Raw genomic sequence first — 57450 nt, 5'->3', positions numbered from 1 at the left:
GCGGTCTGATTGATAAATTAGCTATGGATTTTGGCGCTAACGCCGAGGCGGACCGGGTCGCTTGTGAGAGAGCAGGAAAAGAACATCCGGCTACGCGGTAGTCATTCCGCGCCTCACTCTCCCAGGTGCTTCACCGTATATTTCCTTGAATTTTTTGCTGAAAGCCGCTTGGGATTGATACCCGACTTGGGCGGCAATGTCGCTCAGCCCCAAATGGGAATGGCTTAGCAGGTTGAACGCTAACTCCATGCGGACTTGGGTCAATAATACCCAAGGCGAAACTCCAGCCACCCGTACGAAGGCTCGCATAAACGTTGCGCGAGACATGCTGGCGGTTTCAGCGAGACCGTCAACGGTCCACTCGTGCGCAGGATCAGCCAGCATGGACTGCCAAGCGCGGCCCAGCCGTTTATCAGACAGCAATGCCAAGGTGCCGGTGTGCTGACCGTGGCTCGCAATGTGTGCACGCAGGATCAATGTGAACAGCGCTTGGGACAAAGCATCGAGCAAGTAATGTGCGCCCACCTGATCGCTATCTGCTTCACCTCGCAACATTTCGACAAGCGCCGGCAGGGGGGCACTTTTAGGGAGGGCAGCACTTGGAATCACAAGGTGTTCGGGGAGCGCCGCGAATAACATCGACGTTCGATTGTAGTGAAAGCCTCCGCAAAGCATGTCTAGATCAGCACTAACATCTCCAATCCGATAGAGCGGCAGGGGCGCATTGGAAATCAGCCTTGGTGTGCTGGACTCAGCCGTTTTTCCAATGCTACGCATGACGTGCGGTGCACCACGAGGCAGAAGCAAAATATCCCCTGCTCGCATGGGCAGGCGTTGCCCGTCCGGAAACTCAACCCGACACTCTCCCTCCAACACAATGTGATAGGGCGCTTTGCCTAATATTTCTTGCTCGTGATCCCGTGCCCAATCGCCCTGAAACTGACACCGCAAATCCAGGCTGCCTCGGACGTTAGCCAGGCTGATGAGCTTATCGATAGAATTCATTTGAGAGCTTCGCATAAAAAATTGAGCGGATCGGACAAACTGACATCTCTCAGGGAGGGAAAACTAAGCCTGTCGAAACACTACACCAACTTCCTCAGGAGTCATGCGATGTTCAACAACTGGTCCGAAATGCTACCTACCATCCAGAAGGCCTTCGGCGGGCTTGGAAAGAGCAACCCTAAAATGGTGAAGGCTTACCTCGCTCTTGGAGAGGCCTGCGCGGAGAACGATGTGCTGGATGCCAAAACCCGGGAGTTGATTTCGATCGCGGTAGCTGTCACCACCCGCTGTGATGGTTGCATCGCTGCCCACGCGGACGCGGCGATCAAAGCAGGAGCAAGTCGTGAAGAAGTGGCGGCGGCATTAGCGACCGCAATCTCGCTCAACGCCGGCGCTGCTTACATCTATTCGTTGCGGACGTTGGAGGCGTATGACTCGCTGAAGAAATAGATCATTCGTACGCACGCGTGTGGCCTCGGTACTGCAAGGTATCGAGGCTTTTTTACACCTGCAAGATCCTCATCAGCATCTTGAGACGATCAATCAATAATTTGAGCAAGGCGCACAAAATCGGCGTTCGGATTCACCTCAGACTATCTCCACATTCAAACATTTGGAGAAGTCTCATGCTCACATCTTTTACTGCCTGGCTCCGATTTATCAGCAAAGTCGACACCTTCGCAACGTCTCTCATGCGATTGGCTATCGCCATCGTTTTTCTATGGATCGGAGCGCTGAAATTCGTTCCATATGAAGCCGACAGCATCACACCTTTTGTTGCCAATAGCCCTGTCATGTCTTTCTTCTATGAACACCCCGAAGGATACAAAGCGCACCTCACTCACGAAGGTGAGTTGAACGCGGACAAGCGCGCCTGGCAAACCGAAAACAACACCTACGGTTTTTCGACCGGACTCGGGATCGTCGAAATCCTGATTGGCCTGCTCGTGCTGTCAAATTCAGTCTCGAGACGTACCGGCCTGTTGGGCGGGGCCCTGGCCTTCGGTACACCGCTGGTGACGCTTAGCTTTTTGATTACCACACCCGAAGCCTGGGTGGGTGCTCTCGGTGATGCGCAACACGGCTTCCCTTATCTGTCGGGCGCCGGGCGCCTGGTGCTTAAAGATTTACTGATGCTAGCCGGCTCCCTACCCGTGATGGCTGAATCCGCACGTCAATTGCTCCGCGAACGCTGCGCGTTATCACTTCAACCGACACTTGGAAAACCGTGATGAGAATCCTGATTGCTTTACTCCTGACTGTCGTTGCCGGCTCCGCGTTCGCTACCGAGGGCGCCGAGACTGCACGTACAGGCGTTCCACTGGACGTTGCTAGAACTCTCAGCATCACTCACACCTCCTTCGCTTGCGGTAAGTGAGCATCCGTTACACGACCGGATGCTCGTTCAACGATGAAGCGGCTTATCATAAAGCCGCGACTTGTTGTCATTTGGCGTTGGCTGCTTTTTCAATCAGGTTGGCAACGACTTTCGGGTTGGACACCATCACAACGTGCGACGCGCCTTTGACCGCGACGGTCTGTTTGGAGTGTGCCCGCTCAGCCATAAAGGCCTGTGCTTGTGCCGGGATGTTCTTATCAGCGTCGCCGTAGACAAACCAGGAAGGAATGGTTTTCCAGGCCGGTTCGGTCGATGCTTCATTCAGCGCCGCCACTGTTACGGGACGTTGAGTCGCAGCCATCAATTTGGCGTCCGCATTGGAAACGTCAGCAGCGAACTGGTGGTGGAATTTGTCTTGCTGGATATACAGATCCTTGCCGCCGTCAGCCAAGGCTACTGGAGGAGCGAGAGTAGGGCCCAGCGTGCCACCCGGGAAACGTCCGGATAACTCTGCGGTGGATTCACCCGCTTCAGGTGCAATGGCTGCAACGAACACCAGCGCTTTGACATTGGTGTTGCCGTAAGCGGCTTCGGAGATGACCGGACCACCATACGAATGACCTACCAGCACAATGGGCGTTTTGACGCTAGCGAGCACGTCGGCCACTGCTTGGGCGTCTCCTTTGAGGGAGCGCAGCGGGTTCGAGGCTGCGATCACTGGATAGCCATCTTTTTCCAGAATTTTGACGACGCCATTCCAACTGCTGGAATCAGCGAAAGCCCCGTGAACCAACACGACAGTCGGTTTGACCGGCGCAGCCATTGCTGCGGTGGCTGTCATCATCGCAGCTGCGAGGGCCAGACCTGAGAATAACTTGTTCATCTAGTGTTCCTGTGTGTGAAGAAGGTTGACGCAGTTCCACCAATTTGTGCCGGGTACAGAACTAGCCCTCCCTCTTGGGTGAGCACGTAGTCAGTCTGTGCAACGATTCAGAATCTTCTTTGCATCATGAAGACAAATAATCGTCATCAGGTTGATGCCTCTGTGGCCGGTTGCAAATCAATGCACTGCGTGGCCCATGGTCTGCCCTGAACAACACCGGGAGAACGACCAAAAAAGACAATCTTCTGTTCCGTTTTCTGAAATGGCCGCGACCGTACCCACGTCGACACTCATGCGTAAGCGATCTCATGCTGCGTATCGCCCTGGGTCTTTTGGGCGGAAAGGTTGGATGCGTGTTCACAAGGCTCTATCAACATTGTTTCATCCTGCACAATTAAGCCATGACATCTCTGCCCATTCTCTAAGGCGCCTTTGTTGGAGAAACTGATCCCATAAGCGATCAACCGCTGGAGTTGTCGCAGCGTTCTCCATAACTGGGAGATTCCAATGTTTGGCACTACTCAATCCTGCCCTGGTGGCTCCTGTCCGGATACTTCAATCGTGCTTCATCGTGAGCACGAAGCGGGCTTTTTGCTTCCCCAGTTCATGGGAGCCTTGGCAAGTGAGACCAGCGGATTAGGCATGGCTGATATGTGCCAATCGCAATCAGGCCAAGGTTTGTTTCCGAGGCTTTGCGCCTCACTGATGCATTCGCTCCGGTCCTTATTCCTCAAATGAAACTGGACAGCCAGGTGCTGTGCATTCCCTACAGAGAACTGAAATGAGCTACGACTTCGATCTATTTGTCATTGGTGCCGGCTCGGGTGGAGTGCGTGCTGCACGGTTTGCAGCAGGATTTGGTGCAAAAGTAGCGGTTGCCGAAAGTCGATACTTAGGCGGCACGTGTGTGAATGTCGGCTGCGTTCCAAAAAAGTTGTTGGTTTACGGTGCCCATTTTGCTGATGACTTCGAACAGGCCGAAAGCTTCGGCTGGACAGCGGGCAAGGCGAATTTCGACTGGCCATTGCTTATTGCGAACAAGAACCGTGAGATCGATCGTCTCAATGGCATCTACCGTGAGCTTTTGATTAACAGCGGCGTCACGTTGCTCGAAGGCCACGCGCGATTAGCCGATGCGAACCACGTCGATATAAACGGCCAGCGTTTCAGCGCTGAGCGGATTTTGATTGCGACTGGCGGGTGGCCGCAGATTCCGGAGATTCCGGGACATGAATATGCGATCACTTCGAATGAAGCGTTCTTCCTGAAAGAGCTGCCCAAGCGAATCCTGGTGGTCGGAGGAGGTTACATTGCCGTGGAATTCGCTGGCATTTTCAACGGGCTGGGAGCCGATACCCGGCTGCTATATCGAGGCGATCTGTTTTTGCGAGGATTCGATCAATCAGTGCGTATTCATTTGGCAGAGGAACTGACCAAGCGCGGTCTGCGGTTAGATTTCAACACTGACATTATCCAAATTGATAAGCAGGCCAATGGAAGCTTGCTCGCGACGCTAAAGGATGGTACGCAACTGGAAACTGACAGCATCTTCTACGCCACTGGTCGCAGGCCAATGCTCGATAACCTGGGGCTGGAAAATACCCGCGTGGAATTTAACGAGGCTGGCTACATTGACGTGAATGAGCACTTCGAAACTCGCGAGCCGTCCATTTTGGCTCTGGGTGACGTTATTGGCGGTGTCCAATTGACACCCGTTGCGACAGCAGAGGGCATGGCGGTTGCCCGTCGATTGTTCAAACCTGAGCAGTATCGCCCGGTCGACTATCGCCATATTCCAACTGCGGTGTTCAGCCAGCCAAATATTGGTACGGTAGGCCTCACCGAGGAGCAAGCGATTGAGCAAGGCCACAAAGTGGTGGTGTTCGAGAGCCGGTTCCGACCCATGAAATTGACGCTCACCGAGTCGCCAGAACAGACGCTGATGAAGCTGGTAGTGGACGCAGAATCTGATCGAGTATTGGGATGCCACATGGTCGGTCCGGACGCGGGGGATATCATTCAAGGCTTGGCGATTGCTCTTAAGGCGGGTGCCACCAAACGACTTTTTGATGACACGATTGGCGTTCATCCAACCTCCGCAGAAGAGTTCGTTACCCTCCGTACGGCGGTGAGTAGCAGGTGACGGGGGATGGCGATTCCCTTTTTGCCCTTAGCGCCATCCTCTCAGGAGATGGCGTATTTGCCGTCTGCCGTCGTATGACACTGATCGATTTAAAGGTTAAGCGATAGGAGTGAGCAGGAACATAAAGCGCGCCCTGATCTGATCAGGATGCGCCTATTTCATTTTTGCTTGATCAGGAATTTTCGAGTGAGATTCGCGACATCTTCCAGCCGGGTGTCCATAACAAAATGTCCGCCGTCGAGGATCGCAATCTCAGCATTGGGCAAATCCCGGTGAAAAGCTTCAGCTCCTGCAACGGTAAAGGCCAAATCATGCTTGCCCCAGACAACCAATGTGGGCAGCTGATGTTCACGCAGCCATTTCTGCCACGCCGGGTATGCATCCAGGTTAGTGCGATAGTCGTAAATCAGCTCCATTTGAATCGCACCTTCACCGGGGCGGTTGAGGAATGCCACTTCGTCTTGCCATAAATCGGGGTTGTACGCTGTGACGTCTGGATCGCTGCCGACATGCCGCTGTCGTGTTACGTCCAGGGATAAATGAGCAGCCTGAAACTTGGCCTCATAGGCATTGCGATCAGCCCAGTAGGCTTTGCGGCTGTCCCACATCTTGCCCAAACCTTCTGCATAGACATTGCCATTTTGGAACACCATCGAGGTTATGGCTTCCGGTCTCGCCATCGCTAATCGCATACCGACGGGAGCGCCGTAGTCTTGCATAAACAGGCTGTATCGTTTGAGCCCGACTGCATCTGTAAAGTGCTCCATCACCTTCGCGAGGTGATCAAATGTGTAGACGAACTTGTCTGGTGGGGGCGCATCGCTGTTACCGAAGCCTGGGTAGTCCGGAGCAATGAGGTGGAAACGGTTGCCCAATTGCTTCATGAGGTCGTCGTACATACGAGACGAGCTGGGCACTCCATGAAGGAGTAACACGGAGGGGGCGCTGGGGTCGCCAATTTCTCGATAGGCAATATTTACGCCATCGACTGTCACTTGGCGATACTGCATTTTTGGCGTTTCCCCTTGGGCGTGTCCGAAGCCCAAAAGCAAAGTCAGAACTGGAAAGCAGAGGTATTTAAGTAAGGGCATCACCGGTACTCCAGTGGGTGCAGCGCTAATCTGCGGAGAAATCTGGTCAGCGCGCTGATGTTGTTTTGCGCTGTATCCAATACTCGATAAACCGCTGAGTCTGAGGAATGACTAAACGAGACAATGCGGTATTTCACCTGATGAAAGAATCATGAGGGCGGATGTTGCCGACACAGGGCTGGCCATCTTCGCGGTAGCGGTGATCACGAAAGTCCCATTGCATTTTGGGAGGCTCGGTTGAGAATAATAGGCTGATACCTGCTCGGCCAATTGCTGCCCAACGGTCAGATATACACTGCCTTACGAACCCAATCTTTCGGTGATCCAATGCTTCTAAGACATTTGCGGTATCTGTTGGCAGTAGCTGACCACGGTGGCTTTACCCGGGCCGCAGAAGTCCTTCATGTGTCTCAGCCGACATTGTCGCAGCAGATCCGGCAGCTGGAAGAAACGCTTGGCGTCAGCCTTTTTGACCGAACGTCCCGGACTGTCAAACCCACAGATGCTGGACTAGCCTACATCGAATGCGCCCGGCGCGTACTGGTGGAGCTGGCGGCGGGTAAACGGGCGTTGCACGATGTGAAAGACCTGTCCCGTGGCACGTTAAGGCTCGCCATGGCCCCAACGTTCATGGCGTACGTTTTGGGTCCTTTAGTGCGTGATTACATCTCCCAATTCCCGAACATTCGCTTAGAGATCTTCGAGCTGTCGATGGGCGATATCGAAACGAGGTTGGTCGATGATTCGCTGGATATAGCTGTGGCATTTGACCAAGTGAGAAACGCCGATATCGAATCAATCCCGGCCTTTGTCGAGACACTTGGTCTGATGGTTGGGCGCGCTCACCCACTCTATGACTGCCAGGATGCACTCACGACGGACCAGTTAGCTCAACTGGATTTTGCTTTGCTGACCCCTGACTTCGCTACGCGCATTTGTATCGATGAGTACTTCGCCAAGACGAAAATCACGCCCAAGGTGACGATTCAGGTCAACTCCGTGAACACGTTGCTTGAAGTCATCCGAAACACCGCGGTCGCCACCATTCTTCCTGAACCCATTGCCACGCAGGATCGTGCTTTGCACAAGCTGGCCTTGCTGGACAAGGCGCCTCAACGTGGCGTTTCGGTTCTGAGGCGAAAAAATAACTACCACAGTGCAGCATCGGTCGCGTTCATGAATTTGATGCTTGGATCCGCGGCAGTGGACCGAGAATAGAGTGCTGACCATTACGCCCAGTGAAATGCTGGATTGTAAATAATGGTAATTCCTCTGTTTGGTAGCGAAGAGCAAGATGACTCCATCGACACGATCACCGGGTCGAACCCAAAAACAACCGGAGTACGTCATGTCCCAACAACCCATCAAACTTTATCGTCACCCACTGTCTGGTCACGCGCATCGTGTCGAATTGATGCTCTCACTGCTCGGCCAGCCAACAGAGTTGATATTTGTGGATCTGATGAAGGGCGCGCACAAACTGCCGGAATTCCTGGCGCTCAACAGCTTCGGCCAAGTACCGGTGATCGATGATAACGGCACCGTTTTAGCTGACTCGAACGCCATTCTGGTCTATCTCGCAACTAAATACGGCAACGGTGAGTGGCTGCCGAGTGATCCCGTAGCGCAAGCAAAAGTACAACGCTGGTTGTCAGTTGCCGCCGGGCAGATCAACTCAGGCCCCGCTACCGCCCGACTGATCACTGTGTTCGGTGCCGGCTACAATGCGCAGGATGCGATCAGCAAGTCTCACACCCTGCTGACGGTGATGGAGCAAGAGCTGGGTAAAAGTAAATTCCTGGCTGGCGACAAACCGACCGTTGCAGATGTAGCAGCCTACACCTACGTCTCCCACGCCCCAGAAGGTAATGTTGCACTGACTGACTATCCTAACGTTCGTGCTTGGTTGAGCAGTATTGAGGCATTGCCAAATTTCGTAGGTATGCAGCGTACTGCCAAGGGCTTGCAGCAAGCTTGATACTACTGTCGGAGCTACCCGGGGAAAAATTCCGGGTAGGCTTCGCTAACTCAACTACGATCTCTTCGAATTTTTGCCTGTTGCACCATTCATCTGGATAGGGTTTGCACCAGTCGCTCCAGGCGACACTTTTTTGCATCTATGTCTGCTCGCTCTCGCGATCAGATCTTGCTGTCCCTACATCACGGCAGAGTCGCCTATGGATCGCTTTCAGGAAATGCAGATATTCATGACGGTGGCCGAAGCAGAAGGTTTTGCGGCCGCCGCCCGTCGTTTGAATATTTCCCCTCCCAGCGTTACCCGTGCCATTGCCGCTATGGAGGAACGCATCGGCACTCAGTTGCTCTCACGCACAACTCGAAGCTTGCACTTGACTGAGGCAGGGCAACGGTACCTGGATGATTGCCGGCGAATACTCGGTGAGGTCAATGAAGCCGAGGAAGCTGCTGCTGGCAGCTACTCGATTCCATGTGGGCACCTGACGGTGACAGCTCCCGTGCTTTTCGGAGAGTTGTACATTGCGCCTTTGCTGGCTGAGTACCTGGATCAATTTCCTTCTGTACATCTACACGCGTTACTGGTCGACCGCGTGACAAGCATGGTCGATGAAGGTATCGATGTGGCGATCCGTATTGGCCATTTGCACGAGAATAATCAGCACGCTATCAAAGTTGGCGAGGTGCGCCAGGTAATTTGTGGCGCCCCCAAGTATTTCGAGGAATTCGGCAGGCCCCGCCATCCTGGAGAATTAGGTTCCGCCAAAATCGTTATGTCTTCCGCGAGCCATTTGTTGAGCGATTGGCAATTTGAGAATGAAGGAAATGCACTGAGCTTTCGTTTCGATCCGCAGCTAGTCGTTACCGCAAATCAAGCTGCCATCAATATTGCTTGTCTGGGCTGGGGTGTGACACGCGTGTTGTCCTACCAGGTGGCTAGTCAGGTAGCCGCCGGTGAACTGGAAGTGGTACTCCAGGATTTTGAACCGCCCGCTTTGCCCATCCAGGTCGTTTACCTCAAGAGTAACCGCGTACCAGCGAAGATACGTACGTTCGTGGATTTCCTCACGGAACGCCTGGGATGTGATGCGGCGCTTCGACCTCCCAGGAAAAGTACGCTCTGATGGACCGTTTTCATGAAATGCTCATGTTTGAAGCGCTCTCAGAGCGGCCAAGCCTGGCGGCAGCTGCGCGCCGTCTGAACGTTTCTGGCCCGACAGTCGTTCGCGCGATTGCTCGGTTGGAGACGCGTCTCGGGGTGCCGTTATTGCAACGCAGCACTCGTGGAGTGTCGTTGACTGAGTCGGGTGTTGTATTTATGGCTGACTGCTCCCGCATCCTCAAAGAAATCGAAGACGCAGAAGCATCAGCTAAAGGCCTTCATGTTCAGGCTCAGGGTAATCTGACTGTATTGCTTCCACTCCTTTTCAGCCGCTATGTAATGACGCCTTTGCTTGCGAATTACATGGGGTTTTATCCCGAAGTCACAATATTCGCCCATTATCATGATCGTTTTCCGAACATGAACGAGGAGGGGCTTGACGTTGCGGTGCTGGTCGGAAATTTGCCCAGTTCCTCGTTGATAGCAAGGCCGGTTGGCTACGTTCGTACGATCGTATGCGCCAGCCCCACCTATCTCGAAGCCCATGGTGTGCCCGCCGAGCCGGAGGATCTCAAAAGTCACCGGCTGATTGGCATTCAAGCTTATCGGGAGAAGATCAACTGGGATTTTTCCAGACATGGTGTTCCATCCACCATCAAGGCCCGATCACGCGTCAGCTGCACCACCGTTCAAGCTGCCATCGATGCAGCGGCTTATGGCGCGGGGCTTACGCGCTGCCTCAGTTATCCTGCCTACGATTATTTAAATGGCGGTCGGCTACGCAGGGTGTTGCAACCTTTCGAACTGCCAGCGCTTCCAGTTCATGTCGTTTACCGGGAAGGGCGTAGAGCTTCAATGAGAGTGCGCAGTTTTGTCGACCACATTGTCGAAGGCCTGCGCGAACATCCGGCAATGTTGCCCGACGCTCATTGAGCGTTCGGCGATCCCGGACTGACGTCGCTGACTAGTTTCATTTGGCGTTCGCTGCCTTTTCGATCAGGCTGGGCCGCTAAGGCCAGACCTGCAAATATCTTTTTCATCTGTGTTCCTGTGCATGACGGGAGATGGATTGTGGAGCGACAGGAATAGTTAAACCGCTAGCTGTATCCCCTATGTGTCCCCGTATCCAGTGCTACGCATGGAAATGTATCTAGCGCCGCCTTTGCTACAAACCGACACAAAGCTCCCCCAGCATTTCAGCAGGCGAAACATTGGATTGTGTTTTGTGTTTGTTCTCACCAAAGCGATTAAGGCGGACCATGCGTTCAGGCACTTTATAAAACACCTGACTGCGGAGACACCTATGAAACGAGTACTCATGCTGTTAGCCAATGGTGTCGAACCCATGGAAATGGCGGCTTTCACCGACGTGCTCGGCTGGGCCGATTTGCTCGGTGATTGTCCTATTGAGTTAGTCAATGCAGGCCTTCGCAGAAAAATCATCACCACATTTAGTCTCACGCTTAATCCAGGTTTTCTGCTTCGTGATTTGGACGTGAGTAGCTTTGATGCGCTGGCTTTACCGGGTGGTTTCGAACCGGCAGGATTCTATGAAGAAGCTCTGAGTGAGCCTTTTCTTGAAACCATTCGCCACTTTGTTGATGCCGGCAAACCCGTCGCCAGCGTTTGTGTGTCGTCGGTGTGCTTGGGTGTTGCGGGCGTGTTGCGTGGCAAGAACGCGACGACCTATCACCAGGAAGGCGGAAAGCGCAAAAACCAGTTAGTGGAAACCGGTGCTTTATTCGTAGACCGACCAGTCGTTGTCCACGACAACATTATCACTTCCAGCGGTCCAGGCACGGCCACAGAAGTCGCCTTTTTGCTGTTGGAAAAACTGACCAGTTCTGAAAACGCGACTTACATCCGCCAAAAAATGCGCTTCGCTACACCTGATCGTGACTGGTATGACACGCCGCAAGTGGCCTAGCTCCCGCTCAATACTCTATATCAACTTCTCAAGGTATTTGTATGACTGATACGGCTCTCATCGTCGTTGATATTCAGAACGACTATTTCCGGGAAAAAGCTCTACAAGTTGTCGTAAGGACCGTCGTTGGCACTGAAGTAAATGACGTAAGGGCGTGCGGTACGCCGTTGTGCCTCGCAGATACGTGTAGCGCTCCGGCCTGCAAGGTGTTGAATTGATGATATCGGTGGGTGCAGGTGAACACCTCGCCGGTGAAGCCATCGATAGACGCCGGGGAAGTGAGTGAATTGCACCTGTTTACGAATACGTAGAGGTGATCATGAATAATACTGATGAGCAAGGGGCTTCACCCTGGCATGCTGGTGAGCGGCGGTTGCAAGAAAGTGTCGGCGTGGCGCAGCAGATGGAGCACTTTGGGCGAAAGGTTGTTCGCGACTACATGCCGGATCAGCATCGCTCGTTTTACAGCCAGCTACCTTATCTAGTGGTAGGTGCGGTCGATGAACAAGGCATCCCTTGGGCGACGTTGATAGAAGGCCCTCCAGGGTTTGTTCACTCACCCGACCCACGCAGCTTGCAGCTCGACCGCCTCCCCGCAGACGGCGACCCAGTCAAACCTGCCTTGGGAATGGGCGCCGCAGTCGGGCTACTGGGCATCGATCTGAAGACCCGAAGGCGCAATCGTATGAACGGCAATATCAACACCGTCTCCTCTGACGGTGTTGCCGTTTCTGTCGTGCACGCTTTTGGCAACTGTCCTCAATACATCCAATTGCGAAGTGTCGAGCCGGTCAGCGTTGGGCGTTCCTCATCCAATGTTTTAGCGCAACGTCTACACGAACTGGACGAGGCGGCCAGAGAGATTATTCGCAAGGCAGACACGTTCTTCCTCGCCAGCTACGTCGACCTCGAAGGAGACTCATCCAGACGCTCGGTTGACGTTTCGCACCGCGGAGGTAATCCAGGTTTTGTCAGGGTCGAAGGCAACGTGCTGACGATTCCCGATTTCGCCGGCAATCTGCATTTCAATACATTGGGCAACCTGTTGCTCAACCCTAAAGCCGGTTTGGTTTTTGTCGACTTCTCGTCAGGTGATGTGCTCCAAGTGGCCGGGCGCACGGAGCTTATTCTTGAGGGGCCGCAGATCGCTGCATTCCAAGGGGCAGAAAGACTCTGGACCTTGACGGTGGAGCATGTCGTCCTAAGGCGCGCCGGGTTGGCGCTGCGCTGGGTATTCGAGAGTTTTTCGCCGAACAGTATGATGACCGGCAGCTGGGAAAAAGCTGAAGGTCGTTTACAGGCCGATGCCCTGCGCGACCAATGGCGGCATCTGCGCGTCACCCGAATCGTTGAAGAGAGCAGCACCATCAGCTCTTTTTATCTGGAACCCAACGATGGCGCGGGATTGCCGCGATTCGAGGCGGGCCAGCATTTACCGGTACGGTTTAGCCTGGTTGATGGGCAGCCGCCGGTTGTCAGGACTTACAGTGTGTCGAGTGCACCGTCTGACAACTTCTTCCGGATCAGCGTCAAGCGTGACGGGTTGATTTCGTCGCATTTGCACGACCAGATTCGGGCGGGGGATCTGATCGAAGCCCGTGCCCCTCAGGGACGATTTACAGTGAAGGCGGATGAGCATCGGCCATTGGTTCTATTGGCCGCCGGGGTCGGGGTCACGCCGCTGCTGTCGATGCTGCGCGAAGTGATCTACGAAGGAGAGCGAATTCGTCGCACTCGGCCGACCTGGTTTATTCAGAGTGCCCGCAGTCTGGCGGAGCTGGCATTTCGGGATGAGCTGTTTGAACTAGCAACCCGTGCGAAGGATAAAATTCGTGCATTGCGACTTCTGAGTCAGCCTGAGCAGCACGCTCGCGAGGGCGAGGACTTCGAATTGGCTGGACGTGTGGACGTCGCTCTACTCAAGGCGCTTTTACCCCTGGATGATTACGACTTTTACTTGTGCGGCCCAGGCGCGTTTACCCAGGCGTTATACGATGGGCTACGTGAACTCCGCATTGGCGATGATCGCATTCACGCTGAAACTTTCGGGCCTTCGACCTTGGTTCGGCTACGCGATCAGTTGACCCCGGCGGTCGAACAAGTTCCGGCAGCCAGTACCCCGGTAAAAGTACTGTTCGCGACTTCTGCTAAAGAGGCGCGTTGGGAGCCAGGCAACGGCAGCTTGCTGGAGTTGGCTGAAAGTCGTGGTCTGAATCCGGACTTCAGTTGCCGCGGCGGGTCGTGTGGGACTTGTCGTACAAAGCTGATCAGTGGGGAGGTGCACTATTTGAACTTGCCCGCTGAAATGCCGGCTCAGGGAGAGGTCTTGATTTGCTGCGCAGTGCCAGCGCAAAGCAAGGAGGGCGACGCCCCCCTGGTTTTGGATCTGTAGCATGAATGCCTTCTCTATCGCTCATCCCGCGAGACGCGGGTTGAGCGCTTGAGCCAAACCGCCTTCACGGTCGAGTTGAGCGAGGTCATCAAATCCACCTACATGCCAGTCGCCGATGAAAATTTGCGGAACCGTGCGACGGCCGCTGCGATTTATCATTTCCACCTTTTGGTCAACTGACTGCACGTCGATTTCGGTATAAGAAACACCTTTAGAGTTGAGCAGCTGCTTGGCAGCACGGCAGTAAGGGCAGGTGCTGGTTGTGTACATAATGACTTCAGGCATGAAAAGTGCTCCTCGTTTAGACAACTTTAGGCTGCGGCTTTTTCTACCCGAGCGTGTACAGCGCAGGTATCCGGGTGCTGTGCCAACGATTTGAAGTTGCGATTATCAGAATCAAGAGCGTCAACCGATCCGGTTTCGATGTCGTAGACCCATCCATGCAAATTCAACAAGCCTTTTTCCTGAGCGATGCGCACGCTTGGGTGAGTCTGGATGTTCGCCAATTGAGCGATTACATTTTCCCGAACCATTGAGCTTACTTTTGCTGCGTCGTTGACGTGAGAGCGAGACTCGTTGATGACTTTCGCGGACTCTGCATGCTGCAGCCAACCGGCGACGGCAGGAAGGTGATCCATGCATTTGCATTTGGCGACAGCCGTCATTGCACCGCAATCCGAATGACCGCAAATGACGATATCGGTCACCCCGAGCACCGCCACGGCGTATTCGACCGTTGCCGACACACCGCCCGGGTGGGGGCTATACGACGGCACGATATTCCCCGCGTTTCGGATCACGAACAGTTCGCCAGGTTCTTGTTGCGTCAACAGTTCTGGTACTACGCGGCTATCGGAACACGTGATGAACAACGTGCCTGGATGCTGCGTGGTGGCCAGGTGTTTGAACAGGTCCGTCCGTTGCGGAAATGCTTCTTTCTGAAACTTTAAAAAACCTTCAATGAGCGCTTTCATGGGATTAGCCTTTTGCAAGTAGTTAAGTTGGGTAACATTCAATTAGTGCAGCCGCGACCTATCACGCTGTATTCAAGGACACGAGTGTCACCGTGCGAATCCTTGTAAGTCATTTGCACTGGCACTGGACCGCAGACGTCTGCTGCTTCAGTGATGTTGATGACCTTGGCAATATCCAAGTGCACGCCATAGACATACGGAGTGGCTTCTGGCGCAGCCGAAGCTTCCTGTGCATAGGCCGACAACGAAGCTGTCAGGGACAGGGCGAGAAACAGAATTTTTTTCATGACGCATCCTCCATTTAGATTTGGTGAGTCGGTGAAGTGGGTTAATGTGTTAAAGCAGGCCCGCTACGAGTGCGGGCCGAATTACATTTCCAGTCGCCTTCTTAGAAAGGACGCAGTGGCAGGAACTTCCCGTCGAGGGTGATCACTGCGCGGTGGCCGCCTTCAGGATCTTCAACTTTTTTCATATCGAGCTTGAAGTTAATCGCGCTGATGATGCCGTCGCCGAACTGTTCGTGGACCAAGGCCTTCAAAGTCGTGCCGTAGATTTGGATCATCTCGTAGAACCGGTAGATGGTAGGGTCCGTAGGGACGCCCGAAAGGCTGCCACGCAGTGGGATGATTTGCAGGCGCGCTACCGAGTCGGCGTCCAGGTCCAGCTTTTTACCGATCACTTTCGCGGCAGTTTCTGGAAGAGGGTGCTGGCCGAGAAGGGCTGCGGTCACGTAGGCCAGACCGAGGCCGGTGCCTTCTGCCATGTCTTCGAACGACAGGTTTTTGCGGGCTTTGGCGTCTAGAATTTTAGCGGTCAGTTCAAGACTGGTGTCGTTGTAAGCGTGGGACTGTTGCATGGTGTTGCTCCTATCGGATGCTTGGGTAAGAGTTGCTGGATGAGTGTTGCTTGGTGTGAAGCCATGCTCTGCCGTTTGCTCGATAGCGTCCAAGACCGATAAACAATGCGTCGCATAAGCCCTGCCTATAGGTTTAAAACGGAGTGCTCATGAACGTTGGGAACTCGGAAGCAATACTGCTGATTCCGGGTATTCACATTGGTCGAAAAAAAATAATCGCATTGCTGCACGAGCGGGATGGCGAGACAAAAGAGCCCGCGTAAGGCGGGCTCAGCGGGCATCTGCATTTATTGGGGAGAGGCAGCTGGTCGTATAGCGCTGCTTTTCTATGCGTGTTCGTCAGTTAGCGCGAGTATTCCGCCCTCCTCAAAGACCCAGGTCGGAAAGGCTTGGATAATCGTCCGGACGACGGCCTAGCGGCCACCGAAACTTTCGTTCTGACTCTTTGATAGGCATGTCGTTGATGCAGGCAAAACGGTTTGCCATTAAACCGTTCTCTGCGAATTCCCAGTTTTCGTTCCCGTACGAGCGGTACCAATTCCCGGAATCATCGCGCCACTCATAGGCATACCGGACAGCAATACGATTGTCGGTAAACGCCCATAACTCCTTGATAAGTCGATACTCCAACTCCTTATTCCATTTTCGCGTAAGGAACGCCTGAGCCTCAGCCCGGTTGACTGCAAAATCGACGCGATTGCGCCACTGGGTATCGGTGGTATAGGCCAATGCGACTTTTTCAGCATCTCGGCTGTTCCATCCATCTTCAGCCAGGCGAACTTTGAGTGTTGCAGACTCGCGGTCAAACGGTGGTAGCGGGGGACGGGTCTCAGATTCAGCCATGATGACTACTCCACATTGAGGTACCTCGGGATAAAATCCGTGGTTAGCTAAAAGCTTAGTTAAGTCAGGAACCATCAGGGCGCCTACCGAGCATTTCTAGATCAAATACATCAGCAGGTATGAGAGGTGACCTTCGGGAATTGATCAACCTTCAGTTGTTGCTTCATTCGCTAGCGCCCTGTGTAAAAGCGGGTTGGCGGCGATGTGAGAGTAGCGGTTGAGCAGTCCAGGAATCGAACGAACTAATGCACCGCCCAAACGACTTGGCGTCAGGACGTCAGGCTTGCTGTACGAACGCCAGCCGCACTGCAAATCCAATCAGGAGGGTACCGAAAAGCCATTGCTGAACTCGTTGCGCGGTCACGCTACGCTCTAACCAACGCCCTACCCAAGCGCTGGCGGTGGCATAAATGCTGTCGAAAATCAGACCGGTGATTACGAGTACTGCACCCAGTATTGCAAATTGCTCCGATACCGACGATCGATTCGGATCGATGAATTGCGGCAGTAGCACTGAGCAAAAAAGTAGTGCTTTCGGATTGAGTAAATTGGTGAAAAGCCCCCGCCGGATAGCCGCGCTCAAGCTCGGTGTTACATTTCCAGTCTCTGTAGTGGCAGGTGCACTCTTGCCACTGGTTTTGAACATCTGAATCCCTATCCAAAGTAGATAGGCTGCTCCTGCATATTTGACGATATCAAAAGTCCAAGGTAGCACCTTAAACATTGTTGCCAATCCCATAGCGGTCAGAGCCACATGGCAGGCACGCGCCAACGCGAGCCCGACCGCAGTCGCCAGCGCTGCGGTTCTACCTTGTTTCGCACCCGTTTGAAGTAGCAGGATCATGTCCGGACCGGGCATTAGAAAAATCATCGCGAGCGCGAGGAGGTACAGCGCTTTGTCTTCCATATTCGTGTGGCTCGGTAGGAGATGAGGGAGACAATTTTAGAGGGAAGGGGTAGGGCAGGTGGTTGCGTATTGAACTCCCAAATCTACGTTTTTTGGCAGAATCTGCGCTTTGATAATTAGAACAGGTGCCTGTATGCCAACTGATCGTTTTCCGCAAATCAGGCTTGGGCGGCTGGGCTCTTGCCTGGCTAATGCCAGGAAGGGACCGCCAGGGCGTGCCGCTACTTCCCTTTATCAGTTTCTATGGCGCTGAAGTGATCACTCAGCGTGCCTTGGAAATGTTCAATCAGGAAGTTTACGAAGACGCGTGTTTTAGCTGGCAGTTCTTTCCTGGCCGAGTAGTAAACGGAGATTGAGCCCAGATCGACATACCATTGCGGTAATAGCCGAATCAGCTCACCCCGCTGCAACCAGGGCCATGCTCGCTCCAGTGGTACCAATGCCACGCCCAGCCCCATCAGGGCGCACATGCACAAGGCTTGCGGATCATTCATGATGGCTGTTGGTTTCAGGCTCAGATCAAAGGTTTCGCCAGCCGAACTGCGCAACGTCCAGGTGCGTAATCGGTTGGTGTCGGTCGATCGCACGACAATGCCATCCTGGCCCTGCAAGTCCGCCGGCACAATGGGCAATGGCTTGCCTTGGAGCCACTCCGGAGCCGCTACAGCAACGAGGTGTAGCTTGGCCAGTTCACGCGCCACCACGCCCGGGCTTAATTCCAGGCCGCCGCCAATCGCAACGTCAAAACCTTCACCTATCAAATCAACGCGTCGGATTTCGAGGTGCCAATCGGGCACGACGGAAGGATACCGTTGCTTGAACGTTTTCAGCAGAGGCAGCACGTAGTCATAGGCAAAGGACGGAGACATGTTGACCCGCAGCCGACCGGCGGGCACATCGCGTGAGTCGCCGAGTTGAGCCATTGCGCCTTGAATCGTTTCGACACTACCCGCCACCTGTGCATATAGCGCCTCACCGGCTTCGGTAAGGGACAGACTTCGCGTACTGCGTTGAAACAGTCGGGTGCCTAAGTTTGTTTCGAGGCGGGCAATGTTTTTGCTCACTGCCGCGGCGGAAATGCCCATCCGCCGAGCCGCTTCAGAAAAACTGCGAGCTTCGGCGGCTCTTACAAATGATTCCAGATTGCCCAAACTGTCCACGCTCATCTCCAACTTTTGGTTGAAGCTGATTCTACTGATTGATGACTAATTGGGTGGTGAATTTGAGCCCATAGTGGTGGCCGACTGAATTTCACACTCAAAACAGGTGGAGCGTAATGGGGAAAATATTAATCACCGGCGCGACCGGTAAACTGGGTAGCGCAGTAGTGCGCTCACTGGTCCGGAAGGTGCCTGCGACAGATGTCGTCGCCTTGGTTCGAGAGGGGAGCAAAACGCAGTGGTTGTCGGACCTGGGCGTCGAAATGCGGCTGGGCGATTACACTGATGTCGAATCCCTGGTCAATGCCTTCGCCGGGGTGGAAAAAATCTACCTGGTTTCAGCCGTTGCTTTCAGCGATCGGGTGGGGCAACACAGGAACGTTATTCATGCGGCACGTATGGCGGGTGTTCGACATGTGTTTTACACCAGCATTCAGCGCGTTAGCGATGACTATTGTCCTATTGAGGGTGTCACTGCCAGCGACCTCGAAACAGAGGCGATGCTTAAATCATCCGGGCTGGATTACACCATCGTCCGGCATCCGCTGTATGCCGACGTGCTTGCGATGTACATCGCCAAAGATGCTCCGCAGAAGGGCTTCAGCGCACCCGCCGGTCAGGGGCGGGTGGCCCTGACGAACATTGATGAGCTAGCTGAAGGCGGGGCAACCCTGCTCAGTCAGCCGGGTCACGAGCATCGAGCTTATCTGCTCAATAGCGGACAAACCTGGTCGTTCGCAGACATCGCCGCCGCGCTTTCGCGCATAACCGGTAAAGCCGTTCATTATCAGCCGATCGCGACCGCAACCTTCATCGCCGCCCGCGAAGCCGAAGGTTGGCCACCTCATGTCGCGACCTTCATTGGCGATTGGTATCGCGCTATCGAGAAAGGCGCATTTGATCAAACCAGTCGTACCCTTGAAGAACTGCTAGGTCGAAAGCCCAAAGATCTTGAGGACATCGTTAGAGATGCCTTCAAGCTCTGACGGTTCAGTGGGCTGCCCTACATCCCCATTAAGTCGAGCGCTGCGCTTATCGGCGACCGTAGCGTCTTGGCTGAGCCAATGAGTGAGCATCGAAGAGAAGGGCCTTGCGGGGCCTTTTTTGACGGTGAACCGGGTTTTGCTGGATAAAAAGCATAGGCCCAATGACCTTCGCTAAAAAACTCCTGGCACTGTCATGCGAAGACAGGCAGATGCCGAAGCTCTCCCGGCCTGAGCATATAAGCTCAGACTTTCTTTTTAGTGATCGAATTCTCCGACACAATCTCACGTACGACGTTGACGAAAGCCCGAAGTCCCGCTGGCATATGGCGATTCGCAGGATAGTAAAGGCGCAGCCCCGGGTACGAAGGTGTCCAGTCCTCCAGCACTCGCATGAGCTTTCCGGACGAAATATGAGCAGAAGCAGCGAAATCATTAGTCCAGGCTATGCCGGCGCCTTGCAAAGCAGCCTCTAACATCAAGTGGTGGCTGTCGAGCGTCAACGACCCGCTGACATCTATTGATTGCTCTTCACCGCGCTTCTCGAATTCCCATTTGTAGATCGAACCACTGGGGAAGCGCACGCGTATGCAGTTGTGTGCGAGCAGGTCTATCGGAACCTTTGGTTTTTTGCATTTCGCGAAATACTGGGGGGAAGCGACCACCGCAAAACGGAGCGGGGGAGTGATCGCAATGGCGATCATGTCCTGCGGAACGCTTTCCGCCAACCGTATGCCGGCGTCGAATCCACCAGCAACGATGTCAACCAGACTTCTATCGGTAACGATGTCTACCCGCATGTCGGGATAACGCCTTAGGTACTCCAGTACCACTGGCGTCAGCACCATTTGCGCAGCACCTTCGGAGGTGTTCAGGCGTAGGGTTCCCGCCGGCGTATCGCGGAATTCGCTTACCGCCTCCATGGCCGCGGATATATCACGCAGAGCGGGCTGCACACGAACCAGAAATTGCTCCCCGGCTTCAGACAGAGAAACGCTTCGCGTGGTTCTGTGGAACAACCTCACGCCAAGGCGTTTCTCCAGTGCAGCGATCGCATGACTGAGTGCTGATGGCGACATTCCCAATTCCACGGCCGCACGACGAAAACTGCGATGAGTAGAAACGGCGACTACGGCGTTCAGCTCGAGTAGCCCGGATTTCTGCATTGTGCTAATTCCTGCATCAGTTCATCCGATATTAGCCTGATTGTTTGCGACAGTGCTGAGGCTTATCTTGGTCCACAGCAACTTTACGCGGGTCGGGCTTCATAGCGTGGCCTGTGGCATCCCGGTCATCCGGTGATCCCGCAAGTCAGTTCGACTCAGCGGTTATTAAACATGCGAGGAATAATTCATGACGCGTATCACTACACCTTTCGGGTTTCATTCAACCGCACAAGAGGTCATTGAAGGGGTCGACCTCACTGGTAAACGTGCAATCGTAACGGGCGGGGCCTCCGGTATCGGTATTGAGACAGCGCGCGCATTGGTCAATGCCGGCGCAAACGTGACGCTTGCAGTACGGCGTCCGGAGGCGGCGGAATCGATAGCCGCCGAACTGCGCTCTGGGGGCAGGGGTACCGTTGATATCCGCTCAATCAATCTGGCGGATCTGTCCTCTGTGAAATCGTTTGCTGAGTCGTGGTCAGGGCCACTTGATATCCTGGTCAATAACGCAGGGATCATGGCCGTTCCTCAGCGGGAGCTGACATCGCAGGGTTGGGAGATGCAGTTTGCAACCAACTTTCTCGGCCATTTTGCGCTCGTGCTTGGGTTGCAAAACGCCCTGATCAAAGCCGAAGGCGCCCGAATTGTTTCGTTGAGCTCAAACGCTAATCTTCTAGGGCCAGTAGTTTTCGACGACATCAATTTTGACTTCCGCACATACGATGCGTTCGCATCATATGCCCAGGCAAAGTCAGCATGCGCGCTCATCGCCGTAGAGATCACCCGTCGCTGGGCGAAGCTAGGCATTTTCGCTAACGCTTTGAACCCTGGGGCAATCGCGACCAACCTTCAGAAACATACCGGTGGGCTTAAGACCCCAATTGAACGTCAGAAGAACGTGCAACAAGGTGCTGCGACATCGGTACTGCTTGCGGCGTCTCCGTTGTTGGAAGGCATTGGTGGTCGTTATTTCGAGGACTGTAATGAGGCGCTGGTAGTCACCAAACGGCCTGCCGATTACAGGGGCGTTGCAGCTTATGCCGTTGACCCTGATAACGCGCAGCGGTTGTGGGAAGTTGCCACGCGGATCACCGTCGGATTGTTCTATAGGTGAGACGATCAATCGCATTGTTGCTGACTAATCGGCTATTGGTTTCACCTGTAGGATTTACTCCATCAGATCGCCGGCTGGCGATCCTCACCTTGGAGATCCCTTATGAAACTGTTGCATATCGATTCGAGCATTCTGGGTGACAACTCGGCCTCCCGTCAGCTGAGCAGCGAAGTGGTCAAGGCCTGGCAGGGCGCTGAAGCAGGCACGGTGGTGACCTACCGTGACCTGGCCGCCGATGCCATCAGCCATTTTTCCGCCACCACCCTCGTTGCGGCCGGCACCACCGCCGAGTTGCGCAATGCCGCGCAACAACACGAGGCCGACCTGAGCGCCACTGCCCTGGCTGAATTCCTCGCGGCCGATGCCGTGGTGATTGCCGCGCCGATGTACAACTTCACGATTCCAACCCAGCTCAAGGCCTGGATCGACCGCATCGCGGTAGCTGGCCAGACCTTCCGCTATACCGAAGCCGGCCCTGAAGGCCTGTGCGGGGGCAAGAAAGTGGTGATCGTGTCGACCTCCGGCGGCCTGCATGCCGGCCAGGCCAGCGGCGTAGCCCATGAAGAGTACTTGAAGCTGCTGCTGGGTTTCCTCGGTATCACCGACATTGAGTTCGTGCGTGCCGAAGGCCTGGCCTACGGTGACGAAGTGCGTACCAAAGCCATGAATGACGCGCACGTGCGCATCAGTGAGCAGTTGTTCGCCGCTGCGTAAGGCTTGCGTAAAGAGCTCAAACAGCTCAGGCAATCGTTAAAAAACTCTGTATTCTGGAAGCGCAAGCGCCAGGTACGGAGTTTTCTGTTTCTGGCTGTGTCACAAGTTGGCCCAAGTTGTGCAGTCAAGGGGCATCGTCACCGCAAGTAAACAGGTAGGGCGTTCCATGGTACGTCTTTGTGCAGCATTACTGCTGGGCCTGCTCGGCAGCCTTAATTGGGTGCAGGCAGCACCTGCGATGCATCCGCGCTGGAGCGTCGGCTACCACGAGATGAGTTTTCTCGACCCTCTGGACTTGCAGCCGATGCGTGCCATCGCGTTCTACCCCTCAAGCGACAAGGAGCATTCCAGCCGGCTGGAGGGTTATACGGTCGAAGCGGGTGAGGATACCCGGGTGGCCATCGGGCGTTACCCGATGCTGATGCTGTCCCATGGCAACACTGGCACGCCGATGGCCTTGCACGACCTGATGACTTCGCTGGCGCGCAAGGGCTTTGTGGTGGTGGCGGTTATCCATCCGGGTGACAACTCAACCGACCACAGTCGCCTGGGTACCCTGAGCAACCTGTACGGCCGGCCGCTGCAGATTTCCGAAGCCATTACCGCAACCTTGGGCGATCCGATGCTGGCGCCTTTCGTGAATGCCGGGCAGGTCGGGGTGATTGGCTATTCGGCGGGCGGTGAAACGGCCTTGATACTCTCCGGTGCAACCCCTGATCTGGATCGCCTGCGCCGTTATTGCCAGGAGCGCCCGGATGATCGTGACGCCTGCAATACCCAGGGCGAGCTGGTCGTCGATCGCGATGACTTGCAACCGGTGGCCGACCCAAGAGTACATGCCTTGCTCCTGATGGCGCCGTTGAGCCTCAAGTTCGGCCGGCACACCCTGGCTGACGTGCATGTGCCAGTGCTGCTCTACAGCGGTGACGGAGACAAGCTGGTGGCCTTTGACAAAAATGCCGCCGCCCTGGCACGCAAACTGCCAATCGCACCGGATTTCAAGTTGCTGGCTGGCGCCGGGCATTTCGTGTTCATGGCCCCGTGCACCGAGGAGCAGATTGCCGCCATGCCAGCACTGTGCACTGATGCCGATGGCGTTAACCGCGAGGACATTCATCGCAACCTGATTGGCGAGGCTGGTCGGTTCTTTTCTCGCACGTTGTCCAAGCCCAATCGGGCGGGTATGCAAACCGCTGATCAATGATACCTGCGCGATATAGGGCTTAAGCCATTGCCCGACGTTTGAGCAGCAGGGTGAGTCCCAGTCCTGTCGCTGACAGCAGGGCTGCGCAGAAGAAGATCCACGAATACCCCAGGTTCAATGCAATGGCACCCATCAATGGCCCGGCTATCGCCAGAGCGAGGTCGAAGAACACCGCGTAGGCACTCAAGCCCGCGCCGCGACTGGAGTTTGGTACCTGCTTGATCGCCTCCACCCCCAGCGCCGGGTACACCAGGGACAGGCCGAACCCCGTCAGACCTGCGCCGAGCAAGGCATAGCCAGTGGAGGGCGCGAGCCATAGCAATACCAGCCCCACAACTTCAATGCACATGCAGGCGATAGCTGAATTGAAGCCGCCAAAACGGCTGATGCTGGAAATGAACAGCACCCGGGCCAGGATGAAGCACACGCCGAACACCGTCAGGCAATACGCCGCACCTGTCCAGCCACGGTTCACGTAGTACAGGGTGATGAAGGTGGTCAGAGTGCCATAGCCGATCGACGCCAGGCTCAGGCTGGCCCCGAACGGTGCGATCCGCCCGAACACCGCCCAGAATGGCAGGCGCTCGCCCCGGATCACTGGTACTGAAGGTTTGTTGCGAATCAGCAACAGCGCGCCCCCCGCCAGCAATGACAGGGCGATTCCCAGGCTGGCGAAACCCAGCTGGCCGACCATCACCACGCCCAGGGGCGCACCGATGGCGATTGCGCCATAGGAAGCGATGCCGTTCCAGGAAATGGAGCGCGCAGTGTGTTCAGCGCCCACCTGGCCCATGCACCAGCTGATGGTGCCGACGCCGATCAGACCCTGGGCGATCCCCAGCAACAAACGCCCGGCAATCAGAATCAACAGGCTCAGCAGCGGCGTGCTTTGCAGGAGTGTCGACAGCCAGGTCAGCAGGCCACTCAGGACAATGCCCGACAACCCGTAGACGATCGCCCGTTTGGTGCCGACAGTGTCCGACATGCGTCCGGCCATCGGCCGGCTGAGCAGGGTAGCCAGGTACTGGCAGCCAATGGTCAGGCCAGCGACTATGGCGCTGAACCCCAGCTGGTCATGGACGTAGCCCGGCAGCACGGCGATCGGCAGGCCGATGCACAGGAAAGCGACGAAGGTGTAGAAGACGATGGAGACGATCTGCAGGGTGATCGCCATGGAGCTTTGCGGTGGCAGTTGCTGCGCAGACATGAGGGCTCGTTCGCGGGCGGCGGAGGGAGAGCTGCATCATGGCGCGGGCGAGAAACAAAAGGAAGCAGGCTAACGATCAAGATCAAAGGATCGCAGCCTTCGGCAGCTCCTACAGAGGGCGCATTCCAAGGTAGGAGCTGCCGAAGGCTGCGATCTGTTGATCTCCAAACAATAAAAAGCCCCGTCACCAGGACAGGGCTTTTACTTGCAGCTTGAAACTAATAGTTGCTCTTAAAACACCACGCCCTGACTGCGCAGGTAATCGTCATAGGTGCCGCTAAAGTCGATCACGCCGCTAGGGCTCAGCTCGATGATGCGGGTTGCCAGGGACGATACGAACTCGCGGTCGTGGCTGACAAAAATCAGCGTGCCCGGGTAGTTCTCCAGCGCCAGGTTCAGCGCCTCGATGGATTCCATGTCCAAGTGGTTGGTGGGTTCGTCCATGATCAGCACGTTCGGCTTTTGCAGGATCAGCTTGCCGAACAGCATGCGACCTTGCTCACCACCTGAGATGACCTTGACCGACTTGAGGATCTCGTCGTTGGAGAACAGCATCCGGCCGAGGGTGCCGCGAACGATTTGTTCGCCGCCCTGGGTCCACTGGCCCATCCAGTCGAACAGGTTGCAGTCGTCCTCGAAGTCGTGCGCGTGGTCCTGGGCGTAGTAGCCCAGTTCCGCGGCGTCGGTCCACTTCACGGTACCGGCGTCCGGGGTCAGCTCGTTGACCAGGGTGCGCAGCAGGGTGGTTTTGCCGATGCCGTTCGGGCCGATAATCGCTACGCGCTCGCCGGCTTCAACCTGGAAGCTGAACTCCTTGAACAGCGGCTTGCCGTCGAAGCCTTTGGCCATGCGCTCGACAATCACTGCCTGACGGTGCAGCTTCTTGGTTTGCTCGAAACGGATGAACGGGCTCACGCGGCTCGATGGCTTGACCTCGGCCAGCTGGATCTTGTCGATCGCCTTGGCGCGGGAAGTGGCCTGCTTGGCTTTCGAGGCGTTGGCCGAGAAGCGGCTGACGAACGACTGCAGTTCCGAAATTTGCGCTTTCTTCTTGGCGTTGTCAGACAGCAGCTGCTCGCGGGACTGGGTCGCCACGGTCATGTACTCGTCGTAGTTGCCCGGGAACAGGCGCAGCTCGCCGTAATCCAGGTCAGCCATGTGAGTACATACGCTGTTCAGGAAGTGACGGTCGTGAGAGATGATGATCATCAGGCTGGAGCGCTGGGTCAGTATGTTTTCCAGCCAGCGGATGGTGTTGATATCCAGGTGGTTGGTCGGTTCGTCGAGCAGCAGCACTTCAGGATCGGAGAACAGCGCCTGGGCGAGCAACACCCGCAGTTTCCAGCCCGGGGACACTTCACTCATCGGGCCGAAGTGCTGCTCGATGCCGATACCCAGGCCCAGCAGCAGTTCACCGGCACGGGATTCGGCGGTGTAGCCGTCCATTTCCGCGAATTCGGTTTCCAGCTCGGCCACGGCCATGCCGTCTTCTTCGGTCATTTCCGGCAGCGAGTAGATGCGGTCGCGCTCGGCCTTGACCTTCCACAGCTCTTCGTGACCCATGATCACGGTGTCGATCACGGTGAATTCTTCGTAGGCGAACTGGTCCTGGCGCAATTTACCCAGGCGCACGTTCGGTTCGAGCATGACCTGGCCGCCGGACGGTTCGAGGTCGCCGCCGAGGATTTTCATGAACGTCGACTTGCCGCAGCCGTTGGCGCCGATCAGGCCGTAGCGGTTGCCCGCGCCGAATTTGACCGAAACGTTTTCGAATAGCGGCTTGGCGCCGAACTGCATCGTGATGTTAGCTGTAGAGATCAAAGGTTTTTCCTGCGAAGCATTCAGAGTAGCTAGGGTTGCGGCAGTACCGATTCAGTACCCGTTTCCGGTATTCAAACCACGGGAAATGCATCCCGGTCAGAAGCGGAAGGTCCATCTGGCAATAAGTGGACAGCAGCATATGGAGCGCTTGGCCCGAGTCGAAGTGCGCTGAAACGGGGGTCATTCCCGTCATCAACCAAGGGGGGCGCGTAATGTTTGGCGGCGATTGTACTGGTCTGGCACCTGAAACGATAGGGCATTGAGGCTACACGGCTGCTTTGGCGGCGTCAGCGGACAGTTTTTCACATTTGCGGGTTAACCAGGGTCAGCAACTGTGGCTAAAATGCCACCTACTTGATGCCGACAGGCATGGATGCAGTTTGTTCACTCCTGACTTGTGACGATTTCCGTGAAGCTCATCATTGCCGCCATTTATATAGTCACGATCACTTACGTCCATCTGCGCGGTCGCGTGCGCCACAAGCCAGGCCGGCAACTGAGCGACCACTCGACGTTCCTCGCGCCGCTCAACTGTGTGCTGTACCTGTTCTCGAAACTGCCCAACAAACCTTACCTCGATCCGGCAGACTTTCCGGACCTGCGGCCGCTGCAGGAGCACTGGCAGGAGATTCGCGCGGAAGCACAGAACCTGATTCACGCCGGTGAAATCAAGCGTTCCAGCCACTATGACGATGTCGGCTTCAACTCCTTCTTCAAGACTGGCTGGAAACGTTTCTACCTCAAGTGGTACGGCGACAGCCATCCTTCGGCAAAGAAGTTGTGCCCGCGCACCACCGAACTGGTGCAGGGCATTGGCTCGATCAAAGCCGCGATGTTCGCCGAGCTGCCGCCCGGGTCCAGACTGGTGCGCCATCGTGATCCCTATGCCGGGTCCTACCGTTACCACCTGGGCCTGGAAACGCCGAATGATGCGGGCTGCTATATCAATGTCGACGGCGAGAATTACCACTGGCGCGACGGTGAAGCCGTAATGTTCGATGAGACCTTCATCCATTACGCGGAAAACACCACGAGTCACAATCGCATCATTCTGTTTTGCGATATCGAGCGGCCCATGAAGTATCGCTGGGCGGCAGCATTCAACGGCTGGTTCAGCCGCCATGTGATGTCCGCTGCCGGCGCACCGAACGATGCGGGCGACAAGACGGGCGGGATCAACCGGCTGTTTGGCAAGATCTACAAGATCCGCTTGCGCGGCAAGGCGCTAAAGAAGCGCAATCGCAAGCTCTATTATCTGGAAAAGTGGGCAATATTTGGCAGTTTGATCGCGGTTTTCGTGCTGATCTGATCAATGCCATCGCGAGCAGGACTGCACCTTCACAATCAATCATCCAGCCGATCGCTTGGTCGCCTTTTTCGCCGGTGCCGTCTTCGCCGTCGACTTGGTTTTCGCCGCCGGCCTGGCAGCAGCTTTCCCTCCCAGGCTGCGCTTGAGCAACTCGGTCAAGTCGATGACATCCGCCGTCTTGCGTTCTTCCTCGCCGGTCGCCGTTTCCACATCTTCGATCTTGCCTTCATGGGCTTTCTTCTCGACCAGCGCCATGATCTTGTCCTCGAAACTGTCGCGATAGTCCTCGGGCGACCAGTCACCGCTCATGTCCTGCACCAGGCGCTTGGCCATGTCGAGCTCGCCCTTGGCCAGTTTGGGCTCGGTCACTTCGCTGCCCAGTTCCAGGGTATCGAGACTGCGAACCTCTTCCGGCCAGCGCAGCATCACCAGGACCATCGCCGACTCCAACGGCATCAGCGCTGCCAGGTGCTGGCGGGTATGCAGCACCACGTGGCACAGGGCGACTTTGTTGGTTTTGCTCAGGGTTTCACGCAGCAGCGCATAGACCTTGCCGCCGCGTTTGTCCGGGGCCAGGTAGTACGGCCTATCGATGTTCTGCAGCGGGATCTGCTCGCTGTCGACAAAGGAAAAGATGTCGATTGTCTGGGTGGAGAGCGGGTGGGCTGATTTGATTTCCTCTTCACTGAGCACCACGTAGCGACCCTTTTCGTACTGCACACCCTTGACGATGTGTTCCTTGGTCACCTCCTTGCCGGTTACCTTGTTCACCCGTTTATACCCGACCGGATCCATACTGCGACTGTCCAGCCAGTCAAAGTCCACGCCTTGGGAAGACGTCGCCGAAACCAGCGCTACAGGGATATGCACCAGCCCGAAACTGATTGCGCCTTTCCAGATTGCCCGTGCCATGGTCGTCTACTCGCGAGTGATGATCAGGTGACCCGCATCCCTCGGCAAAAGTTTCAGCCGATGATGCCCCGGCCCGCCGGGGTGCGGGGCATCCCTGGTCAACTGGTGTTACATCTTCGACGCGAGGTTTTGATTAACAAAACAGAACCCCCGGCGTAGCGTGGTATCGAAGACCCTATCCACGCCCACGTCGAGAGGTTCACCGATGAACAGGTTCGTGCTGGTCTGCACCGCACTGGCATGGAGTGCCGTACTGAGCCATCAGGCCCACGCGGCAGCGGTCCCTGAGTCGATGCTGTTGGCGCAAAGCCCTACGGGTAGTACCAGCAATCCCTACAACAGCCCCATCCGTCGGGCCAACCCCAATAGCATGCAAGGCACACAACCCAGTGCGCCGGCCATACGCGGGCCCAATACCGTACCAGTGCCCCGGCCACCCACCCTGGACAACGGCGGCATTGGCAATCGTGCACCGCAGACTCGCCCTGTGCCCGACAGCCCACCCAGGTTCATCCCCAACCCACCCCCTAGAGACGGCGATAGCAACAATCTCTGAGCCTGGCTGACTATTTTGACGACATAAGGAACTGTGCATGTTGAGAAAATCCCTCCTGGCCACCTTCTGCGCCAGCGTCATGTTCACCACTGCACCCGCCGCCATTGCGGCATCAGTCCAGGAATTGAAGAGCGAGCTGGGCACGCTTGAAGTCACCACCCTCACTCAAGGTCTGGAGCATCCCTGGGCCCTGGCATTTCTGCCCGACCGCCAGGGCATGCTGGTAACCGAGCGCCCGGGCAACCTGCGGCTGGTCACCCTCAATGGCAAGCTGTCGGACCCTATCAGCGGCGTGCCAGACGTGTGGGCCAAAGGCCAGGGTGGTTTGCTGGATGTTGTGCTGTCCCCGGACTTCAAGCAGGACCGCACGGTGTACCTGTCGTACGCCGAGGGTGGCGGCAAGGGGGACAAGGCCGGAACCGCAGTAGGTCGCGGGCAACTGTCGGCAGATTTGAAGACTCTGGAGAACTTCAAGGTGATCTTCCGGCAGGAGCCCAAGCTCTCGGTCAGCAATCACTTCGGCTCGCGGCTGGTATTCGACCGCGACGGCTATCTGTTCATCACCCTGGGTGAAAACAACGACCGGCCAACGGCCCAGGACCTCGACAAGTTGCAGGGCAAGGTGGTCAGGATCTATCCCGATGGCCGGGTACCGGATGACAACCCCTTTGTCGGGCAGAACGGTGTGCGCCCGGAAATCTGGTCTTACGGTCAGCGTAACCCCCAAGGCGCGGCGCTCAACCCATGGACGGGCGTCCTCTGGGAAACCGAGCATGGCCCCCGCGGTGGCGATGAACTGAATGTGATCGAGCGCGGCAACAACTACGGTTGGCCGCTGGCTACCCATGGCATCAATTATTCAGGCCAGCCCATTCCCGAAGCCACCGGCAAGACCGCCGAGGGCACGGTAGGGCCGCACCATGTCTGGGAGAAATCCCCGGGGCTGAGCGGCATGGCGTTCTACGATGCCGACCGGTTCAAGGTGTGGCAGCACAACGTGTTCATGGGGGCACTGGTCAGCCAGGAATTGATCCGCCTGCAGTTCAACGGGGACAAAGTGGTCCACGAGGAGCGCTTGATGGGCGAGCTCAACAAGCGCATTCGCGATGTGCGGCAGGGGCCCGACGGTTATTTGTACGTGCTGACGGATGAGAGCGATGGGGTGTTGTACAAGGTTGGGTTGAAGTAAATGCACCCACCTTCCCTGGGTTGAGCGGCGAGTCTGCAGGGGTCGATTGTAATTGGCCATTGACTTGCCATCAGCCGCCGGCTAATTTCGACCCATGACTTTCACCGTATCGCGCTGCCAGCCAAGCATTATTACCGCCATTCCTTATTTGGCGGGTTAGCTCACGACTGCAGCACCCAACCCGCCCTCGAGGCGGGTTTTTACTTTCTGTCTCCTGGGTTAAAGCCGCTACCGGCGTGGAAGCTGTTTGAAGGTCGCGATCTTTTCGTTTTTGAAGAGCAAAAGATCGCAGCCTTCGGCAGCTCCTACGTGGGTAATAAAGGAGACCGAGATGACCTACACCGCCAACCAGCAAGCCCTGCTTGCCCATTACGTCAAGAAGATCCTCGCGGCGCCGGTTTACGAACTGGCCGTACGTACGCCATTGCAACCCGCACCCGCGTTGTCGGAAGCCCTGGGTAACCAGATCCTGCTGAAACGCGAGGACCTGCAGCCGACGTTCTCCTTCAAGATCCGCGGTGCCTATAACAAGCTGGTGCAACTGAGCGATGAGCAAAAAGCACGCGGTGTGATCACCGCGTCGGCCGGCAACCACGCACAAGGTGTTGCATTGGCAGCGCGAGAACTGGGAATCGCTGCGACCATCGTCATGCCCGCCACGACGCCGGAACTGAAGGTGCTGGGGGTGCGTAGCCGCGGCGCCGAGGCCGTGCTTCACGGAGAAAGCTTTCCGTTTGCCCTGGCATACGCCCTGGACCTGGCCGCGCGCACAGGCCGTACCTTTGTTTCGCCATTCGACGACCCGGAGGTGATCGCAGGGCAGGGCACTGTCGCCATGGAGATCCTGCGTCAGCACCCCGCAGACCTCGACGCGATCTTTGTGCCGGTGGGGGGTGGTGGACTGATCGCAGGCATCGCCGCATACGTCAAATACCTGCGTCCGCAAGTGCGCATCATCGGTGTGGAGTCCGAACACTCCGCTTGCCTGGGCGCAGCGCTGCAAGCCGATGAGCGCGTGGTGCTGCCGAACGTCGGCACCTTTGCCGACGGCGTTGCCGTGGCGCAAATAGGCGTCTATGGGTTTGAGGTATGTCGATTTTGCGTAGACGAAATGCTGACCGTGACCAATGACGAGTTGTGCGCTGCGATCAAGAATATCTACGACGATACCCGGTCGATCACCGAACCTTCCGGTGCACTGGCCGTGGCCGGTATCAAAAAGTATGTCGCCCGCACCCGAGCCCGTGGCCAGACCCTGGTGGCCATCGACTCGGGCGCCAACATCAACTTCGACAGCCTGCGCCACGTGGCTGAACGTGCCGCTTCATGCGGCGCGCCGGCCTGAGACTGGACACATTGCCGCATTCTTGCCGCCGTGTCCGGTTCGTGCAACCGGCCGGGGCAGGATTGCATTTTGCAGTGGCCCAGACGCTGCTTCTTGCAGTTTGCATGATCGCTTGCGCGCTCAACTTCCCTAACCCTTTGATTTGCCGATGAGCTGCACGGCGAAATCAGAGGCATGAATTATGCTGTAGATGTCCTTAAGCTGACCGCGCCTTTCATTGAGTCAGCGCCTGTTTATCGCTGGCAATCTGACAATAAGGAGAGGGTCGCCATGTTTCTTTCTGCCTTGGAACTTCGCAACATCATTGAAAGCAGTTTCCTGCCTAAACGCTGTTTATGTACGTTATCGCCTGACCTTTCCATGACCATCAAAGTGTTTTCCGACGGCGTGACGGATCAGGTCGACCTGGTTAAATCCGGTATAGACGCCAGCCATCTTAACGGCAGGCGAGAGATCAACGAGCTGATTGCGGGGCTGCGCTCCGATATCGATCTCCATGCACACAAGCAAACGCTGCACCCGGACCGCAAGGCGCTTTAATCTCTGACGATCATCGCCGGCGATCTGACTATTACTAAAGGGTCTGGCCTGACAACAGGCCAGACTCTTTGTCGTCAGTTCTGCAAGCTGCAAGCATCCGACAATTTGCGATAGCTGATTTGCGCAGGTTGCCCGGCGTTGTCGATGTATTTCATTTCAGCCGTCACCACTTTGCAGTCCAGGGTCGAAGGTTCGGTCAGGGCGATCACCTTGGCGACGTGCAGGGGCATCCCGTAATGGTAGGGCACCGCTTGGCTGGTACCTGCGTCATTGGCATGGGCGATGCCGGCCCAGGAAATGCTGGCAAGGGTAGTGGCGAGCAATATCGTTTGAATTCTCATGAGCATACTCCAGCGCAGACAAAGGTCAGCTCGACCATCAGGATCGAGCGGTCCGCACTGGGCTGTCAGGCAAGCTGCAGGCGTGCGGTCCAGTCAATTATTGGACCGCACAGTTAAGCGATGGTTAACCTCGCCGTATGCCACCTGTCGGCTGGAGGCTGCTATTTCAGGTTTATTGCAGCTGATGCCGATACGGCAAGTCCGGCCCGGTCCTGGTGCACGTCAGCGCCGCTGCGCGCACCGCAAACCTGAGCATTGCATCAGTCTGCTCGCGTCCTAATTGTTGCAATCCCTGCACCGAATCCAGTTGCTGCTCCGTCAGCCAGGCGATCAACGCCGCCTGGAAGGTATCGCCGGCACCGACGGTGTCGGCAATCTCCACGGCGCAGGCCGGTACCGACCAGGCGCCGTGTCGACGACTGAACACCGTCGCACCTTCGCCCCCGCGAGTCAGGAACACCAGCTGACAGCGATGCTCCAGCCACCCCTGGATCACCCGCTGCGGGTCCTGTTCGGGATATAACAGGCTCAGGTCCTCGTCGCTGACCTTGATCAGGTCGGCATGTTCGACCAGCATCGCCACTCGCGAGCGCCACAGTTCGATGTTTGGCTCTGGATTGAGCCGCACATTCGGATCGAGGCTGATCAAGCGCTTACCGCTTTCCCTGCGCACCAATGCCAGCAGGGTATCGGCAACCGGCTGTACCACCAGCGAGTAGGAGCCAACATGCAGGCCGCGTATGTAGGCCGGCAGCAGCGGAAGATGGTCGAGGCGCAGCTGCCGGTCAGCACAACCTTCGCCCCGGAAGCTGTAATGCGGCGAGCCATTGGCGCCCACGGCGACCATCGCCAGGGTTGTGGGCGCCGCGAATTCCACCACGAAGTCCGTAGCCACACCCTCGTCCTGCAACACCTGCTGCAAACGCTTGCCCAGGTAATCGCTCGACAGCCCGGCAAACAGCGCGGCCTCTACGCCCAGCCGGCGCAAACCCACGGCCACATTGAACGGCGAACCACCGGCAATGGCCTTGAAATTCACTTTGGACGCCAGGCCACTGACGTCTTCTTCACTGAAAAAATCGAACAGCGCTTCGCCACACACCAGATACATGATTATTCACTCTTCAAAGGGTTGCGACATGCTGTCGGTAACGTTTGTACGTCGTGCCCTCGACCACCCGAAGTCTCACTCGGGTTACTGAGGCTGACGGTTTTTCGCTTCGATCCACTGCGACATGTACTGAGTGCTCTTGTGCTGGTGATGGCGCAGCATGCTGCCGGTAAAGTTGTCGCGCCGGATTGAACCCAGGTTTCGACGGCATTCTTCAATTCGGGTGATCAGTGCGGGGCCATGTTGCGCCTGGCGATAGCGCTGCCCGAGCAGGTGAAGGCCTTTGGCCTGTGCGGCCAGCCAGCAGGTGCGGTCGTTGTGCAGTTGTACCGCGCTGTCGGCAAACGCCTGGGCCGTGCGGGTAATTGCACCTGGCCAGGGTTCCAGGCCGTGCATGCCTTCTGCCCCCACTGGTGTTGTGACATTCGGCGTGCCGCACAGCATCGCATCCACCAGCTTGCCCTTGATACCCGCGCCAAAGCGCAAGGGAGCCAGGCACACCCTGGCCGCAGACATGACTTGCAAGGCATCCTCGGCCCAGTTCATGACATGAAAACCCTGGGCGGCGTTGTGCAGTGCGGTTGCCTTGGGCGGTGTGTAAGCCCCATAGATGTGCAGCTGGGCAGCGGGCAATTGCTGGCGAATCAACGGCCAGATCGTAGTCTTGAGCCACAGCACTGCATCCCAGTTCGGCGCATGCCGGAAGTTGCCGATGCTGAGAAAATGCGCGCGGTCTTCGAAGCGAGTCGATGGCCGGGTGGGCACATCGATCATCAGCGGACACCAGTGCAACAATTCACGGGGCACCATGAACTGCTGCACCAGTAACTCGATCTCCACCTCGGAGATCATCAGCGTCAGGTCGCAACGATAAATGGCAGCAAGCTCACGCTTGGCCAGGTCGGCATCGGCCATGAGTTCGAATTCCTGCCGTAACGCGGGGGCAAACAATTCGTTGAAGTCTTGGAGGTCAGCGTTGGCCTTCAAGCGCTCCTTGAGGCGTTGGTGCCTGGCGTGACGCAGGCTCTGCAGGTCTGAAGTTTCCAGCACTCGCAGTGCATTGGGGCAGTGCTTTTCTACCCGCCAGCCGAATTGTTCTTCCATCATGAACTGGTCGAACAGCACGACATCCGGGGCCAGCTCACTGACAAACGCGTCGAAACTGCTGTTGTTGAGTTCGATCGGCACCTGGCGAATGCCCAGGGCGGTGAGGTCAGCCGGGTGCTCGCCAGCACCTGCCGGGCTGCTGAACGTAATGTCCCAGCCCTGTTGCAGGAAGGTTTCGAGGATTTGCATCACATGGCCGCTGGCCGCCGAGGAGCGGGGCTCGGGCCAAACGTAACCAATCACCAGGACTTTGGCTGCGCGGGGCTGACTCATTGAGGGTGGTTCCTTGAAGCGGGCAGGGGGGCATGCGGAAAAAGCGCGCAATTAAAGCACAGTCCGCAGCGATCCTGGCGCTATGAGGGTTTAGCTGGCGGCCTGCAGGATGCCCTTGACCTTGTCCCGCAGCGCATCGATCGAGAACGGCTTGCCAATCAGGTGCATGCCCTCAGGCACATCAATGTTTTCGGCGTAACCGCTGGCAAACAGGATCGGCAAGCGGGCACGCAGCTGACGCGCCTTGTCGGCCAGCTCACGCCCGTCCATGCCCGGCAGGCCAACATCAGTCATCATCAGATCGATGGTTTGCCCGGCGTTGGCCAGGAACGCCAGCGCCTGTTCGCCGCCATCAGCCTCCAGCACCTCGAATTCCAGTTCCTCCAGTACATCGACGATCAACATGCGCACGATGTCGTCGTCTTCGACTACCAGGATGATGGACGCGGCGGAAGACATAATAGGGTTCCCAAAGATTGAAATGGCGTTGGCCGGTCGATCAGATTCGCCGGAGTCTTGCTTGAGTAAACGGCGGGACCCGACAAGTTCCCTTCGTGCTGAAAAAAGAATAGCTGCTCAAGCGCGGGAAGGATAACCGCTCCTTGGTTCTGGAACAGCTGAATGTAGGATATTGCTGAAATACCCGTCAGAAAATTGGATCAATATGCCCGTTATGGGGCAAACTCCCTGTTTTTTAACAGTTCGACAAGGCTCCCACATGACCTCTGCGTCTTCGGTAGATGAGCAACGATTCCGTAAACTCCTGAGTCGCAACGTCAGCCTGCCATTGGGTGTGGGCGTTCTCAGTGCGGTGTTCTTCGTGTCCCTGATCCTCTATCTGTTGTCAACCATCCAGTGGGTGGAACATACCGATCGGGTGATCAATAACGCCAATGAAGCGGTGAAGCTGACCGTCGATCTGGAAACCGGGATGCGCGGCTATCTGCTCAGCGGTGACGAGAAGTTTCTCGAACCCTATGAAACCGCACGCCCGCGAATCAAGGTGGCTCTCGACACCTTGCTGGAACTGACCAGTGACAACCCGGTACAAACCGATCGCCTGCGTCGCCTCGAGGCGCTGCAGGCTGAATGGGCCGGCTACGCGCAATCGATGATCGATTTGCAACGTTCCAGTGGTGACTACCGTGCTGCGGTCAAGGCCGGGCGCGGCAAACGCCTGACCGATGAAATACGCAAGCAGTTCGAAGACGTGATCGAGATGGAACAGCAGTTGCGCGCCTCGCGCAATGAAGAGGTGCGTCGCACCACCATCTGGAGCATTGCCCTGTACTTGCTGTTCGTCGCCGGGATCAGTGCGCTGCTGGCCTATATAGGCCGCCGCGATCTGCTCAACCTGTCGCAAAACTACGCCGCCAACCTGGCCGCGCAGCAGTCCAGCGCCAATCGTCTGGAGCAGCAGGCCTGGCTGCGCAATGGCCAGACTGAACTCGCCGAACAGGTACTGGGGCAGCTGTCGCTAAACGTGCTGGGGCGCAATATCCTGCAGTTCTGCGCGCAGTACCTCGGTTCGGCGGTGGCGGCTATCTATGTACGCGAAGAGCACGGTGGCCTCAAGCGTATTGCGTCCTACGGGTTTTCCCGGGAACAGGAAGAGCGTGAGCACTACATTTATAGCGATGAAGGGATTGTCGGGCAGGTGGCGCAACGGGCCGAGGTGATTCGCCTGGACCAGGTGCCCGGTGACTACTTCAAGGTCAGCTCCGCCCTGGGCGAAGGGCTGCCGCACAGTGTGTTGGTGGTGCCTACCAGCGACGATGAGCGGGTCAATGGCGTGATCGAGCTGGGCTTTCTGCGCCCGCTCAGTGACCGTGACGTCGAGTTGCTGGAGCTGATTGCCGGCAACATTGGCACCTCGATCGAGGCCGCGCGCTATCGCCAGCGCCTGCAAGAGGTGCTGGCCGAAACCCAGCAACTCAATGAAGAGCTGCAGGTTCAGCAGGAAGAACTCAAGACCGCCAACGAAGAGCTCGAAGAGCAGTCGCGCATCCTCAAGGAGTCCCAGGCACACCTGGAAACCCAGCAGGTGGAGCTGGAGCAGACCAATGAACAGCTGGCCGAGCAGGCGCAGATCCTCGCCGATCAGCGCGACGCCATGGACCAGAAGAACACCGAGCTCAATCTGGCTCAAACGCAGCTGGAAGAGCGTGCCGAGGAATTGCAGCGTTCGAGCAAGTACAAGTCCGAGTTCCTCGCCAACATGTCCCATGAGCTGCGCACGCCGCTGAACAGCTCGCTGATCCTGGCCAAACTGCTGGCGGAAAATCCCCAGGACAACCTCAGCGCCGAGCAGGTCAAGTTTGCCGAGTCGATCTATTCGGCAGGCAACGATCTGCTGCACTTGATCAACGACATCCTCGACATTTCCAAGGTCGAGGCCGGCAAGCTGGAAATGCTGCCCGAGAACACCAGCGTCGCACGCCTGGTGGACGGCTTGCGCGGGATGTTCCAGCCGCTGGCGACGCAAAAGAAGCTGGATTTCCAGATCGAGCTGCAAGACGGTTCGCCGCTGATGATCTACACCGACCGCCAGCGCCTGGAGCAGGTGATCAAGAACCTGCTGTCCAACGCCGTGAAGTTCACCGAGAGCGGCACGGTCAGCCTTACTGTTACCGGCATGCCGGATGATGGCATTGCATTCGTCGTGCGCGATTCCGGGATTGGCATTGCCGCCGATCAGCAGGAAAGCATCTTCGAAGCCTTCCGCCAGGCCGACGGCACCACCAACCGGCGCTACGGCGGCACCGGCCTGGGGCTGTCGATTTCCCGGGATCTGGCCGCATTGCTCGGCGGTTCCATCAGCGTCACCAGTGAACCGGGGCAGGGCAGCGTGTTCACCCTGGTGCTGCCGCAACAATATGTCGAGCCAGGTGAAAGCCCTGTCTCGCCGGTAGCTCCGGCGCCCGTGGCGGTCTCGCACAAAGTCGCCGCGCCGCCTGCGCTGGCACCGCTGATTGCCCCGATCGACATCCCAAGCTTCAACGATGACCGCAGCAAGGCGCCGTTTGCCACGCGTTGCATCCTGGTGGTGGAGGACGAGCCGAATTTCGCTCACATTCTTTACGACCTGGCGCATGAGCTGGGCTATCAGTGCCTGGTTGCCCATGGCGCCGACGAAGGTTACAACCTGGCCAGGGAGTACATCCCGGACGCGATCCTGCTGGACATGCGCCTGCCAGACCATTCCGGCCTGACCGTGCTGCAGCGCCTCAAGGAGCACGCAGACACGCGGCATATCCCGGTGCACGTGATTTCGGTAGAGGATCGAGTGGAAGCTGCCATGCACATGGGCGCCATCGGCTACGCCGTCAAACCGACCACCCGTGAAGAGCTCAAGGATGTTTTCGCCCGCCTGGAAGCCAAGCTGACCCAGAAGGTCAAGCGCGTTCTGCTGGTGGAAGATGACGACCTGCAGCGCGACAGCATTGCCCGCCTGATCGGCGACGAAGACATCGAGATCACCGCAGTTGGCTATGCCCAGGAAGCGCTGCAGCTGCTGCGCACCACCATCTACGACTGCATGATCATCGACCTGAAGCTGCCGGACATGCTGGGCAATGAACTGCTCAAGCGCATGTCCACCGAGGACATCTGCTCCTTCCCGCCTGTGATCGTCTACACCGGCCGCAACCTTACCCGGGATGAAGAAGCAGAGCTGCGCAAGTACTCGCGCTCGATCATCATCAAGGGCGCGCGCTCACCGGAGCGTTTGCTGGACGAGGTGACACTCTTTTTGCACAAAGTCGAATCGCAGCTGTCCCATGAACGGCAGAAGATGCTCAAGACCGCCCGCAGCCGCGACAAGGTCTTCGAGGGTCGCAAAGTGCTGTTGGTGGACGACGACGTACGCAATATCTTCGCCCTCACCAGCGCGCTCGAGCAAAAAGGCGCAGTCGTGGTCATTGGCCGTAACGGCCGTGAAGCGATTGAAAAGTTGAATGAAGTCGAGGACATCGATCTGGTGTTGATGGACGTAATGATGCCGGAGATGGACGGCTTTGAAGCCACCATCGAGATTCGCAAGGACCCGCGCTGGCGCAAGCTGCCGATCATTGCGGTGACGGCCAAGGCCATGAAGGATGATCAGGAACGCTGCCTGCAGGCCGGCTCCAATGATTACCTGGCCAAGCCCATTGACCTGGATCGCCTGTTCTCGTTGATTCGAGTGTGGTTACCTAAGATGGAACGCATTTAGTGCCAGCCAATACCGAAATCGAATTGCGGCTGCTGATCGAGGCCATTTACCTCAAGTACAGCTATGACTTTCGCGACTACTCCGGCGCTTCGATCAAGCGCCGGGTGCAGCACGCGTTGGGGCAGTTCGAATGTGCGACCATTTCGGCGCTGCAGGAGAAGGTCCTGCACGACCCGACGGCGTTCATGCAATTGCTGCAGCTGCTGACCATCCCGGTCAGCGAGATGTTTCGCGACCCCTCGCACTTCCTGGCCATTCGCCAGGAAGTGGTGCCGTTGCTCAAGACCTACCCCTCAATCAAGATCTGGATCGCCGGCTGCAGCACGGGGGAAGAAGTCTATTCCATGGCGATCCTGCTGCGCGAAGAAGGCTTGCTCGACCGCACCATCATCTACGCCACCGACATCAACCCGCGTTCTCTGGATAAAGCCAAGCAAGGCATCTTTTCCATGGAAAACGTGCGGGCCTACACGGCTAACTACCAGAAAGCCGGTGGCCAGCTTTCGTTCTCCGAGTACTACACGGCCGCCTATGGCTACGCGATTTTCGACAAGTCGCTGTGCGAGAACGTGACCTTTGCCGATCACAGCTTGGCCACTGACAGTGTGTTCTCAGAAACTCAATTAATTTCATGTCGTAACGTGTTGATTTATTTCAATAAAAAACTTCAGGATAGGGCTTTTGGCCTGTTTCACGAGTCCCTGTGCCACCGCGGCTTCCTGGTGCTGGGCAGCAAGGAGACACCGGAGTTTTCAGCCTTCGGCAAGCAGTTCGAACCCTTGGTCAAACAAGAACGGATCTACCGCAAATCATGAGCCATTCTTCGATTGAAGCCATCGTGATCGGTGCCTCTGCAGGCGGGGTCGAAGCCTTGCTGAACATTCTCAGCCCGCTGCGCGCAGGCTTCATGCTGCCGATCATCATCGTGTTGCACCTGCCGGATGCGCGCCGCAGTCATCTGGCCGAAGTGTTCGCCCGCCGGGTCTCGATGCCGGTGCTGGAAGCAAGTGACAAGACGCCGGTAGTGCCGGGCACGCTGTATTTTGCGGCGCCCGGTTATCACCTCTCGGTGGAACAGGACCGGACCTTCTCCCTGAGCCTGGAAGATCGCGTGCACCACTCGCGCCCGGCCATCGATTACCTGTTCGAATCGGCGGCCGATGCCTATGGCGTCAACCTCGCTGCGGTGCTGTTGACCGGCGCCAACCGTGACGGTGCCAGCGGCCTGGCACAGGTCAAGCACCGGGGCGGCCTGACCATCGTCCAGGATCCACAAGAGGCGCAGGTGGCCACCATGCCGTTGGCTGCATTGGCCACCCACCTGCCGGATCACATTCTTCCCATTCACGGCATCGGCCGTCTGCTTGTCGAGCTGGAACGAATCGCATGCTAAGTAATATTCAAGCCAAACTGCTGATCGTCGACGATCTGCCGGAGAACCTGCTGGCGCTCGAAGCGCTGATCAAGCGTGAAGACCGCATGGTCTACAAGGCCTTGTCCGCCGACGAAGCCCTGTCCCTGCTGCTGCAGCACGAGTTCGCCATGGCCATTCTCGACGTGCAGATGCCCGGCATGAACGGCTTTGAACTGGCCGAGTTGATGCGCGGCACGGAAAAGACCCGGAATATTCCGATCGTGTTCGTCAGCGCCGCCGGTCGAGAGCTCAATTACGCGTTCAAGGGCTACGAAAGCGGGGCGGTGGACTTCCTGCACAAACCGCTGGATATCCATGCGGTCAAGAGCAAGGTCAATGTGTTCGTCGACCTGTATCGCCAGAGCAAGGCGATGAAGCAGCAGGTCGAGGCGCTTGAGCAAAGCCGTCGCGAGCAGGAAGCGCTGCTGCAGCAATTACAAAGTACCCAGCTGGAACTGGAGCAGGCGGTGCGCATGCGCGATGACTTCATGTCGATCGTCGCCCACGAAGTGCGCACGCCGCTCAATGGCCTGATCCTGGAAACCCAGCTGCGCAAGATGCACCTGGCCCGGGAAAACGCCGCCGCTTTCACCCTGGACAAGATGCACGCCATGGTCGATCGCGACGAACGGCAGATAAAAAGCCTGATCCGCCTGATCGAAGACATGCTGGATGTTTCGCGGATTCGTACCGGGAAACTGTCGATCCGCCCAAGCCGCTTCGATCTCTCGGCGCTGGTGCGTGGTTTGCTGCAAAACTTCGCCCCGCAAATCGACGCGGCCGAGTCGTCGGTTTCCCTGGATGCCGATGAACCGATAGAGGGCTATTGGGATGAATTTCGTATCGAACAAGTGATCTCAAACTTGTTGACCAACGCTTTAAGGTACGGCGCCAAAAGCCCGATCGCCGTGAAGGTGTACAGTGAGAACGGTCAGGCGCGGGTAGAAGTGCAGGATCAAGGGATCGGCATCGGTGAAGAAAACCAGAAGCGGATCTTCCAGCAATTCGAGCGCGTCACGGCCAAGCATGCCGTCGCCGGCCTGGGCCTGGGCCTGTTTATTTCAGAACAGATTGTGACGGCCCACGGCGGTACCATTACGGTCGAAAGCCGGATTGGCGAAGGCGCCCTGTTTCGCGTTTGTCTGCCGCTGTAGGAAATCAGCCAGATAAACGCAACCTCTGGTCGACCCCACGGTCGTATCAGCAGCTATTGACCGAACAAAGGCTTCCCATGAGTGAAGATGCGCAAGATGTAGTACTTGTCGTCGAGGATGACCCCTCGATATTGATGGTGTTGTCCGCTTATTTATCGGGCGAGGGCTACCGCGTGCTGCAGGCTGAGAACGGCGAGGAGGCCTTCGCGATCCTCGCGAGCAAACCGCACCTGGACATGATGATCACCGACTTCCGGCTGCCCGGTGGCATTTCCGGCGTGCAGATTGCCGAGCCCGCAGTAAAATTGCGACCGGAACTGAAGGTGATCTTCATCAGCGGCTACCCGCAGGAAATCCGCGAGACCGACAGCCCGATTACCCGCAAGGCACCCATCCTGGGCAAACCATTCGATCTGGATGTGTTGCAGGAATTGATGCGGGACATGCTGTCGTAGAAGCTGCGAAGACACCCCGCAGCAGCTGCGTACGACCTGCGTAGGAGCTGCGTAGGAGCTGTCGAGTGAAACGAGGCTGCGATCTTTTGATCTGAAATAATCCAGCGCGATCCCTCGATCCCGAAATCAAAATCAAAAGATCGCAGCCTTCGGCAGCTCCTACCGGTCACAAACCGGCCAAACCCGGTCAAACCCGGTCAAAGCGGGTCAAGCCAAGCCAAAACCGGTCAAAAAAGCCTGCAGGCTCAAATATGGGTCATCTCCCGCACCTTCGCCGTCAACAGGTCGAAGGTGAAGGGCTTGGTGATCATCTGCATCCCAGGGTCAAGAAACCCGCCACGCACCGCCGCGTGTTCTGCGTAACCGGTAATGAACAACACCTTGAGATCCGGCCGGAACTGCCGCCCGATCTCCGCCAGCTGCCGCCCGTTCATGCCAGGCAGCCCGACGTCACTGATCATCAGGTCGATGCGTTGCGTCGAGTCGAGAATCGGTACTGCGCTGTCTGCGTCGCCGGCTTCCACATAGGCGTAGCCAAGATCGCTCAGGACCGTGCTGACGAGCACTCGCACCGCCGGATCATCTTCAACGATCAACACTGTCTCGCCGTTTCGCGCGTAGGGCGCATGAGGTGCATCCACCGGCAAATACTGTGGCACATCACCGCCAAAACGCGGCAGGTACAGGCTCACGGTAGTGCCCGCACCCACTTCACTGCTAATGGCCACATGACCCCGAGACTGCTTGCTGAAACCATAGATCATCGACAGGCCCAGTCCCGTGCCCTGGCCGATGGGCTTGGTGGTGAAGAAGGGGTCAAAGGCCCGGCTGATGGTGCTTTGTGGCATGCCGCAGCCGTTGTCCGTGACGCTGAGCATCACGTAGTCGCCCGGCGCCAGATTGGCATGGGCGTCGGTAAAGGTCGCATCCAGGTGTTCGTTGCGAGTCTTGACCACCAGCTTGCCGCCGTTGGGCATGGCGTCCCGGGCATTGATGACGAGGTTGAGCAGGGCGCTTTCCAGCTGATTGGGATCGGCCTCGGCCACCCACAGTTGCTGATCCAGCTGCATGTCCAGCTGAATGCTTTCGTCAATGCTGCGCTGCAACAGCTCGCCCATGGAGACCACCAGGGCGTTCATCTCCACCGGTTTGGAATCCAGCGACTGGCGGCGTGAAAACGCCAGCAGTCGGTGGGTCAGGCCGGCGGCGCGATTGGCCGAGGTCACACCCAGGTCGATCAAGCCGTCCAGGTCGTCCGTGCGACCACGGGCCAGACGCCGGCGTAACAGCTCCAGGCTGCCAATGATCCCGGTCAACATGTTGTTGAAGTCGTGAGCAATGCCACCCGTGAGCTGTCCCACGGCTTCCATTTTTTGCGACTGGCGCAGGACTTCTTCGTTATGGCGCAACTGCGCGGTGCGTTCCTCAACCTGCTGTTCCAGGGTTTCGAGGGTATTCTGCAGGCGTAGCTCGCTCTGACTCAGGTCGATCAGCCGGTCCCTGGCTTCGTACTGTCGTCGGCGCCCGCGCAAGGCGGTGGTGACCAGGCTGATCAAGGTCACCGGATGAAAAGGACGCTCAAGGAAGGTCACGTTGCCCAGTTGCGGGCTGAAACGCGAAGCGGGGTTTTGCTCGGGGCCCCCATGATGAGTCATCAATACGATGGGCAGATCCGACCATGCCGGCTGTTGCTCGATCAGCCCCACCAGGGGTTCGAGATCGCCGCCCAGCAAGGCCTCAGAAGAAATCAGCAACAGCCCGGCACCCAGCACAAGCTCACTGCACAGGGACGTCAGGTCGCGGGTGATGACCCCGGTGAATCCGGCTTCGTTGAGCATCATCAGGGCGATCTGGCTGTCACGTCCCAATGGCGCGAGAATGATCGCGCGCTCGGACTTTGCGACCTGAGCCGTCACGGGGCTTCGTCCCCGAGTAACGGCTTGCGGGCGCCCATGTAGGTAGGTACGCCGCGCAGAACACCCTGGAAAGCATCGAGCGGCTCGCCGATGGTCATGCCCTTGCCGCTGATACGGTATTCGCGGATGGTGGATTCGTGGCTGCCGGTGCGCTTCTTGATGATGGAGATCGCGCGGCGAACCTTGCCCAACGCTTCGAAATAGCGCAGCAGGATCACCGTGTCAGCCAGGTAGGTAATATCGACGGGGGCCTGCATGTCGCCTACCAGGCCGTGCTGGGCAACGGTCATGAACGTCGCGGCGCCCCGACGGTTGAGGTACAGCAACAACTCGTGCATGTGCAGGACCAGGGCATTTTCTTCCGGCATGGCGGCCTGATAGCCGTTGATGCTGTCGATGACCACTGTCTTGATTCCGCGTTCATCCACGCAACGGCGCACCCGGTGGGAAAATTCGCCGGGGGACAGCTCGGCCGCGTCGACCTGCTCGATCATCAGGTTGCCGGTGTCCTGCAGGGCCTTGAGGTCAATGCCCATGTTATTCATGCGCTCGAACAACAGCCCCAGTTCTTCGTCGAAGATAAACAGCGCGGCCTTTTCCCCGCGCAGCACAGCCGCTGCCGCAAAGATCATCGAAATCAGCGATTTGCCCGTACCGGCGGGGCCAAGGATGAGGGTGCTGGAGCCGGTTTCGATGCCGCCGCCGAGCAGGGCATCAAGCTCTTTAATGCTGCTGGTCATTTGGGTGCGGATGTACTTGCCGCGGTGTTCGGCCGCCACCAGACGGGGGAAGACATGCACGCCGTCACCCATGATGGTGAAGTCGTGGAAACCTCCGCGGTACTTCTGGCCGCGGTATTTCACCACACGAATGCGCCGGCGTTCGGCGCCGTAGTTGGGCGTCAACTCTTCCAGGCGAATGACCCCGTGCGCGACGCTGTGCACGGTCTTGTCCAGGGATTCGGTAGTGAGGTCATCCAGCAGCACTACGGTGGCGTCGTAGCGCACGAAGTAATGCTTGATGGCGAGGATCTGCCGACGATAGCGCAGCGAGCTCTGGGCCAGCAGACGGATCTCGGAGAGGCTGTCCAGTACAACGCGGGTCGGCTTGACGCGCTCGACCACTTCAAAAATCTGCCGGGTCGCTTCGCCAAGCTCCAGGTCGGAGGAATACAGCAGGCTTTGCTGATGTTCGGCGTTGAGCAGGCTTTCCGGAGGTGTCAGCTCGAAGATGTGGATGTTTTCGTCCAGTTCCCAACCGTGGGACAACGCGCCCTGACGCAACTCTCGTTCGGTTTCCGAAAGTGTGATGTACAACGAGCGCTCGCCGGCTCGAGCGCCGGCCATCAAAAAATGCAAAGCAACGGTGGTTTTGCCAGTACCGGGTTCACCCTCCAGCAAAAAAACGTGTCCGCGGGACAAGCCACCGGCCAGGATGTCATCCAGACCTTCGATACCGGTAGCGGCCTTTGCGCTGAACAACTCGTTAGATGTAGACAAAAAAAGCCCTCTCATGACTAGGGGAAGCGAGGCCGCAGGCCTGAAATGCCTGCTCGGACTGCCTGATCACTTGACCTTGTGCCATCACGGCGGTTCCACACTATTTGCGGTTTTGGCGTATTTTGGGCTTTAACGAGTTGTGGGTTATTCAGGATTTAGGGCTTTGGCACGTTGTTGGGTATGCAGGGTTGTGAGAGCAAAGCTAACGTTGCTTCTACTGGACCCGACTTGCCTCAAAGCCCCTGCTGCAACGCCGGATCATCCGGGTTCATCTGCTCAAGCTGAGCCAGCAGAATCTGCACATTCTGCAACTGCCCGCTTTCCTTCCAGTAATTGATCAACAACACCCGGGCCCGACGATCGGCGGGATTGCGCTCGACTATTTCCTGCAACTGCTTCTGCGCCGCTTCCAGTTCCTGCTCATCGTGCAACGTGGTAGCCAGGTCGTAGCGGTAGTCCTTGTTATCCGGTTCCAGCTCTACCGCCTTGGCCAAACCCAGAACGGCATATTCACTCTGCCCGTGATGCAGCAACCACATTCCGAGGGCATGCTGCAGGTAAGCCGAATCCGGCTGGGCTTTCAACTGCTTGGCCAACAGCAGCCGGGCGGCGTCGCTCTGGCCTTGCCTGTCCAGTACGTCGATTTGCATCACCAGCGCCGGCAGATTGGTGGGGGCCAGTTGCAGAGCGTTCTCCAGCGCCTGCTGCGCCTCCTTCAGGTCACCGTTATGCAGATGAAGCAGAGCTAGCTGGTAATAATTGTCAGCGCTGGGCGGTTGCGCCTGCAGATCCTTCTCCCAGACATCGATGGCCTGCTCCAGCGGCCCGAAATACAAGCCAAGCTCATCCGGGGACAGGCCGAGCAAGGCATTTACCGCGGCATAACGCACCTGCTGTTCGCGGTCATCGAGCAATGGCCCGATCAACAGGCTGCGCTGGCCATTGGGCACCAGGGCGCTGATGCTCTTGATGGCAGCCACACGCACCTTCGCCGATTCGTGTTGCAAGTCGGCATCCGCCAGTTTGAGGGCGACCGAGCTTGGGTAGTTAGGCAGTTCGGCGTGCAGCCAGATTCGTCGTTTATCGGAGATGTCGGGGCGCGCCAGTTGTTGATAGAGCACCCGCGCAGCGCCGGGTTTGCCGGCTCGGGCCTGCTCCAGCGCTTCGCTGTAACCCCGCTTGATCGCAGGCGGGACGTCGGGGGTGGTGCTGCGCAGGAAGAACCAGGCCAGCACAACGGCGAACAGCGCGCAGAGGCTGATGATCAGGTAGCGGCGTGACTGGGGCATGCAGGAATCCATTGCTGACAAGCTTGTGCAAAGCCGTCAGCTTCGGTCAGGCAGGGCCTGGAGTCAAACCCTGACGCGTGCTAATGAAATGCATCGACAGACTGCCCCCAGTGACTACGCTTGCAGGGACAATACTGGTCGAGCGCATCCATGCAGCCGCTGCTTCAATATTTCAAGGCAATGTTCAACCCCGGGCCAGGGGTGTTGGTGTTCGCCTTGAGAACCATCGCCGCCGGCCTGCTCACGCTGTACCTGGCGTTCCTGTTCGACCTGGACCAGCCAAAATGGTCGATCATGGCGGTGGTCATCGTCAGCCAACCCCTGGGCGGCATGACCCTGGCGCGCAGTTTCGGCCAGGTCATCGGTACCACCCTGGGCGCCGTGGTCGCCGTGCTGATCATGGCGATTTTCCCCCAGGCGCCGCTGCCATTCATTCTGACCCTGGCCTTGTGGCTGGCCCTGTGCACCGCAGGGGGGACGTTGTTGCGCTACACCAGTTCCCAGGCCTTCGTGCTCAGCGGTTACACCGCGGTGGTAGTGGCCTTGCTCGCCGTACCCGAGCCGGATGGCATCTTCCTGCTGGCGGTAACCCGTGTCACCGAGACCTTGCTGGCGGTGGCGTGTGTCTGCGTGGTGAGCCTGCTCACGGCGCGCCCGGAGTCAGTCGCCCGGGATTACTTCACCCGGATCGACCAGGTCATCAAGATGCTCGCCACCCACGCCGCCGCTGTTATCCGCACCGAGGAAAGCGAGGACGATTTCCATCGTCGGCAAATGCAGTTGTTGGGCGAAATCAGCGCCCTGGAAGGCGTGCGGCGTCATCTGTATTTCGACGCGCCGCGGCTGCGCAGTGCCAACGCCCTGGTGCAACTGCTGGGTAACCAGCTGGTGCTGCTGACGTCACGCCTGACTGCTCTGCGGCACCAGCGGCTGCTGCTGACCGAACGTTGGGAGGGCGAATTGCCGGAAGAAATACTGCAGATTCGCGCCGAAGAACTGACATTCCTCGACGAACTTGCTTTGCAGGGCCGTTCGCTCGCGGCCGAGTCTCGCCAGCATTTCATCTTGTTGCAGCACCGCTTCGATGAGCTTGCCTATCGCGCCGAGCAACTGACCGAGGCCATGCCGGCGACGTTGCGCTCGCTGGCCTGGTCGCTGCGCTGGGAACAGGCACGCCTGCTTGAGCAGCTGGGGCAGATTCTGGAGCTCAGCGATGCGATTCAGGAGGAGCGCCGCGCCAGCTCGGTGTTCCGCGGGCAGAATAACCCGTTGCACCTGGATTTCACCCTGGCGGCCATGAACGCGGTGCGGGCCTTTACAGCGTTGGTGGTGGCCGGTCTGATCTGGATCGAGACGGGTTGGGACGGCGCCCGCGGAGGGATGGTGCTGGTCGGCATTCTCTGCTCATTGATGGCGACATTCCCGCGGCCGCTGTTGGCCGCGCAGAGTTATGCCCGAGGGCTGGGATTGGCACTGGTGGTGTCAGCGCTGTATCAGTTCATGCTGGTGCCGATGATCAGTGACTTCGAAATGCTCGCGCTGTTGCTGGTGCCCTTGCTGTATGCCGTGGCGGTGGGTTTGGCCAGCCCGCCCACTACCGGCACCGGGATCGGCCTGGGGTTATCCACCTTCCTTCTGCTGGGGCCGCAGAACGCGGGGATCGGCCAGAATACGGCCATCCAGTGGTTCGAATTTGCTGGCGCGTACATGTGCGCCACGGCGCTGGCATTGAGTGTCTATGCGCTGATTTTTCCCTTCCGGCCAGCCTTGCGCATCCGCCGGCTGTACTTAGAGAATCGGGCGCAGGTGTATGCCTTGTTGAAGGCCGCGGCCAGCGACGAACAGCAATTCGCCTTCGAGAGCCGCATGGTCGACAGGGTCACCATGATGCTGGGGCTGCTGCCCGCCGCGAGCGACAAAGACTCCAGGGCATTTTTCGAGTTCAGCCTGGGCTGCATGGCGTTAGGCGTGGCATTGAACCAGCTGCGACAGCAGGGGCAGGGCAACAGTTTGCTGGACGAAGAAGTGCAAAGTCGCTTGCTGGCCACCGTGCGCGAGACCGGGCGGCTGATCGCAGGGCGCCAGGGTATTGAACTGACTGCCGTGCTCGGTAGCCTGCACCAACTCGGTGATTATCTGGACACTCTGCATTCGGGTGCCCATGAACATTTGTGGAGCGTGTTCCGTATGCGCGTTGCGCTGTTGATTGTGGTGTCGTTCCTGGAGCGCCACTCGGCGCATTTTCAAACGGTGGACGTGGAAGGAGTAGCTGATTTTGCCCATTGATCTGGAAGTAGGCGGCGTCTATCTGCCGCCAATCGCCCAGGCCCTGCTGCTGGCCCTGCCGGTTTTTCTTGCCTTGGACTGGGCCCTGCGGCGCATGGGGGTGCTGCGCTTTGTCTGGCACGAGGCGCTGTTCGAAGGCGCATTGTACGTGTGCGTGTGTGCCGCCCTGATACTGGTGATGGGAGCCTGACACCTTGAAAAAATTACTGCCCCGTCTAACCACCCTCGCCGTAGTGCTGCTGGCCTTCTTACTCGGCTGGTTTGCCTGGAATCACTACACGCGTGCGCCCTGGACCCGTGACGCGCGGGTGCGTGCCGACGTGGTCACCTTGTCGGCCGACGTAGCAGGGCGCATCGTCAGCCTTGGCGTGCAGGACAATCAACATGTTGCCAAGGGCCAGCTGCTGCTGGAGATCGACCCGGCGCGATACACCCTGGCCGTTGAACATGCCAGGCGTGCGGTAGAAGTATCCAAGGCCACCCTGGGGCAATCCGAGGCGGCGATCGTGTCCAGCGAGGCATTGCTCAAGCAGCGTGAGAGTGAGGAAAGACGCCGGCGCAAGCTCAAGGAAGGGTTCGCGATCTCGGGTGAGGAGTGGGAGAAATCCAGTACCGAGGTGGCGGTGGCCAAGGCCGAGCTGCTGCGCAACCAGGCTAACCTGGGCTTGGCCCAGGCCAATGTGCAACTGGCAATTGCGGCGCTGACCCAGGCCGAACTCGACCTGCAACGCACCCGCGTGGTGGCACCGGTGAGTGGCTATGTGACCAACCTGCTGACCCGCGAGGGTGACTATGCCCCGGCGGGCGGCGCGTTACTGGCGCTGGTGGACAGCGATTCCTTTTATGTCGCGGGTTATTTCGAGGAAACCAAATTGCCGCGCATCCAGGAGGGCGACCCCGTGAAGATCGAATTGATGAGCGGCGAGACCTTCGCTGGCACGGTGCAAAGCATCGCCTTCGCCATCGCCGACCGGGAAAACCTGCCAGGTGGGCGTCTGCTGGCCAACATCAACCCGAGTTACACCTGGGTAAAACTGGCACAGCGGGTGCCGGTGCGCATAGGGATTGATCCTGCCTATGCGGCAAAAAACCGCCTCCGGGCGGGGACAACCGCGACCGTGACCGTGCTGGAGAACACCCGACAACAGGCGCGATAAAAGCTTGCGCAATTGATGGGTGGGCCGCCTTGAGTGTGCCTCCCACCTACCTGCCAAACGCGCAAAAAAAACCCCACGACCGGATGAGGCGCGGGGTTAAACAATCGGTTGGTTGCGGCCAACCAAAGGGGCTCTTGAAGCGGTTACTGACTGGCGACCGTCTCCGGTGCCCAACCGCCGCCGAGGGCCTTGTAGATCGCGACGATGCCGCGATACAGATCGACCTCGGCCTGGGCCTGGGTATCTTCTGCTGCCAGGCGCTCACGCTGCGCGTCGAGCAGCACGAGGAAGTCGGCCGTGCCTTCGCGGTAACGGATTTGCGCCAGGTCGGCGGCCGCACGGCTTGATTCACTCTGACGAATCAACGAAATCAGGCGCTGTTGGCGTTTGCCATAGTCGCTGAACGCATTTTCCGATTCTTCCAGTGCCAGCAGCACCTGCTGTTCATAGGTCGCCAGCGCGCCTTCGGCATCAGCATCGGCACCGCGCAAACGGGCGCGCACGCTGCCCAGGTCGAACGCCGCCCAGGTAATACTTGGGCCCAGCGCCCAGGCGTTGGCCGCTGCGGAGCCGATCTGCGAACCACGCCCGGCGGTAAAGCCAAGGAAGCCGCTCAGACTGACCCGGGGGAACAGATCGGCCTTGGCCACGCCAATCCGCGCAGTGGCCGACGCCAGCCGGCGCTCGGCACTCAGGATGTCGGGACGGCGTTGCAACAGCTCTCCCGGATCACCGATCGGCAAAGCCTTGGCGATGGCGGGCAGATCTTTGGGGCCTAGATCGACACTCAATTTGTCCGGGCGCTCCCCGAGGAGAGTGGCAATGCGGTTTTTCTGCCGCACCTGCTCGGCTTGCAACTGCGGCACGCTGGCTTCAACCGATGCCAGGCGTGCATCGGCCCTCTCGACATCAAGCTGATCACCGACGCCGGCATCACGCAGGCTGATGGTGATCTTGCGCGACTCTTGCTGATTGTTCAGGTTGGCCAGGGCTATCTTTTCTCGCAGCTGTGCGCCGCGCAGCTGACCGTAGGAATCGACCAGCTCGGCAATCATGGTGACTTGCAGCTGGTACAGATCGGCCTCGATCCCTTGCTGTTCAGCATCGGCCGACTCCAGGTTGCGCTGGATGCGGCCAAACAGATCAATCTCCCAGGCCATGTCCAGGCCCAGGTCGTAACGTTCGCTGTTGACCCGGCTGGTGGTCTGGCCTGGAATCTGCCCCTTGCCAAGGTCGCTGCTGGCGCGGCTGGTGATGGTGGGCATGGCGTCATTGCTGACATCGTCACGAATCGCCCGGGCGGCTTTCCAGCGCGCAAAAGCCACTCGCAAGTCGCGGTTGCCTTGCAGCGACTGGACCACCAACTGGTTGAGGGTCGGATCTTCAAATTGCTGCCACCAGATGCCTTCGAAACGCGAGCGGTCGAAGTTTTTCTGGCCGCCAGTACCTTCGGTCGCCGCCGTGATATGGGCCGGCTCCGTCGCAGGCGTCTGATAGTCCGGGCCTACGGCGCAGGCGCTCAGGGCCAGCACCAGCAGGCTCGGCAGGAAGGCTTTCAGGCTCATTGTTGCGCCTCCAGTTTCAGGGCCTTGGCCGCTTTGCGTTGTTCGCCGCGCTCCACGAAATTACGAATCAGCACATAGAACACCGGCGTCAGCAACAGGCCGAAGAAGGTCACCCCAAGCATCCCGGAGAACACCGCGACACCCATGGCGTGTCGCATTTCGGCGCCAGCACCACTGGAGAACACCAGCGGTACCACACCCATGATGAACGCAAAGGAGGTCATCAGGATCGGCCGCAGACGCAGGCGGCAGGCTTCGAGCACCGCCGCCAGCGGGCTCATGCCTTCCTCCTGTTTATCCTTGGCAAACTCGACGATCAGAATCGCGTTCTTACAGGCAAGCCCCACCAACACTATCAAGCCGATCTGGGTAAAGATGTTGTTGTCGCCGCCGGAGGCAATCACACCGACAATCGCCGACAGCAGGGTCATTGGCACGATCAGAATCACCGCCAGAGGCAGGCTCCAGCTTTCGTACTGCGCCGCCAGTACCAGGAACGCCAGCAGTACGCACAGTGGGAACACGAACAGCGCGGTGTTGCCGGACAGAATCTGCTGGTAGGTCAGGTCGGTCCATTCGTACGTCATGCCGTTCGGAAGTTCTTCCTTGAGCAGTTTTTCGATGGCTTTTTCCGCTTGTCCGGAGCTGTAGCCCGGGGCTGCCGCACCGTTGATCTCAGCGGTAATGAAGCCGTTGTAGTGCATGACGCGGTCCGGCCCCGAGGTGTCGCTGACCTTGATGAAGGTCGCCAGCGGGATCATTTCACCCCTGTTGTTACGCACTTTGAGCTGGCCGATCTGATCCGGTTCGAGGCGGAACTGCTGTTCGGCCTGGACGTTGACCTGATAGGTGCGACCAAAGCGGTTGAAGTCGTTGGCATACAACGAACCCAGGTAGATCTGCAGGGTGTCGAAGATGTCACTGACCGCCACGCCGTGGGTCTTGGCTTTTTCCCGGTCGATGGCTGCATCGACTTGCGGCACGTTCACGGTGTAGCTGGTGAACAGGCCGGCCAGTTCCGGCACGTTGTGGCTCTTGTTGATGATGTTCATGGTTTCCTTGTACAGCTCGTCGTAGCCCAGGTTGCCCCGGTCTTCGATTTGCAGGCGGAAACCGCCAATGGTGCCCAGGCCTTGTACCGGTGGCGGCGGGAAGATCGCCATGTAGGCTTCCTGGATCCCGGCGAACTGGCCGTTCAAAGCACCGGCGATGGCGCCGGCAGACATGCTTGGGTCCTTGCGCTCGTCGAACGGTTTGAGCGTGACGAACACAATGCCGGCGTTCGGGCTGTTGGTGAAACCATTGATCGACAGGCCAGGGAAGGCAACCGCACTGTCCACGCCAGGCTGTTTCAGGGCCAGATCGGACATGCGCTTGATCACGTCTTCAGTGCGATCCAGGCTCGCCGCATCCGGCAGTTGTGCAAATGCCACCAGGTACTGCTTGTCCTGGCCGGGTACGAAACCGGTCGGCGTGTTGGCGAAACCGAAGAACGTCAGCACCATCAGGCCGGCGTACAGGATCAGGGCAATACCGCTGCTGCGGATAACCCGCGCCACTGTGCCGACATACCCATGGCTGGCCTTGTCGAAGAAGCGGTTGAATGGACGGAACAACCAGCCACCGAACAACTTGTCGAGACCCCGGGAGAAGCGGTCTTTGGGTGCGTCATGGCTCTTGAGCAATACCGCCGCCAGCGCCGGCGACAGGGTCAGCGAGTTAAACGCCGAGATCACCGTCGAGATCGCAATGGTCAGGGCGAACTGTTTATAGAACTGCCCGGTGAGGCCGGAAATGAATGCCGCCGGAATAAACACCGCACACAACACCAGTGCCGTGGCGATGATCGGCCCGGTCACTTCGCGCATGGCACGCTTGGTGGCCTCGACGGGGGTCAGCCCCAGTCCGATATTTCGCTCGACGTTCTCCACCACCACGATGGCGTCGTCCACCACGATACCAATGGCCAGCACCAACCCGAACAACGACAGGGCGTTGAGCGAGAAGCCGAATAAATGCATGACCGCAAAGGTACCGATCAGCGATACCGGCACCGCCACCAACGGAATGATCGAGGCGCGCCAGGTTTGCAGGAACAGGATCACCACCAATACGACCAGGATCAGTGCTTCGAACAGGGTGTGAACCACCGCCTCGATGGAGCCTCGCACGAAGATCGTCGGGTCATAGACGATGCTGAAGTCCATGCCTTCCGGGAAGTTTTTCTTCAGCTCCGCCATCTTGTCGCGGACCTGGTTGGAGATTTCGATGGCGTTGGAACCAGGACGCTGGAAAATCGGAATCGCTACTGCCGGTTGATTGTTCAGCAGTGAACGCAGGGCGTACTGGCTGGAACCCAATTCAACCCGGGCGATGTCCTTGAGGCGGGTGATCTCACCGTTGTCCCCGGAGCGAATGATGATGTTCTCGAACTCTTCCTCGGACACCAGGCGACCCTGGGTATTGACCGACAACTGGAACGCCGTGGCATTCGGTGCGGGCGGGGCGCCCAGGGCACCGGCTGCCACCTGGCGGTTCTGCTCGCGAATGGCGGTAACCACATCGGTGGCCGTGAGGTTGCGCGAAGCCGTCTTGTTCGGATCGAGCCAGACCCGCAGCGAGTAGTCGCCCATGCCGAACAGCTGCACATCACCCACACCGCCCAGGCGCGCCAGCTCATCCTTGATGTTGAGCAGGGCATAGTTGGACAGGTACAGCATGTCGTAGCGTTTGTCCGGCGAGGTCAAGTGCACGACCATCGTCAGGTCGGGTGAAGCCTTGTCTACGGTGATACCAATGCGCGTCACTTCCTCGGGAAGTTTGGGCTCGGTACGGGTGACGCGGTTCTGCACCTGCACCTGCGCATTATCCAGGTCGGTACCCAGGGCGAAGGTGATGGTCAGGGTGATCTTGCCATCGGCGGTCGACTGCGAGGACATGTACAGCATGTTCTCGACGCCGGTGATGGCTTGCTCCAGGGGAGCCGCCACGGTCTCACCGATGACTTTGGGGTTGGCACCAGGGAAGTTGGCGCGCACCACGACGGTCGGCGGTACCACTTCCGGGTATTCGCTGATGGGCAACTGGAACAGCGAGATCGCACCGGCAATCAGGATCAGCAGCGACAAAACCGCTGCGAAAATCGGCCGGGATATGAAGAATTGGGAAAAATTCATCGGAGTTGTCGTCCCTTAACCGCGTGGAGTCGCGGCAGCCACTTTCACAACCGAGCCCGGCGCGACCTTGGCAGGTGCGACTTGTGGCAGGTTGCTGGCTTCCAGCGCTTGTCGTTGTTGGGCGAGTGCCGCGAGGGTTTGCTCGCTGGCCATCGGAATCACTTCAGGGGTGACCGGTGAGCCGGGACGTACACGTTGCAGGCCCTTGACGATCACCGTGTCATCTTTGCTCAGGCCGCTGCGCACGATGCGCAACCCTTCGATCTTCGGCCCCAGCTCGACCGCGCGGTAAGCGGTGTTGTTGTCGCCATCCATCACCAGCACGAACTTCTTGCCCAGGTCAGTACCGACCGCTTCATCGTTGATCAACACGGCGGAGTAGGTGCCGCTGCCGACCAGTTTCAGCCGCGCATAAAGGCCTGGGGTGTAGGCGCCGTCAGTGTTGTCGAATACCGCGCGACCACGGATGGTGCCGGTTTTCGGGTTGACCTGGTTGTCGACAAAGTTCATTACACCCTGATGCGGGTTGCCGTCTTCGTTGGACAGGCCCAGGTACACCGGAGTGGTTGCACCGCGTTTGCCCTGGCGCGCCAGCTGGGTGTACTTGAGGAACACGCGCTCGTCGGCGTCGAAGTAGGCATAGACCTTATCGGTGGAAACCACGCTGGTCAGCGCCGTGGTGTCGGCCGTCACCAGGTTGCCGGCGGTGATCTCCGCACGGCTGACGCGACCGCTGATGGGCGCGGTGACTCGGGTGAAGCTCAGGTTCAGTTTCGCCAGGTCGAGTTGCGCTTGCAGAGCGCCGACGGCTGCGCGGGCTTCTTGCGAAGCACTGGTGCGCGAATCGGCCAGCTCTGCGGAAATCGCATTGCTGCTGCGCAGGCGTTCACCGCGCTGGGCTTCGTTTTCACTGCGGGTGGCGTTGGCGCGCGATTGCGCAACCAGGGCTTCGAGGCGGCGGACCTCTGCCTGGAACGGACGCGGGTCGATCTGGAACAGCAGGTCACCTTTCTTGACAAGCGCGCCTTCAGTGAAGGCTACTTCATCGATCTGCCCGGAAACCCGCGGACGAATTTCCACGGTCTCCGGCGCTTCGAGGCGCCCGGTGAATTCGTCCCATTCGTTGACTGGCTGTTCCAGCACCTTGGCCACGCTGACCTTGGCAGCTGGCATGGCGGCCGCTGTCTCCGGCGTCTTGCCGCAGGCGCTCATCACCAGTACGGCCAGCATGGCCAACGGGAAGCGCAAATGTTTGAGTGACTGTTCCATGGATGCATCCGCCAATGTATTAAGAATGGACGGATGATGATCGGCGGGGTTGTATCGCACGAATCGAATGAAGCGAAGGTAACTATCATTCGGAATGATATAAGAATCAATTCAGCCCCCTAGCATGCGCCTTTCGTTAGGGGGCTATCAACATGCTTGATGGTAATTGTTTGTTGCGGGACGTGTAAGGATTGGTCTCTGCCCGACAATGAGTCGGTAGTCGTGGGTCGGGCGAAGGCCGTCTTGCTTTTTGCCGCTCATCTAAACCGGCTTTCGGCCTTTAATGCCCCGGTAGCTCAAGACTGTCCGGATCCCCGAAAAACATCTGGATGCGCGAGCGCAACCAGCGTTCTCCAGGATCGTTGTCCTGCGAGCCACGCCAGGCCATGTGCAGCTCGAAACTGCGCACTGGCAAAGGCGGGTCCTCGGCGCGCACGCCGCCGGCGGCAGTCAGAGCGTCGGCGGTGTAATCGGGCACGGTGGCGACAATATCCGTCCCGGACAGCAACGTGCTCAAGCCGTTGAACTGCGGTACCGCGAGCACGACGTGGCGCTTGCGCCCGAGTTTT

At 57.8% G+C, this 57450-nt stretch carries 51 protein-coding genes and 1 pseudogene (2 of these 52 running past the window's edge); 27 read left to right on the top strand and 25 right to left on the bottom strand.

The genetic code is table 11. The annotated features are described in order from the left end of the window. A protein-coding gene (locus AAEZ05_RS05870) for a LysR substrate-binding domain-containing protein (protein WP_045061172.1) crosses the window boundary here: on the top strand, window positions 1-101 show its end. It extends 850 nt beyond the left edge of the window; the window shows 101 of its 951 coding nt (coding positions 851-951); its start codon lies off the left edge, out of view; its stop codon occupies window positions 99-101. Here the strand turns inward: AAEZ05_RS05870 and AAEZ05_RS05865 are convergent. Beyond that, a complete protein-coding gene (locus tag AAEZ05_RS05865; RefSeq protein ID WP_350601045.1) occupies window positions 91-1005 on the bottom strand; it encodes an AraC family transcriptional regulator in 915 nt (304 codons plus the stop codon). The two genes, AAEZ05_RS05870 and AAEZ05_RS05865, sit on opposite strands and share 11 nt — an antisense overlap. 108 nt (window positions 1006-1113) lie before the next feature. Between AAEZ05_RS05865 and AAEZ05_RS05860 the strand changes: the two genes are divergently transcribed. After that, window positions 1114-1455, top strand: coding sequence for a carboxymuconolactone decarboxylase family protein (locus tag AAEZ05_RS05860; RefSeq protein ID WP_045061138.1), 342 nt, complete (start codon window positions 1114-1116; stop codon window positions 1453-1455). A 176-nt stretch (window positions 1456-1631) separates the two neighbouring features. After that, a complete protein-coding gene (gene rclC, locus AAEZ05_RS05855; protein WP_350646795.1) occupies window positions 1632-2237 on the top strand; it encodes a reactive chlorine resistance membrane protein RclC in 606 nt (201 codons plus the stop codon). Window positions 2238-2450: 213 nt separating this feature from the next. Here rclC and AAEZ05_RS05850 read toward each other — a convergent pair whose 3' ends face one another. Further along, window positions 2451-3227: an alpha/beta fold hydrolase gene (locus AAEZ05_RS05850; protein WP_045061140.1), complete on the bottom strand. Its 777-nt coding sequence runs from the start codon at window positions 3225-3227 to the stop codon at window positions 2451-2453. Between the two features lie 781 nt (window positions 3228-4008). On the opposite strand from AAEZ05_RS05850, the gene gorA reads away from it, so the two are divergent. Beyond that, the gene (gene gorA, locus AAEZ05_RS05845; RefSeq protein ID WP_350646794.1) at window positions 4009-5370 is read left to right on the top strand and encodes a glutathione-disulfide reductase; all 1362 of its coding nucleotides are present in this window, start codon (window positions 4009-4011) and stop codon (window positions 5368-5370) included. Between the two features lie 158 nt (window positions 5371-5528). Here the strand turns inward: gorA and AAEZ05_RS05840 are convergent, their stop codons facing one another. Continuing rightward, entirely contained in the window at window positions 5529-6461 is a 933-nt protein-coding gene (locus AAEZ05_RS05840; protein ID WP_350600596.1) for an alpha/beta fold hydrolase, read from the bottom strand. A gap of 327 nt (window positions 6462-6788) precedes the next feature. On the opposite strand from AAEZ05_RS05840, the gene cynR reads away from it, so the two are divergent. The 6 genes from cynR to AAEZ05_RS05810 all read left to right on the top strand — a co-directional run bounded on the left by cynR (window position 6789) and on the right by AAEZ05_RS05810 (window position 13856). After that, window positions 6789-7679: a transcriptional regulator CynR gene (gene cynR, locus AAEZ05_RS05835; protein ID WP_350646793.1), complete on the top strand. Its 891-nt coding sequence runs from the start codon at window positions 6789-6791 to the stop codon at window positions 7677-7679. 130 nt (window positions 7680-7809) lie between these two features. Further along, window positions 7810-8439 carry a glutathione S-transferase family protein gene (locus AAEZ05_RS05830; protein WP_045061144.1) on the top strand — a complete coding sequence of 210 codons (630 nt, stop codon included), beginning with the start codon at window positions 7810-7812 and terminating at the stop codon, window positions 8437-8439. Window positions 8440-8638: 199 nt separating this feature from the next. Next, complete coding sequence (locus tag AAEZ05_RS05825; protein WP_350646792.1) at window positions 8639-9559, top strand: LysR family transcriptional regulator; 921 nt, start codon at window positions 8639-8641, stop codon at window positions 9557-9559. Continuing rightward, complete coding sequence (locus tag AAEZ05_RS05820) at window positions 9559-10470, top strand: LysR family transcriptional regulator (protein WP_082069225.1); 912 nt, start codon at window positions 9559-9561, stop codon at window positions 10468-10470. Before AAEZ05_RS05825 ends, AAEZ05_RS05820 begins: the two co-directional genes overlap by 1 nt. 370 nt (window positions 10471-10840) lie before the next feature. Then, the gene (locus AAEZ05_RS05815; RefSeq protein WP_350600602.1) at window positions 10841-11464 is read left to right on the top strand and encodes a DJ-1/PfpI family protein; all 624 of its coding nucleotides are present in this window, start codon (window positions 10841-10843) and stop codon (window positions 11462-11464) included. Window positions 11465-11783: 319 nt separating this feature from the next. Then, a complete protein-coding gene (locus AAEZ05_RS05810; RefSeq protein ID WP_350646791.1) occupies window positions 11784-13856 on the top strand; it encodes a 2Fe-2S iron-sulfur cluster-binding protein in 2073 nt (690 codons plus the stop codon). 21 nt (window positions 13857-13877) lie between these two features. Here the strand turns inward: AAEZ05_RS05810 and grxC are convergent, their stop codons facing one another. The 7 genes from grxC to AAEZ05_RS05775 form a co-directional block, all read right to left on the bottom strand. Beyond that, window positions 13878-14141 carry a glutaredoxin 3 gene (gene grxC / locus AAEZ05_RS05805; protein WP_205892568.1) on the bottom strand — a complete coding sequence of 88 codons (264 nt, stop codon included), beginning with the start codon at window positions 14139-14141 and terminating at the stop codon, window positions 13878-13880. A 26-nt stretch (window positions 14142-14167) separates the two neighbouring features. Beyond that, window positions 14168-14830, bottom strand: a complete 663-nt coding sequence (locus tag AAEZ05_RS05800; RefSeq protein WP_205892569.1) for a carbonic anhydrase — start codon at window positions 14828-14830, stop codon at window positions 14168-14170. Between the two features lie 38 nt (window positions 14831-14868). Further along, entirely contained in the window at window positions 14869-15117 is a 249-nt protein-coding gene (locus AAEZ05_RS05795) for a DUF2790 domain-containing protein (protein WP_205892570.1), read from the bottom strand. 101 nt (window positions 15118-15218) lie between these two features. Continuing rightward, window positions 15219-15686, bottom strand: coding sequence for a cyanase (cynS, locus tag AAEZ05_RS05790; protein ID WP_045061152.1), 468 nt, complete (start codon window positions 15684-15686; stop codon window positions 15219-15221). 366 nt (window positions 15687-16052) lie between these two features. Beyond that, window positions 16053-16529 carry a nuclear transport factor 2 family protein gene (locus tag AAEZ05_RS05785; protein ID WP_045061153.1) on the bottom strand — a complete coding sequence of 159 codons (477 nt, stop codon included), beginning with the start codon at window positions 16527-16529 and terminating at the stop codon, window positions 16053-16055. Between the two features lie 277 nt (window positions 16530-16806). Further along, on the bottom strand, window positions 16807-17436 hold the full coding sequence (locus AAEZ05_RS05780; RefSeq protein WP_350646790.1) for a LysE family translocator: 630 nt from the start codon (window positions 17434-17436) through the stop codon (window positions 16807-16809). Window positions 17437-17657: 221 nt separating this feature from the next. Further along, window positions 17658-18596, bottom strand: a complete 939-nt coding sequence (locus AAEZ05_RS05775) for a LysR family transcriptional regulator (protein ID WP_350646789.1) — start codon at window positions 18594-18596, stop codon at window positions 17658-17660. A gap of 116 nt (window positions 18597-18712) precedes the next feature. Between AAEZ05_RS05775 and AAEZ05_RS05770 the strand changes: the two genes are divergently transcribed. Further along, window positions 18713-19582: an SDR family oxidoreductase gene (locus tag AAEZ05_RS05770; RefSeq protein ID WP_350646788.1), complete on the top strand. Its 870-nt coding sequence runs from the start codon at window positions 18713-18715 to the stop codon at window positions 19580-19582. A gap of 242 nt (window positions 19583-19824) precedes the next feature. Here the strand turns inward: AAEZ05_RS05770 and AAEZ05_RS05765 are convergent, their stop codons facing one another. Further along, complete coding sequence (locus AAEZ05_RS05765) at window positions 19825-20745, bottom strand: LysR family transcriptional regulator (protein ID WP_045061157.1); 921 nt, start codon at window positions 20743-20745, stop codon at window positions 19825-19827. Window positions 20746-20932: 187 nt separating this feature from the next. Here AAEZ05_RS05765 and AAEZ05_RS05760 point away from each other — a divergent pair, with 187 nt between their 5' ends. The 3 genes from AAEZ05_RS05760 (at window position 20933) to AAEZ05_RS05750 (ending at window position 23777) form a co-directional block, all read left to right on the top strand. Then, the gene (locus AAEZ05_RS05760; protein WP_350646787.1) at window positions 20933-21859 is read left to right on the top strand and encodes an SDR family NAD(P)-dependent oxidoreductase; all 927 of its coding nucleotides are present in this window, start codon (window positions 20933-20935) and stop codon (window positions 21857-21859) included. Between the two features lie 102 nt (window positions 21860-21961). Beyond that, the gene (locus AAEZ05_RS05755; protein ID WP_045061159.1) at window positions 21962-22573 is read left to right on the top strand and encodes an FMN-dependent NADH-azoreductase; all 612 of its coding nucleotides are present in this window, start codon (window positions 21962-21964) and stop codon (window positions 22571-22573) included. Window positions 22574-22739: 166 nt separating this feature from the next. Beyond that, window positions 22740-23777: an alpha/beta hydrolase family protein gene (locus AAEZ05_RS05750; protein WP_350646786.1), complete on the top strand. Its 1038-nt coding sequence runs from the start codon at window positions 22740-22742 to the stop codon at window positions 23775-23777. 19 nt (window positions 23778-23796) lie between these two features. Here AAEZ05_RS05750 and AAEZ05_RS05745 read toward each other — a convergent pair whose 3' ends face one another. Together AAEZ05_RS05745 and AAEZ05_RS05740 are read right to left on the bottom strand one after the other, a co-directional pair. Next, on the bottom strand, window positions 23797-24984 hold the full coding sequence (locus AAEZ05_RS05745; protein ID WP_045061161.1) for an MFS transporter: 1188 nt from the start codon (window positions 24982-24984) through the stop codon (window positions 23797-23799). A 231-nt stretch (window positions 24985-25215) separates the two neighbouring features. Next, on the bottom strand, window positions 25216-26805 hold the full coding sequence (locus AAEZ05_RS05740) for an ABC-F family ATPase (protein WP_082069226.1): 1590 nt from the start codon (window positions 26803-26805) through the stop codon (window positions 25216-25218). 409 nt (window positions 26806-27214) lie between these two features. On the opposite strand from AAEZ05_RS05740, the gene lpxO reads away from it, so the two are divergent. Then, window positions 27215-28114, top strand: a complete 900-nt coding sequence (gene lpxO, locus AAEZ05_RS05735; protein WP_205892580.1) for a lipid A hydroxylase LpxO — start codon at window positions 27215-27217, stop codon at window positions 28112-28114. 39 nt (window positions 28115-28153) lie between these two features. On the opposite strand, the gene ku is transcribed toward lpxO, so the two are convergent. Beyond that, window positions 28154-29026: a non-homologous end joining protein Ku gene (ku, locus tag AAEZ05_RS05730; protein WP_045061163.1), complete on the bottom strand. Its 873-nt coding sequence runs from the start codon at window positions 29024-29026 to the stop codon at window positions 28154-28156. Window positions 29027-29231: 205 nt separating this feature from the next. Between ku and AAEZ05_RS05725 the strand changes: the two genes are divergently transcribed. The 4 genes and pseudogenes from AAEZ05_RS05725 to AAEZ05_RS05710 all read left to right on the top strand — a co-directional run bounded on the left by AAEZ05_RS05725 (window position 29232) and on the right by AAEZ05_RS05710 (window position 32656). Further along, a complete protein-coding gene (locus AAEZ05_RS05725; RefSeq protein ID WP_082069227.1) occupies window positions 29232-29582 on the top strand; it encodes a hypothetical protein in 351 nt (116 codons plus the stop codon). A gap of 37 nt (window positions 29583-29619) precedes the next feature. Next, window positions 29620-30771, top strand: coding sequence for a PQQ-dependent sugar dehydrogenase (locus AAEZ05_RS05720; RefSeq protein WP_045061164.1), 1152 nt, complete (start codon window positions 29620-29622; stop codon window positions 30769-30771). A gap of 331 nt (window positions 30772-31102) precedes the next feature. Beyond that, a pseudogene (ilvA, locus tag AAEZ05_RS05715) lies at window positions 31103-32092 on the top strand (threonine ammonia-lyase, biosynthetic); the annotation flags it as partial. A 294-nt stretch (window positions 32093-32386) separates the two neighbouring features. Continuing rightward, the gene (locus AAEZ05_RS05710; protein ID WP_122840505.1) at window positions 32387-32656 is read left to right on the top strand and encodes a DUF1652 domain-containing protein; all 270 of its coding nucleotides are present in this window, start codon (window positions 32387-32389) and stop codon (window positions 32654-32656) included. 74 nt (window positions 32657-32730) lie between these two features. Here AAEZ05_RS05710 and AAEZ05_RS05705 read toward each other — a convergent pair whose 3' ends face one another. The 4 genes from AAEZ05_RS05705 to AAEZ05_RS05690 form a co-directional block, all read right to left on the bottom strand. Then, window positions 32731-32997, bottom strand: coding sequence for a DUF2790 domain-containing protein (locus AAEZ05_RS05705; protein ID WP_045061166.1), 267 nt, complete (start codon window positions 32995-32997; stop codon window positions 32731-32733). A gap of 172 nt (window positions 32998-33169) precedes the next feature. Then, window positions 33170-34108 (bottom strand): carbohydrate kinase family protein, encoded by a 939-nt coding sequence (locus AAEZ05_RS05700; RefSeq protein WP_350646785.1) that lies wholly within the window; start codon window positions 34106-34108, stop codon window positions 33170-33172. An 84-nt stretch (window positions 34109-34192) separates the two neighbouring features. Further along, window positions 34193-35488: a glycosyltransferase gene (locus AAEZ05_RS05695; protein WP_350646784.1), complete on the bottom strand. Its 1296-nt coding sequence runs from the start codon at window positions 35486-35488 to the stop codon at window positions 34193-34195. 90 nt (window positions 35489-35578) lie between these two features. Then, complete coding sequence (locus AAEZ05_RS05690) at window positions 35579-35947, bottom strand: response regulator (RefSeq protein WP_045061169.1); 369 nt, start codon at window positions 35945-35947, stop codon at window positions 35579-35581. A 259-nt stretch (window positions 35948-36206) separates the two neighbouring features. Between AAEZ05_RS05690 and AAEZ05_RS05685 the strand changes: the two genes are divergently transcribed. The 5 genes from AAEZ05_RS05685 to AAEZ05_RS05665 all read left to right on the top strand — a co-directional run bounded on the left by AAEZ05_RS05685 (window position 36207) and on the right by AAEZ05_RS05665 (window position 42724). Beyond that, entirely contained in the window at window positions 36207-39701 is a 3495-nt protein-coding gene (locus AAEZ05_RS05685; protein ID WP_350646783.1) for a response regulator, read from the top strand. Next, window positions 39701-40516, top strand: coding sequence for a CheR family methyltransferase (locus AAEZ05_RS05680; RefSeq protein WP_350646782.1), 816 nt, complete (start codon window positions 39701-39703; stop codon window positions 40514-40516). Before AAEZ05_RS05685 ends, AAEZ05_RS05680 begins: the two co-directional genes overlap by 1 nt. Then, complete coding sequence (locus AAEZ05_RS05675) at window positions 40513-41094, top strand: chemotaxis protein CheB (protein WP_350646781.1); 582 nt, start codon at window positions 40513-40515, stop codon at window positions 41092-41094. Before AAEZ05_RS05680 ends, AAEZ05_RS05675 begins: the two co-directional genes overlap by 4 nt. Then, a complete protein-coding gene (locus tag AAEZ05_RS05670) occupies window positions 41088-42269 on the top strand; it encodes a hybrid sensor histidine kinase/response regulator (RefSeq protein ID WP_350646780.1) in 1182 nt (393 codons plus the stop codon). Before AAEZ05_RS05675 ends, AAEZ05_RS05670 begins: the two co-directional genes overlap by 7 nt. Before the next feature lie 77 nt (window positions 42270-42346). Next, the gene (locus AAEZ05_RS05665) at window positions 42347-42724 is read left to right on the top strand and encodes a response regulator (RefSeq protein ID WP_045058360.1); all 378 of its coding nucleotides are present in this window, start codon (window positions 42347-42349) and stop codon (window positions 42722-42724) included. Window positions 42725-42969: 245 nt separating this feature from the next. Here AAEZ05_RS05665 and AAEZ05_RS05660 read toward each other — a convergent pair whose 3' ends face one another. The 3 genes from AAEZ05_RS05660 to AAEZ05_RS05650 form a co-directional block, all read right to left on the bottom strand. Beyond that, window positions 42970-44640: an ATP-binding protein gene (locus AAEZ05_RS05660; RefSeq protein WP_350646779.1), complete on the bottom strand. Its 1671-nt coding sequence runs from the start codon at window positions 44638-44640 to the stop codon at window positions 42970-42972. Continuing rightward, window positions 44637-46139, bottom strand: coding sequence for an ATPase domain-containing protein (locus AAEZ05_RS05655; RefSeq protein WP_350646778.1), 1503 nt, complete (start codon window positions 46137-46139; stop codon window positions 44637-44639). The genes AAEZ05_RS05660 and AAEZ05_RS05655 overlap by 4 nt, the downstream gene beginning before the upstream one ends. A gap of 233 nt (window positions 46140-46372) precedes the next feature. Next, a complete protein-coding gene (locus tag AAEZ05_RS05650) occupies window positions 46373-47428 on the bottom strand; it encodes a tetratricopeptide repeat protein (RefSeq protein ID WP_350646777.1) in 1056 nt (351 codons plus the stop codon). Window positions 47429-47578: 150 nt separating this feature from the next. Between AAEZ05_RS05650 and AAEZ05_RS05645 the strand changes: the two genes are divergently transcribed. From AAEZ05_RS05645 to AAEZ05_RS05635, 3 genes are read left to right on the top strand one after another with little or no spacing between them, the layout of a single operon-like run. Next, on the top strand, window positions 47579-49714 hold the full coding sequence (locus AAEZ05_RS05645; protein WP_350646776.1) for an FUSC family protein: 2136 nt from the start codon (window positions 47579-47581) through the stop codon (window positions 49712-49714). After that, a complete protein-coding gene (locus tag AAEZ05_RS05640) occupies window positions 49704-49904 on the top strand; it encodes a DUF1656 domain-containing protein (RefSeq protein ID WP_045058365.1) in 201 nt (66 codons plus the stop codon). Before AAEZ05_RS05645 ends, AAEZ05_RS05640 begins: the two co-directional genes overlap by 11 nt. Window positions 49905-49908: 4 nt before the next feature. After that, entirely contained in the window at window positions 49909-50871 is a 963-nt protein-coding gene (locus AAEZ05_RS05635) for an HlyD family secretion protein (protein ID WP_205892590.1), read from the top strand. A 143-nt stretch (window positions 50872-51014) separates the two neighbouring features. Here AAEZ05_RS05635 and AAEZ05_RS05630 read toward each other — a convergent pair whose 3' ends face one another. The 4 genes from AAEZ05_RS05630 to AAEZ05_RS05615 all read right to left on the bottom strand — a co-directional run. After that, window positions 51015-52436, bottom strand: a complete 1422-nt coding sequence (locus AAEZ05_RS05630; protein ID WP_045058367.1) for an efflux transporter outer membrane subunit — start codon at window positions 52434-52436, stop codon at window positions 51015-51017. Beyond that, a complete protein-coding gene (locus AAEZ05_RS05625; protein WP_350646775.1) occupies window positions 52433-55612 on the bottom strand; it encodes an efflux RND transporter permease subunit in 3180 nt (1059 codons plus the stop codon). Before AAEZ05_RS05625 ends, AAEZ05_RS05630 begins: the two co-directional genes overlap by 4 nt. A gap of 15 nt (window positions 55613-55627) precedes the next feature. Beyond that, entirely contained in the window at window positions 55628-56881 is a 1254-nt protein-coding gene (gene mexE / locus AAEZ05_RS05620; protein ID WP_045058369.1) for a multidrug efflux RND transporter periplasmic adaptor subunit MexE, read from the bottom strand. A gap of 280 nt (window positions 56882-57161) precedes the next feature. Beyond that, a protein-coding gene (locus AAEZ05_RS05615; protein ID WP_045058370.1) for a LysR family transcriptional regulator crosses the window boundary here: on the bottom strand, window positions 57162-57450 show its final stretch. Its footprint extends 641 nt past the window's final position; only the last 289 of its 930 coding nucleotides appear in the window; its start codon lies beyond the right edge, outside the window — the gene reads right to left on this strand; it ends in the stop codon at window positions 57162-57164.

Source organism: Pseudomonas sp. HY13-MNA-CIBAN-0226 (assembly GCF_040310305.1).
Classification (GTDB): domain Bacteria; phylum Pseudomonadota; class Gammaproteobacteria; order Pseudomonadales; family Pseudomonadaceae; genus Aquipseudomonas; species Aquipseudomonas gregormendelii.
This window is presented reverse-complemented; position numbering and strand designations above follow the sequence as displayed.

What these genes read in the sequence shown, in the direction of transcription:
- AAEZ05_RS05765 (WP_045061157.1), bottom strand. Translation starts at nt 20,745, where the DNA reads ATGCAGAAATCCGGGCTACTCGAGCTGAACGCCGTAGTCGCCGTTTCT.
- AAEZ05_RS05800 (WP_205892569.1), bottom strand. Translation starts at nt 14,830, where the DNA reads ATGAAAGCGCTCATTGAAGGTTTTTTAAAGTTTCAGAAAGAAGCATTT.
- grxC (WP_205892568.1), bottom strand. Translation starts at nt 14,141, where the DNA reads ATGCCTGAAGTCATTATGTACACAACCAGCACCTGCCCTTACTGCCGT.
- cynR (WP_350646793.1), top strand. Translation starts at nt 6,789, where the DNA reads ATGCTTCTAAGACATTTGCGGTATCTGTTGGCAGTAGCTGACCACGGT.
- mexE (WP_045058369.1), bottom strand. Translation starts at nt 56,881, where the DNA reads ATGGAACAGTCACTCAAACATTTGCGCTTCCCGTTGGCCATGCTGGCC.
- AAEZ05_RS05725 (WP_082069227.1), top strand. Translation starts at nt 29,232, where the DNA reads ATGAACAGGTTCGTGCTGGTCTGCACCGCACTGGCATGGAGTGCCGTA.
- AAEZ05_RS05705 (WP_045061166.1), bottom strand. Translation starts at nt 32,997, where the DNA reads ATGAGAATTCAAACGATATTGCTCGCCACTACCCTTGCCAGCATTTCC.
- AAEZ05_RS05770 (WP_350646788.1), top strand. Translation starts at nt 18,713, where the DNA reads ATGGGGAAAATATTAATCACCGGCGCGACCGGTAAACTGGGTAGCGCA.
- ku (WP_045061163.1), bottom strand. Translation starts at nt 29,026, where the DNA reads ATGGCACGGGCAATCTGGAAAGGCGCAATCAGTTTCGGGCTGGTGCAT.
- AAEZ05_RS05780 (WP_350646790.1), bottom strand. Translation starts at nt 17,436, where the DNA reads ATGGAAGACAAAGCGCTGTACCTCCTCGCGCTCGCGATGATTTTTCTA.
- AAEZ05_RS05785 (WP_045061153.1), bottom strand. Translation starts at nt 16,529, where the DNA reads ATGGCTGAATCTGAGACCCGTCCCCCGCTACCACCGTTTGACCGCGAG.
- AAEZ05_RS05750 (WP_350646786.1), top strand. Translation starts at nt 22,740, where the DNA reads ATGGTACGTCTTTGTGCAGCATTACTGCTGGGCCTGCTCGGCAGCCTT.
- AAEZ05_RS05850 (WP_045061140.1), bottom strand. Translation starts at nt 3,227, where the DNA reads ATGAACAAGTTATTCTCAGGTCTGGCCCTCGCAGCTGCGATGATGACA.
- AAEZ05_RS05685 (WP_350646783.1), top strand. Translation starts at nt 36,207, where the DNA reads ATGACCTCTGCGTCTTCGGTAGATGAGCAACGATTCCGTAAACTCCTG.
- AAEZ05_RS05625 (WP_350646775.1), bottom strand. Translation starts at nt 55,612, where the DNA reads ATGAATTTTTCCCAATTCTTCATATCCCGGCCGATTTTCGCAGCGGTT.
- AAEZ05_RS05650 (WP_350646777.1), bottom strand. Translation starts at nt 47,428, where the DNA reads ATGCCCCAGTCACGCCGCTACCTGATCATCAGCCTCTGCGCGCTGTTC.
- AAEZ05_RS05690 (WP_045061169.1), bottom strand. Translation starts at nt 35,947, where the DNA reads ATGTCTTCCGCCGCGTCCATCATCCTGGTAGTCGAAGACGACGACATC.
- AAEZ05_RS05720 (WP_045061164.1), top strand. Translation starts at nt 29,620, where the DNA reads ATGTTGAGAAAATCCCTCCTGGCCACCTTCTGCGCCAGCGTCATGTTC.
- AAEZ05_RS05630 (WP_045058367.1), bottom strand. Translation starts at nt 52,436, where the DNA reads ATGAGCCTGAAAGCCTTCCTGCCGAGCCTGCTGGTGCTGGCCCTGAGC.
- AAEZ05_RS05665 (WP_045058360.1), top strand. Translation starts at nt 42,347, where the DNA reads ATGAGTGAAGATGCGCAAGATGTAGTACTTGTCGTCGAGGATGACCCC.
- AAEZ05_RS05815 (WP_350600602.1), top strand. Translation starts at nt 10,841, where the DNA reads ATGAAACGAGTACTCATGCTGTTAGCCAATGGTGTCGAACCCATGGAA.
- AAEZ05_RS05860 (WP_045061138.1), top strand. Translation starts at nt 1,114, where the DNA reads ATGTTCAACAACTGGTCCGAAATGCTACCTACCATCCAGAAGGCCTTC.
- AAEZ05_RS05810 (WP_350646791.1), top strand. Translation starts at nt 11,784, where the DNA reads ATGAATAATACTGATGAGCAAGGGGCTTCACCCTGGCATGCTGGTGAG.
- AAEZ05_RS05795 (WP_205892570.1), bottom strand. Translation starts at nt 15,117, where the DNA reads ATGAAAAAAATTCTGTTTCTCGCCCTGTCCCTGACAGCTTCGTTGTCG.
- AAEZ05_RS05865 (WP_350601045.1), bottom strand. Translation starts at nt 1,005, where the DNA reads ATGAATTCTATCGATAAGCTCATCAGCCTGGCTAACGTCCGAGGCAGC.
- AAEZ05_RS05830 (WP_045061144.1), top strand. Translation starts at nt 7,810, where the DNA reads ATGTCCCAACAACCCATCAAACTTTATCGTCACCCACTGTCTGGTCAC.
- gorA (WP_350646794.1), top strand. Translation starts at nt 4,009, where the DNA reads ATGAGCTACGACTTCGATCTATTTGTCATTGGTGCCGGCTCGGGTGGA.
- rclC (WP_350646795.1), top strand. Translation starts at nt 1,632, where the DNA reads ATGCTCACATCTTTTACTGCCTGGCTCCGATTTATCAGCAAAGTCGAC.
- AAEZ05_RS05670 (WP_350646780.1), top strand. Translation starts at nt 41,088, where the DNA reads ATGCTAAGTAATATTCAAGCCAAACTGCTGATCGTCGACGATCTGCCG.
- AAEZ05_RS05825 (WP_350646792.1), top strand. Translation starts at nt 8,639, where the DNA reads ATGGATCGCTTTCAGGAAATGCAGATATTCATGACGGTGGCCGAAGCA.
- AAEZ05_RS05745 (WP_045061161.1), bottom strand. Translation starts at nt 24,984, where the DNA reads ATGTCTGCGCAGCAACTGCCACCGCAAAGCTCCATGGCGATCACCCTG.
- cynS (WP_045061152.1), bottom strand. Translation starts at nt 15,686, where the DNA reads ATGCAACAGTCCCACGCTTACAACGACACCAGTCTTGAACTGACCGCT.
- AAEZ05_RS05700 (WP_350646785.1), bottom strand. Translation starts at nt 34,108, where the DNA reads ATGTATCTGGTGTGTGGCGAAGCGCTGTTCGATTTTTTCAGTGAAGAA.
- AAEZ05_RS05820 (WP_082069225.1), top strand. Translation starts at nt 9,559, where the DNA reads ATGGACCGTTTTCATGAAATGCTCATGTTTGAAGCGCTCTCAGAGCGG.
- AAEZ05_RS05695 (WP_350646784.1), bottom strand. Translation starts at nt 35,488, where the DNA reads ATGAGTCAGCCCCGCGCAGCCAAAGTCCTGGTGATTGGTTACGTTTGG.
- AAEZ05_RS05645 (WP_350646776.1), top strand. Translation starts at nt 47,579, where the DNA reads ATGCAGCCGCTGCTTCAATATTTCAAGGCAATGTTCAACCCCGGGCCA.
- AAEZ05_RS05840 (WP_350600596.1), bottom strand. Translation starts at nt 6,461, where the DNA reads ATGCCCTTACTTAAATACCTCTGCTTTCCAGTTCTGACTTTGCTTTTG.
- AAEZ05_RS05760 (WP_350646787.1), top strand. Translation starts at nt 20,933, where the DNA reads ATGACGCGTATCACTACACCTTTCGGGTTTCATTCAACCGCACAAGAG.
- AAEZ05_RS05675 (WP_350646781.1), top strand. Translation starts at nt 40,513, where the DNA reads ATGAGCCATTCTTCGATTGAAGCCATCGTGATCGGTGCCTCTGCAGGC.
- AAEZ05_RS05710 (WP_122840505.1), top strand. Translation starts at nt 32,387, where the DNA reads ATGTTTCTTTCTGCCTTGGAACTTCGCAACATCATTGAAAGCAGTTTC.
- AAEZ05_RS05755 (WP_045061159.1), top strand. Translation starts at nt 21,962, where the DNA reads ATGAAACTGTTGCATATCGATTCGAGCATTCTGGGTGACAACTCGGCC.